General features: G+C 71.3%; 51 protein-coding genes, 1 tRNA gene and 1 other RNA gene (1 of these 53 running past the window's edge). 24 read left to right on the top strand and 29 right to left on the bottom strand.

What is annotated here, in order from left to right:
• Positions 1 to 287 precede the first annotated feature (287 nt).
• A complete protein-coding gene (locus tag CLV70_RS19995) occupies positions 288 to 500 on the bottom strand; it encodes a helix-turn-helix domain-containing protein (protein WP_211303828.1) in 213 nt (70 codons plus the stop codon).
• Positions 501 to 1,176: 676 nt separating this feature from the next.
• Here CLV70_RS19995 and CLV70_RS19990 point away from each other — a divergent pair.
• Positions 1,177 to 1,638: a DUF6912 family protein gene (locus CLV70_RS19990; protein WP_245908361.1), complete on the top strand. Its 462-nt coding sequence runs from the start codon at positions 1,177 to 1,179 to the stop codon at positions 1,636 to 1,638.
• Here CLV70_RS19990 and CLV70_RS40440 read toward each other — a convergent pair.
• Positions 1,613 to 2,875: a hypothetical protein gene (locus CLV70_RS40440; protein WP_211303819.1), complete on the bottom strand. Its 1,263-nt coding sequence runs from the start codon at positions 2,873 to 2,875 to the stop codon at positions 1,613 to 1,615. The two genes, CLV70_RS19990 and CLV70_RS40440, sit on opposite strands and share 26 nt — an antisense overlap.
• A gap of 280 nt (positions 2,876 to 3,155) precedes the next feature.
• On the opposite strand from CLV70_RS40440, the gene pruA reads away from it, so the two are divergent.
• The 10 genes from pruA to CLV70_RS19935 all read left to right on the top strand — a co-directional run bounded on the left by pruA (position 3,156) and on the right by CLV70_RS19935 (position 13,851).
• Positions 3,156 to 4,784 carry an L-glutamate gamma-semialdehyde dehydrogenase gene (pruA, locus tag CLV70_RS19980; RefSeq protein WP_106128054.1) on the top strand — a complete coding sequence of 543 codons (1,629 nt, stop codon included), beginning with the start codon at positions 3,156 to 3,158 and terminating at the stop codon, positions 4,782 to 4,784.
• A gap of 266 nt (positions 4,785 to 5,050) precedes the next feature.
• Positions 5,051 to 5,566, top strand: a complete 516-nt coding sequence (locus CLV70_RS19975) for a PadR family transcriptional regulator (protein ID WP_106128053.1) — start codon at positions 5,051 to 5,053, stop codon at positions 5,564 to 5,566.
• 66 nt (positions 5,567 to 5,632) lie between these two features.
• Positions 5,633 to 6,745 carry a peptide chain release factor 2 gene (gene prfB, locus CLV70_RS19970; RefSeq protein WP_106128052.1) on the top strand — a complete coding sequence of 371 codons (1,113 nt, stop codon included), beginning with the start codon at positions 5,633 to 5,635 and terminating at the stop codon, positions 6,743 to 6,745.
• Between the two features lie 152 nt (positions 6,746 to 6,897).
• Positions 6,898 to 7,578, top strand: coding sequence for a cell division ATP-binding protein FtsE (gene ftsE / locus CLV70_RS19965; protein WP_106128051.1), 681 nt, complete (start codon positions 6,898 to 6,900; stop codon positions 7,576 to 7,578).
• 63 nt (positions 7,579 to 7,641) lie between these two features.
• A complete protein-coding gene (gene ftsX, locus CLV70_RS19960; protein WP_106128050.1) occupies positions 7,642 to 8,517 on the top strand; it encodes a permease-like cell division protein FtsX in 876 nt (291 codons plus the stop codon).
• A gap of 109 nt (positions 8,518 to 8,626) precedes the next feature.
• Positions 8,627 to 9,895 (top strand): M23 family metallopeptidase, encoded by a 1,269-nt coding sequence (locus CLV70_RS19955; RefSeq protein WP_245908338.1) that lies wholly within the window; start codon positions 8,627 to 8,629, stop codon positions 9,893 to 9,895.
• A gap of 62 nt (positions 9,896 to 9,957) precedes the next feature.
• Positions 9,958 to 10,434, top strand: a complete 477-nt coding sequence (smpB, locus tag CLV70_RS19950; protein ID WP_106128225.1) for an SsrA-binding protein SmpB — start codon at positions 9,958 to 9,960, stop codon at positions 10,432 to 10,434.
• Positions 10,435 to 10,481: 47 nt separating this feature from the next.
• Positions 10,482 to 11,147: a cellulose binding domain-containing protein gene (locus CLV70_RS19945; RefSeq protein WP_146164106.1), complete on the top strand. Its 666-nt coding sequence runs from the start codon at positions 10,482 to 10,484 to the stop codon at positions 11,145 to 11,147.
• 69 nt (positions 11,148 to 11,216) lie between these two features.
• Positions 11,217 to 11,595: a transfer-messenger RNA gene (gene ssrA / locus CLV70_RS19940) on the top strand.
• A 1,149-nt stretch (positions 11,596 to 12,744) separates the two neighbouring features.
• Positions 12,745 to 13,851, top strand: coding sequence for a lipocalin family protein (locus tag CLV70_RS19935; RefSeq protein ID WP_106128047.1), 1,107 nt, complete (start codon positions 12,745 to 12,747; stop codon positions 13,849 to 13,851).
• 256 nt (positions 13,852 to 14,107) lie between these two features.
• Here the strand turns inward: CLV70_RS19935 and CLV70_RS19930 are convergent.
• Together CLV70_RS19930 and CLV70_RS19925 are read right to left on the bottom strand one after the other, a co-directional pair.
• Positions 14,108 to 14,180 (bottom strand) — tRNA-Ala (locus CLV70_RS19930).
• Positions 14,181 to 14,251: 71 nt separating this feature from the next.
• Positions 14,252 to 14,800, bottom strand: a complete 549-nt coding sequence (locus CLV70_RS19925) for a YqgE/AlgH family protein (RefSeq protein WP_170148641.1) — start codon at positions 14,798 to 14,800, stop codon at positions 14,252 to 14,254.
• Between the two features lie 112 nt (positions 14,801 to 14,912).
• Here CLV70_RS19925 and CLV70_RS19920 point away from each other — a divergent pair, with 112 nt between their 5' ends.
• The 4 genes from CLV70_RS19920 (at position 14,913) to CLV70_RS19905 (ending at position 18,783) form a co-directional block, all read left to right on the top strand.
• Entirely contained in the window at positions 14,913 to 15,719 is an 807-nt protein-coding gene (locus CLV70_RS19920) for an S-methyl-5'-thioadenosine phosphorylase (RefSeq protein WP_106128045.1), read from the top strand.
• Positions 15,720 to 15,926: 207 nt separating this feature from the next.
• Positions 15,927 to 16,622 (top strand): aggregation-promoting factor C-terminal-like domain-containing protein, encoded by a 696-nt coding sequence (locus CLV70_RS19915; RefSeq protein ID WP_106128043.1) that lies wholly within the window; start codon positions 15,927 to 15,929, stop codon positions 16,620 to 16,622.
• A gap of 542 nt (positions 16,623 to 17,164) precedes the next feature.
• Positions 17,165 to 17,599: a DUF4913 domain-containing protein gene (locus CLV70_RS19910; protein WP_106128042.1), complete on the top strand. Its 435-nt coding sequence runs from the start codon at positions 17,165 to 17,167 to the stop codon at positions 17,597 to 17,599.
• A gap of 65 nt (positions 17,600 to 17,664) precedes the next feature.
• Positions 17,665 to 18,783: a hypothetical protein gene (locus tag CLV70_RS19905; protein ID WP_146164105.1), complete on the top strand. Its 1,119-nt coding sequence runs from the start codon at positions 17,665 to 17,667 to the stop codon at positions 18,781 to 18,783.
• A gap of 158 nt (positions 18,784 to 18,941) precedes the next feature.
• Here CLV70_RS19905 and CLV70_RS19900 read toward each other — a convergent pair whose 3' ends face one another.
• Positions 18,942 to 20,357 (bottom strand): GGDEF domain-containing protein, encoded by a 1,416-nt coding sequence (locus CLV70_RS19900; RefSeq protein WP_146164104.1) that lies wholly within the window; start codon positions 20,355 to 20,357, stop codon positions 18,942 to 18,944.
• Between the two features lie 94 nt (positions 20,358 to 20,451).
• Here CLV70_RS19900 and CLV70_RS39170 point away from each other — a divergent pair, with 94 nt between their 5' ends.
• Positions 20,452 to 20,640: a hypothetical protein gene (locus tag CLV70_RS39170; protein WP_146164103.1), complete on the top strand. Its 189-nt coding sequence runs from the start codon at positions 20,452 to 20,454 to the stop codon at positions 20,638 to 20,640.
• Positions 20,641 to 20,646: 6 nt separating this feature from the next.
• Here CLV70_RS39170 and CLV70_RS19895 read toward each other — a convergent pair whose 3' ends face one another.
• Positions 20,647 to 22,503: a polysaccharide biosynthesis protein gene (locus CLV70_RS19895; RefSeq protein ID WP_342750383.1), complete on the bottom strand. Its 1,857-nt coding sequence runs from the start codon at positions 22,501 to 22,503 to the stop codon at positions 20,647 to 20,649.
• A 144-nt stretch (positions 22,504 to 22,647) separates the two neighbouring features.
• On the opposite strand from CLV70_RS19895, the gene CLV70_RS19890 reads away from it, so the two are divergent.
• Positions 22,648 to 24,129 (top strand): tyrosine-protein kinase domain-containing protein, encoded by a 1,482-nt coding sequence (locus tag CLV70_RS19890; protein ID WP_106128039.1) that lies wholly within the window; start codon positions 22,648 to 22,650, stop codon positions 24,127 to 24,129.
• Here CLV70_RS19890 and CLV70_RS19885 read toward each other — a convergent pair.
• Positions 24,110 to 24,703 carry an arsenate reductase/protein-tyrosine-phosphatase family protein gene (locus tag CLV70_RS19885; RefSeq protein WP_211303818.1) on the bottom strand — a complete coding sequence of 198 codons (594 nt, stop codon included), beginning with the start codon at positions 24,701 to 24,703 and terminating at the stop codon, positions 24,110 to 24,112. The genes CLV70_RS19890 and CLV70_RS19885 overlap by 20 nt on opposite strands.
• Positions 24,704 to 24,774: 71 nt before the next feature.
• On the opposite strand from CLV70_RS19885, the gene CLV70_RS19880 reads away from it, so the two are divergent.
• A complete protein-coding gene (locus CLV70_RS19880; protein ID WP_106128038.1) occupies positions 24,775 to 25,386 on the top strand; it encodes a sugar transferase in 612 nt (203 codons plus the stop codon).
• Between the two features lie 9 nt (positions 25,387 to 25,395).
• On the opposite strand, the gene CLV70_RS19875 is transcribed toward CLV70_RS19880, so the two are convergent.
• Genes CLV70_RS19875 through CLV70_RS19855 form a run of 5 tightly spaced genes read right to left on the bottom strand, consistent with a single transcriptional unit; the run spans position 25,396 to position 32,643 of the window.
• Positions 25,396 to 26,547 carry a glycosyltransferase gene (locus CLV70_RS19875; RefSeq protein WP_106128036.1) on the bottom strand — a complete coding sequence of 384 codons (1,152 nt, stop codon included), beginning with the start codon at positions 26,545 to 26,547 and terminating at the stop codon, positions 25,396 to 25,398.
• Between the two features lie 6 nt (positions 26,548 to 26,553).
• Positions 26,554 to 28,656, bottom strand: coding sequence for an acyltransferase family protein (locus CLV70_RS19870; RefSeq protein ID WP_106128035.1), 2,103 nt, complete (start codon positions 28,654 to 28,656; stop codon positions 26,554 to 26,556).
• Complete coding sequence (locus tag CLV70_RS19865) at positions 28,653 to 30,155, bottom strand: hypothetical protein (RefSeq protein ID WP_106128034.1); 1,503 nt, start codon at positions 30,153 to 30,155, stop codon at positions 28,653 to 28,655. The genes CLV70_RS19870 and CLV70_RS19865 overlap by 4 nt, the downstream gene beginning before the upstream one ends.
• Positions 30,152 to 31,447: a lipopolysaccharide biosynthesis protein gene (locus CLV70_RS19860; RefSeq protein ID WP_106128033.1), complete on the bottom strand. Its 1,296-nt coding sequence runs from the start codon at positions 31,445 to 31,447 to the stop codon at positions 30,152 to 30,154. The genes CLV70_RS19865 and CLV70_RS19860 overlap by 4 nt, the downstream gene beginning before the upstream one ends.
• Positions 31,444 to 32,643, bottom strand: coding sequence for a glycosyltransferase family 4 protein (locus CLV70_RS19855; RefSeq protein ID WP_106128032.1), 1,200 nt, complete (start codon positions 32,641 to 32,643; stop codon positions 31,444 to 31,446). The genes CLV70_RS19860 and CLV70_RS19855 overlap by 4 nt, the downstream gene beginning before the upstream one ends.
• 132 nt (positions 32,644 to 32,775) lie before the next feature.
• Here CLV70_RS19855 and CLV70_RS19850 point away from each other — a divergent pair, with 132 nt between their 5' ends.
• Together CLV70_RS19850 and CLV70_RS19845 are read left to right on the top strand one after the other, a co-directional pair.
• Positions 32,776 to 34,602 carry a DUF4012 domain-containing protein gene (locus tag CLV70_RS19850; protein ID WP_106128031.1) on the top strand — a complete coding sequence of 609 codons (1,827 nt, stop codon included), beginning with the start codon at positions 32,776 to 32,778 and terminating at the stop codon, positions 34,600 to 34,602.
• Between the two features lie 55 nt (positions 34,603 to 34,657).
• Positions 34,658 to 35,179, top strand: a complete 522-nt coding sequence (locus CLV70_RS19845) for a hypothetical protein (RefSeq protein WP_146164102.1) — start codon at positions 34,658 to 34,660, stop codon at positions 35,177 to 35,179.
• A 102-nt stretch (positions 35,180 to 35,281) separates the two neighbouring features.
• Here the strand turns inward: CLV70_RS19845 and CLV70_RS19840 are convergent, their stop codons facing one another.
• Positions 35,282 to 35,935 (bottom strand): response regulator transcription factor, encoded by a 654-nt coding sequence (locus CLV70_RS19840; RefSeq protein ID WP_106128028.1) that lies wholly within the window; start codon positions 35,933 to 35,935, stop codon positions 35,282 to 35,284.
• A gap of 182 nt (positions 35,936 to 36,117) precedes the next feature.
• Positions 36,118 to 37,398, bottom strand: a complete 1,281-nt coding sequence (locus CLV70_RS41135; protein ID WP_245908337.1) for a thaumatin family protein — start codon at positions 37,396 to 37,398, stop codon at positions 36,118 to 36,120.
• A gap of 82 nt (positions 37,399 to 37,480) precedes the next feature.
• Between CLV70_RS41135 and CLV70_RS19830 the strand changes: the two genes are divergently transcribed.
• Positions 37,481 to 38,386, top strand: coding sequence for an LLM class flavin-dependent oxidoreductase (locus CLV70_RS19830; protein WP_106128027.1), 906 nt, complete (start codon positions 37,481 to 37,483; stop codon positions 38,384 to 38,386).
• A 1-nt stretch (position 38,387) separates the two neighbouring features.
• Here the strand turns inward: CLV70_RS19830 and CLV70_RS19825 are convergent, their stop codons facing one another.
• Positions 38,388 to 39,038, bottom strand: a complete 651-nt coding sequence (locus tag CLV70_RS19825) for a GntR family transcriptional regulator (RefSeq protein WP_106128026.1) — start codon at positions 39,036 to 39,038, stop codon at positions 38,388 to 38,390.
• Positions 39,039 to 39,112: 74 nt separating this feature from the next.
• Between CLV70_RS19825 and CLV70_RS19820 the strand changes: the two genes are divergently transcribed.
• Positions 39,113 to 40,384: an outer membrane protein assembly factor BamB family protein gene (locus CLV70_RS19820; RefSeq protein WP_106128024.1), complete on the top strand. Its 1,272-nt coding sequence runs from the start codon at positions 39,113 to 39,115 to the stop codon at positions 40,382 to 40,384.
• Between the two features lie 3 nt (positions 40,385 to 40,387).
• On the opposite strand, the gene CLV70_RS19815 is transcribed toward CLV70_RS19820, so the two are convergent.
• From CLV70_RS19815 to CLV70_RS19755, 13 genes are all read right to left on the bottom strand, one after another.
• Positions 40,388 to 41,947 (bottom strand): ricin-type beta-trefoil lectin domain protein, encoded by a 1,560-nt coding sequence (locus CLV70_RS19815; protein ID WP_106128023.1) that lies wholly within the window; start codon positions 41,945 to 41,947, stop codon positions 40,388 to 40,390.
• On the bottom strand, positions 41,944 to 42,609 hold the full coding sequence (locus CLV70_RS19810; RefSeq protein ID WP_106128022.1) for a prepilin-type N-terminal cleavage/methylation domain-containing protein: 666 nt from the start codon (positions 42,607 to 42,609) through the stop codon (positions 41,944 to 41,946). Before CLV70_RS19810 ends, CLV70_RS19815 begins: the two co-directional genes overlap by 4 nt.
• Complete coding sequence (locus CLV70_RS19805; protein ID WP_106128021.1) at positions 42,606 to 44,270, bottom strand: putative Ig domain-containing protein; 1,665 nt, start codon at positions 44,268 to 44,270, stop codon at positions 42,606 to 42,608. The genes CLV70_RS19810 and CLV70_RS19805 overlap by 4 nt, the downstream gene beginning before the upstream one ends.
• 39 nt (positions 44,271 to 44,309) lie before the next feature.
• Positions 44,310 to 44,546 carry a hypothetical protein gene (locus CLV70_RS19800; protein ID WP_106128020.1) on the bottom strand — a complete coding sequence of 79 codons (237 nt, stop codon included), beginning with the start codon at positions 44,544 to 44,546 and terminating at the stop codon, positions 44,310 to 44,312.
• Between the two features lie 3 nt (positions 44,547 to 44,549).
• The gene (gene pilO / locus CLV70_RS19795; protein WP_146164101.1) at positions 44,550 to 45,137 is read right to left on the bottom strand and encodes a type 4a pilus biogenesis protein PilO; all 588 of its coding nucleotides are present in this window, start codon (positions 45,135 to 45,137) and stop codon (positions 44,550 to 44,552) included.
• Entirely contained in the window at positions 45,137 to 45,868 is a 732-nt protein-coding gene (locus CLV70_RS19790; RefSeq protein WP_106128017.1) for a hypothetical protein, read from the bottom strand. The genes pilO and CLV70_RS19790 overlap by 1 nt, the downstream gene beginning before the upstream one ends.
• Complete coding sequence (gene pilM, locus CLV70_RS19785) at positions 45,868 to 46,893, bottom strand: type IV pilus assembly protein PilM (protein WP_106128015.1); 1,026 nt, start codon at positions 46,891 to 46,893, stop codon at positions 45,868 to 45,870. Before pilM ends, CLV70_RS19790 begins: the two co-directional genes overlap by 1 nt.
• 38 nt (positions 46,894 to 46,931) lie before the next feature.
• Positions 46,932 to 47,717 carry a prepilin peptidase gene (locus CLV70_RS19780; protein WP_106128014.1) on the bottom strand — a complete coding sequence of 262 codons (786 nt, stop codon included), beginning with the start codon at positions 47,715 to 47,717 and terminating at the stop codon, positions 46,932 to 46,934.
• A gap of 46 nt (positions 47,718 to 47,763) precedes the next feature.
• Positions 47,764 to 48,240 carry a prepilin-type N-terminal cleavage/methylation domain-containing protein gene (locus CLV70_RS19775; protein ID WP_106128013.1) on the bottom strand — a complete coding sequence of 159 codons (477 nt, stop codon included), beginning with the start codon at positions 48,238 to 48,240 and terminating at the stop codon, positions 47,764 to 47,766.
• 102 nt (positions 48,241 to 48,342) lie between these two features.
• Entirely contained in the window at positions 48,343 to 49,572 is a 1,230-nt protein-coding gene (locus CLV70_RS19770; RefSeq protein ID WP_106128012.1) for a type II secretion system F family protein, read from the bottom strand.
• Between the two features lies 1 nt (position 49,573).
• A complete protein-coding gene (locus tag CLV70_RS19765; RefSeq protein WP_106128011.1) occupies positions 49,574 to 50,701 on the bottom strand; it encodes a type IV pilus twitching motility protein PilT in 1,128 nt (375 codons plus the stop codon).
• 128 nt (positions 50,702 to 50,829) lie between these two features.
• The gene (locus CLV70_RS19760) at positions 50,830 to 52,497 is read right to left on the bottom strand and encodes a GspE/PulE family protein (protein WP_106128010.1); all 1,668 of its coding nucleotides are present in this window, start codon (positions 52,495 to 52,497) and stop codon (positions 50,830 to 50,832) included.
• A 75-nt stretch (positions 52,498 to 52,572) separates the two neighbouring features.
• Positions 52,573 to 53,538 (bottom strand): GlxA family transcriptional regulator, encoded by a 966-nt coding sequence (locus CLV70_RS19755; RefSeq protein ID WP_245908336.1) that lies wholly within the window; start codon positions 53,536 to 53,538, stop codon positions 52,573 to 52,575.
• Between the two features lie 70 nt (positions 53,539 to 53,608).
• Between CLV70_RS19755 and CLV70_RS19750 the strand changes: the two genes are divergently transcribed.
• Positions 53,609 to 54,934, top strand: a complete 1,326-nt coding sequence (locus CLV70_RS19750) for an MFS transporter (protein WP_106128009.1) — start codon at positions 53,609 to 53,611, stop codon at positions 54,932 to 54,934.
• 13 nt (positions 54,935 to 54,947) lie between these two features.
• On the opposite strand, the gene CLV70_RS19745 is transcribed toward CLV70_RS19750, so the two are convergent.
• On the bottom strand, positions 54,948 to 55,265 hold the full coding sequence (locus CLV70_RS19745) for an STAS domain-containing protein (protein ID WP_245908335.1): 318 nt from the start codon (positions 55,263 to 55,265) through the stop codon (positions 54,948 to 54,950).
• Between the two features lie 110 nt (positions 55,266 to 55,375).
• Here CLV70_RS19745 and fxsT point away from each other — a divergent pair, with 110 nt between their 5' ends.
• Positions 55,376 to 57,001 carry the 5' portion of an FxSxx-COOH system tetratricopeptide repeat protein gene (fxsT, locus tag CLV70_RS19740; protein ID WP_106128007.1) on the top strand. 798 nt of this gene lie beyond the right edge of the window, so only the first 1,626 of its 2,424 coding nucleotides appear in the window; it begins with the start codon at positions 55,376 to 55,378; its stop codon lies off the right edge, out of view.

The raw sequence follows: 57,001 nt of genomic DNA, 5'->3' as shown, positions 1-57,001 counted from the left end.
CGGAGCTGCCTGCTGCGTTTCCACCGCGACCGTCGACACACCGCACCCCGATCCTTGCGTTTGCCTTCGTTTGCTTACGACGACGAGTTTTCCGGGTCACGTAGGTGAGCGTCAATGCCAGGTTCGAAGCCTGTGGAAAACTCGCCGAGGCCGGCCTGCCGCAGCCGAATCCAGCGGCGCGACGACGTGAACTGAAAAGAGCCACGTCCAGCCGTGGCGCGAGAGTCATGACCGAGTGGCAGCGCAGCCGAGAAGTGGCTGTGGGAGATCCGGCCAGCAGTGGCGCTCTACTCGGCGTCCCGCTCGGTCAGCGGGTTGTCCTGCACCCAGGCCGCAGTCTCGGCGTACTTCTGCTCGATGTATTCCTCGAGCTTCGCCCGCTCCACCCGCCACTGCCCCCGCCCACCGATCTTGATCGCGGGCAGTTCGCCACTGCGCACCATGTGGTAGACCTGCGAGTCGGAGACGTTGAGCTCGGTCGCCACCTCGGACAGCAGCATGAACCTGGCCTCCACGGTTCCTCCGGACCTCGCACGGCAGCGATCAAGCTCAGTTTGCCACCGTTTACCTGCGACGGCTCAACCGCCCACCGACCGGTGGATACCGGCCCACCCGCCCGGCAAGCCCCACAGATCCCGCTGTGGACCGAACCCCGTCCGGCCGCCGTACCGAGGCCCGTACCGAGCCCCGTACCGAGCCCCGTACCGAGCCCCGTCCGGCCGCCGGACCGAACCCGCCGCCGGACCGGCAGCGGCCGATCACCGGAGCCGCCAACCTGAAGAGCGCGCCCGGTCAAGCCGAGAGCGACCCGCCCTCAAGAGCCCGCCCCGGCGGCGGACTCGAGTAGACCACGGCGCCGAAGAGGCGCGTTGAGAACGTTGCGCGGAGAGCGCTGCGGCGCTGAGAAGGTTGCGCCCCGGGAAGTCTGCGGCGCCGGGAAGGTGGCGCGCGGAGAAGGTGGCGCGCGGAGAAAGTGGCGCGCGGAGAGCGTCGCGGTGGTGAGGGCCGCGATGGTGAGGGCCGCGATGGCGGTGGCCTGACACGGCTGCGGGTGGTGATGGGTGGGCGTCGGCTTCCGGTAGCGTGCGCGGCGGTGTGTTACACGGTCGAGCCGTTCAGGAGATGCAAGTGCCGATCACCGATCTGGTTCGGGTCTATGTTCCCGCCACCGTGCCGATGCTGGCCAGCCTGCGGGCGGCCGGGCGGCTCGGTGACGGGCCGGTGGTCGCGCATGCCGTGACCCCGGCGCTGCGGGAATGGTACGCCGAGGGCGACGAGGAAGAGCTCGAGTACGTGGCCTTCACCCGTGCCGCCCAGGCCGCCCTGCAACTGCTGCGCCACGACCCGGGGGCGCCGCGCCGCCGGGTGGTCATCTCGGCCGATGTGGCGGCCGGGGCGCTGGTGCGGGAGGACGTCGAGCTGGGGTCGAGCACGGTGAGGCTGCCGCAGCCCATCTCCCTGAAGGAGGTCGCGTCCATCCACGTGGACGGAGTCGACGCCGCGGAAGCGGTGGCCGCCGCCGCGGACGTGGTCGAGGAGGCGCTGGCGGGCGACCCCGACGCCCGGTTCACCGTCGACGGTGCCGAGGACCACGAACTCGAGTGGTACGCGGTCAGCGAGCTCGACGAACTGACCTGACCGGCTCGGCGTCCCCGCCCCGCGCGGTCTCCTCAGAATCCGCGGAATCGCCGGCCTGCACGGCAGCAGCCTGCTCACCAGCGCCGGGGGTGGCAGCCACGGCGGCAGCTGGCTGACCAGCGCCGGGGGCGGCAGCCACGGCGGCAGCTGGCTGACCAGCGCCGGGGGTGGCAGCCACGGCGGCAGCTGGCTGACCAGCGCCGGGGGCAGCAGCCACGGGAGCAGCTGGCTGACCAGCGCCGGGGGCAGCAGCCACGGCAGCAGCCGGCGCGGCGGCGGCCGGGGCAGTGGGTTCGGGAGGGGCGGGCTCGGAGCCGGCTGGGTCGTCGTCCGGGCCGGTGGGGTCGGTGGCGGGGGAGCCGAGGGTGCGGCCCACCGCCACCATCGCCGTGAAGGCTCCCACGAACAGGACGATCAGGCCGTTGTTGAGGCGGGAACCGCTCAGCATCTGCTGGACCGTCAGTTCCAGCTCGCTGACCCTGCCGGCCAGTTCGAGGACGCGGGAGCCCGCCGTACGCGTAAGGATCTCGCCGACCACCAGCAGCAGGCCCGGGCCGGCGCCCGTCAGGGCGTAGAGCGGCCACTTCAGGTCGGAGCCGGTGCGGTGGCGGGCGCGGCGCAGCAGCCGGTAGCCGATCAGTCCCGCCGCGAGGCCGCCGAGCACGCCCTGGGCGAAGCCGAAGTAGCCCGCCGCGGTGGCCTGGGACGACGAGGTGTCCGCGGCGCCGAAGACCGGGAGGAGGTCGTCCTGGAGGAAGGTGAGCACGACGCCGGCGAGGAACACGGCGATGGCTCCCCAGCAGACGGCCGCGGTCACCCGGGGGTAGCGGAAGCCGGCCAGCGCGCCGCCGATGGTCGCCGCGGCCGCGATCGTGCCGCCGACGACGGCGTAGATCCAGCCCTCGGTGTTGATCGTGATGATGCTCAGGGCGCCGAGCAGGCCCACGGCGAGGCCGCCGCCGATCGCCAGGAGGAAGCGGCCGGTGCGGCCGGTGCGGGGGAAGAAGCCGACGAGCGCGAGCGCGACCGCGGCGCCGGCGACGAGGGCGGCGGAGACGGCTCCGGGCATCGCGTACGCCGTGGAGGTGACCTCCATCTCGGCGTCCACGCGGCCGGTGATCGTGGCACGGGCCGACCACAGCATTGCGGCCGCCCAGACGAGCCCGGTCGCCGCCAGCACGATGCCGCGTGACGCTGCCCTTCCGGCCCCGATGGCCTCGCTGTCCGCCTCACTCATGCGCCACAGCGTACGCGGACCCACCGACGCTTTCCGCCCGCCCGCCCCGCCGCCGGAGCAAGCCCGACCGGCGGTCCGGAGCAAGCCCGACCGCCCGTCGGCACGAGGCCGAACTGGCCCGCCCCGCCGCCGGAAACGCCCGGAACCACCCGTGCGGGACGCGTCCGTACCCGGATGATCTGCCCTTTCCGACCGCCCGGCCGTGATCCGCCTGCGTGCGAGGATGGAACCGGCACACGATGTCGCAGCAGCGCAAACCCACAAGGTCGAGGAGTACGTGATGGACGCCCAGTTTTCCGTGCCGGTGCCACGGAACGAGCCCGTACGCGGCTATGCGCCCGGCAGCCCGGAGCGCGCCACCCTGCAGGAGCGGGTCGAGGCGCTCGCCGCCGAGCGCCTGGAGCTGACGAACACGATCGACGGCGTGCAGCGGCCCGGTGGCGGCGACCCGATCGAGGTGGTGCAGCCGCACAAGCGTCACCACGTCCTCGGTGTCACGCACAACTCCACGCACGAGGACGCCGCGGCCGCCGTGGCCGCCGCCAAGCGGGCCGCTCCCGGGTGGCGTGCCCTGCCGTACAGCGAACGGGCCGCGGTGTTCCTGCGCGCCGCGGAGATGCTCGCCGGGGGGTGGCGGGACACGCTGAACGCCGCCACGATCCTCGGCCAGTCGAAGTCGGCCTATCAGGCGGAGATCGACGCCGCGTGCGAGCTGATCGACTTCCTGCGGTTCAACGTGGCGTTCGGCGAGCGGATCCTGGCCGAGCAGCCGCAGTCGTCGCCGGGCTTCTGGAACAGGTTCGATCACCGCCCGCTGGAGGGGTTCGTCTATGCGATCACCCCGTTCAACTTCACCGCCATCGCCGGCAACCTGCCCTCGGCGCCCGCGCTGATGGGTAACACGGTGGTCTGGAAGCCGTCGCCGACGCAGCAGTTCTCCGCGCACTTCACCATGCGGCTGTTCGAGGCGGCCGGCCTGCCGCCCGGTGTGATCAACATGGTGGCCGGCGACGGGCTGGCCGTGTCCGACGTGGTGCTCGCCGACCCGGACCTGGCCGGCATCCACTTCACCGGTTCCACGGGCACGTTCCGGCACCTGTGGCGGGAGGTCGGCGGCAACATCGACCGCTACCGGTCGTACCCGCGGCTGGTGGGGGAGACGGGCGGCAAGGACTTCGTGTTCGCCCACGCCAGCGCCGACGTGGACGCGCTGCACACCGCGCTGGTCCGGGGCGCGTACGAGTATCAGGGTCAGAAGTGCTCGGCGGCGTCGCGGGCGTACGTGCCCCGCAGCATCTGGGAGGGCGGCCTGCGGGACCGGCTCGCGGCGACGGTGGCCTCGATCCGGTACGGCGACGTCACCGATCTGTCGACGTTCGGCGGCGCGGTGATCGACGGCCGGGCGTTCGCCAAGCATGCGGCTGCTCTGGACCGGATCAAGAACAGTGCCGCCTGTACGGTCCTGGCCGGCGGTGCGGCCGACGACAGCGAGGGCTGGTTCGTGTCGCCGACGCTGGTGGAGTCGAGCGACCCGGCGCACGAGATCTTCACGACCGAGTATTTCGGCCCGATCCTGGGCGTGCACGTCTACGAGGACGGCGACTTCGAGGGCGCGGTGGCCCAGGCCGAGGCGGTCTCCCCGTACGCGCTCACCGGCTCGATCTTCGCCACGGACCGTTCGGTGGTCGACTGGGCCGGGACGGCGCTGCGGAACGCGGCGGGCAATTTCTACATCAACGACAAGCCGACCGGGGCGGTCGTCGGCCAGCAGCCGTTCGGCGGGGCCCGCGGCAGCGGCACGAACGACAAGGCCGGTTCGATGCTGAACCTGCTCCGCTGGGTCTCGCCGCGGACCATCAAGGAAACTTTCGAGCCGCCGACGGCGTGGCAGTACCCCCACATGGGGTGATTGTCTGGTTTGCGGGTCGTCGTCTTTTCTTCAGAAATGAGGGGGCGACGATCCGCGCTCTTTTGGGGCCGTTACCGACCGGGAGCGCCGTCTGACCGTTTTCGCGCTCCATTTTACCGTGCGATGCCCCTCCGCAACGGCGAAACGCCCGGTCACGACCCTCGTGGTCGGACTGTCTGTGCGGGACAGTCGTTTGTGGAGACGCAAATTGGACGGATCGGGCGAAATCCTGGACGCCGAAGCGACAAAGTGGCAGCTTAGAAGGCATGCCCGACTCTCAAATCAATCCCACAGCTGCCGCTCTGCTCGGCCTGCTCCACGATGGGCCGATGACCGGCGGACAGCTGATGGCGGCTGCCGAACGCCGCCTCGGGCCCTACTGGTCGATGACGCGGAGCCAGGTCTACCGCGAACTCCCCGTCCTCGCCGAAATGGGCTACGTCCGCCTCGGCAAGCCGGGACCACGGTCCAGCCAGCCCTATGCCATCACCGCCGCCGGCAAGCGTGCCTTCAGCCGGTGGCTCGCCGAGGCACCCGGCCGCGACGCGATCCGCAACCCGGTCGCCCTGCGCGTCGCCTTCGGCCAGCAGCACGCCGGTGGCCAGCTCAAGACGCTCTACACCGGCGCGAACGAATATCACTCCGAGGCCCTGGCCATGGCGCGTGAGCAGGCCAAGGAGGCCAAGAAGGCGGGCGACGCGTACGGCGCCGCCGCGCTCGAGTTCGCGGTCGCGTACCACAAAGCGGCCCTGAGCTGGCTCAAGGCCGCCCCGGCGGAGTGACGCGGGAAGCACCGAGTAAGGGCCGCCCGGCCGCAACAGGGGCCGGGCGGCGTACTCTTGACCGTCGTGAGTGCAGCCGACTTTCCTGACCAGCTCAAGGCCCTCGACGCCACCCTGCGCAACATCGAGAACGTCCTCGACCTCGACAAGCTGCGCCGCACCCGCGCGGAGCTCGAGGAGCAGGCCTCCGCCCCCGACCTGTGGGACGACCAGGCCCGGGCCCAGGACGTCAACTCCCGGCTGTCGTACGTCTCCGGCGAGATCTCGAAGATGGAGCGGCTCCGGTCGCGCCTCGACGACGCCGCCCTGCTGCTGGAGATGGCGGAGGCCGAGGGGGACGCCGGATCGGTCGCCGAGGTCGGTGACGAGCTGGTGAAGCTGCACAAGGCCATCGAGGAGATGGAGGTCCGCACCCTCCTCTCCGGCGAGTACGACTCCCGTGAGGCCGTCGTGGCCATCCGGGCCGGCGCCGGCGGCGTGGACGCGGCCGACTTCGCCGAGATGCTCCTGCGCATGTATCTGCGCTGGGCGGAGCGCCACGGATACCCCACCGAGGTGTACGAGACCTCGTACGCGGAGGAGGCGGGCCTCAAGTCGGCCACCTTCGCCGTCAAGGTGCCCTACGCGTACGGCACGCTCAGCGTGGAGTCGGGCACCCACCGGCTGGTCCGGATCAGCCCGTTCGACAACCAGGGCCGCCGCCAGACCAGCTTCGCCGGCGTCGAGGTGATGCCGGTCGTGGAGCAGACGGACCACATCGACATCCCCGAGAACGAGATCCGGGTCGACGTCTACCGTTCGTCGGGTCCTGGTGGACAGAGCGTTAACACCACCGACTCCGCGGTGCGGCTCACCCACATTCCGACCGGCATCGTGGTGACGTGTCAGAACGAGAAGTCGCAGCTGCAGAACAAGGCGTCCGCGATGCGGGTCCTCCAGGCGCGCCTGCTCGAGCGCAAGCGCCAGGAGGAGGAGGCGAAGATGGCCGGCCTCAAGCAGGACACCACCGGATCGTGGGGCGACCAGATGCGTTCGTACGTGCTGCACCCGTACCAGATGGTCAAGGATCTGCGCACTGAGCAGGAGACGGGCAACCCTTCGTCGGTCTTCGACGGCGAACTCGACGAGTTCATCGAGGCTGGCATCCGGTGGCGCAAGCAGACCCAGATGGCCGGCTGACCGGTCCGCGACACGCCGCCTGAACGAAGAGTCAGGCGGCGTTCACCTTCGGTGCAGATTTCGCACCAGGACCGAAGATCAGCCTCGGTGGGCGCGAAAAGTGGCCACCGCCGGGGTTGGCGTTTTCGTTACACCGCGTAGACTCTCGACCCGTGATTCAGCTTGAGAACGTGACGAAGACGTATCCGAAGGCGTCTCGGCCGTCGCTGGACGATGTCAGCGTCGGTATCGAGAAGGGTGAGTTCGTCTTCTTCATCGGCCCCTCCGGTTCCGGCAAGTCGACGATCATCAAGCTCCTGCTGCATGAGGTGGCACCCTCGCGCGGCAAGGTGGTGGTGAACTCCAAGGACGTCACCACGATGCGGTCCTGGAAGATCCCGCACTTCCGGCGCTCCATCGGGTGCGTGTTCCAGGACTTCCGGCTGCTGCCCAACCGCACGGCGTACGAGAACGTGGCCTTCGCCCTCGAGGTCATCGGCAAGACCAAGGCGGTGGCCCGCCGGGTCGTGCCCGAGGTCCTGGAGCTCGTCGGCCTCGGCGGCAAGGAGCACCGCTACCCCCACGAGCTCTCCGGTGGTGAGCAGCAGCGTGTCGCCGTGGCGCGCGCGTTCGTCAACCGGCCGCTGATCCTGCTGGCGGACGAGCCCACCGGAAACCTGGACCCGGACACGTCGATCGAGATCATGCGACTGCTCGACCGGATCAACCGGACCGGCACGACGGTCGTGATGGTCACGCACGACTCCAACATCGTCAACCAGATGCGCCGCCGGGTCATCGAGATCGAGAGCGGGCGGATCGTCCGCGACCAGGCCCGCGGCGTCTACGGCTGACATCGGGCCCCGCCCCCCAGTTTTCCTGATCTACGAACGCGGAGTCCCGGAAGGAACCCCCCGATGCGTCTCAAGTACGTCCTCAACGAGGTGCTGGTCGGCCTGTGGCGCAACGTCACGATGACCATCGCCATGATCATCACCATGTCGGTGTCGCTCACCATGCTCGGCGCCAGCGTGCTGATGTACATGCAGGTCGACCAGATGAAGGACTATTACTACGGCGAGATCGAGGTTTCGATCTTCCTGCGTGACGACGTCACCGAGGCTCAGCGCGCCGCGATCAACCAGGCGATCGACCAGAACTCGCTCGTGCAGTCGAAGGAATACGAGACGCAGGAGCAGGCGTACGAGAAGTTCAAGGTGCTCTGGCGGGACTCCGAGGACTTCGTCAAGTCGGTGAAGCCGGACAGCCTGCCCGCGTCCTACCGGGTCAAGCTCAAGGACCCGGAGCAGTACCAGGCCTTCGCCGACCAGATCAGGACCCAGCAGGGCATCCAGGACATCGTCGACCAGCGCGAGCTGCTCGACAAGGTGTTCAAGATCTTCAACGCGATCCAGGTGATGGCGCTGGTGGTCGCCGGCTTCATGGCCCTGGCGGCGCTGTTGCTGGTCGGTAACACCATCCAGGTCGCCGCGTACAGCAAGCGCCGCGAGGTCGCGGTGATGAAGCTGGTCGGCGCGTCCAACTGGTTCATCCAGGCGCCGTTCGTGCTCGAGGCGGTGGTGGCCGGCCTCATCGGCGCGATCCTCGGGTTCGCCTTCATCTTCGTCGGCAAGGTGGCGCTGCTCGACGGGCGGCTCCAGGCGCTGATGAACGTCCTGACGCCGATTCCGGACGGTAACGTCTGGCTGATGCTGCCCCTGCTCGCGGGCGTCGGCGCAGGCGTCTCGGCGATCACCGCCTGGATCACCCTGCGCTTCTACCTCAAGGTCTGACGAGCACGAACACCACGATCGCCGCGCATTCCGTACGGGATGCGCGGCGATTGCTGTTCTGGTCGATTTCGGCGAAAAGAGCCGGAAAGTCGGAGTACGGTGACTCTTCGTGGAGCTTACTGGACGCCGACCCCACCGGTTCCGTACCGCGATGGCCGCCTGCCTGAGCGTGCTCTGCTGCGCCGGGCTCGCCGCGACCGCCGCGCCGGCCTCCGCGGGACCCGCCGGGGGCGACGACGCCCGCCGGGCCGCCCGCGCCGTCGACCGGGCCGAGGCGATCCTCGAGCACGCCACCGTGACCGCCCGCAACGCCGCCCGGCGCCTCGAGGCCGCCACGGCCGCCCTGCCCGCCGCGCAGAAGAAGGTCGCCACCGCCCGCGGGGTCGTGGCCGCCGCCTCCGTCCAGGCCGCCACCGCCCGCCGCAAGGCCGACACGGCCCGGGAGCTGTACGGCACGACCGCCGCCGCGTTCGACGCCGCCCAGGTCCGCGTCGAGAAGGCCTACGACCGGGTCGACGAGATCGCCGCCGCGTCGTACATGGGCGGGAACTTCGCGACGATCAACGTGCTGATCGGCGCCCGCGGCCCGCAGGACGCCATGGACCGGCTCGGCCTCGTCGACCAGGTCATGCGCGGCCAGCAGGAGGACGTCGACGAGCTCACCCGCGCCCGCCGGCTCGCCCGCGTGGAACAGGACCGGGCCGGACTCGCCAAGCGCGCCGCCGAGGAGGCCGAGCGGGAGGCGGCCGGCAAGCTGCGGGCCGCCCGCAACGCCCAGGTGGCCGCCCAGCGCGCCCGCGCCGCCGTCATCCGCCTCGCCGAGAGCCGCAAGTCCGCCCTGCACCTCGCCCGCTCCCAGCGCGCCGCCGTGCTCGCCAAGTACGAACAGGCGAAAGCCGAGGAGGCGCGCATCCAGAACGCGCTGCGCGGCTGGGACGACAAGAACGGCGGCGGGAGCCCGTACGTCGGCGGCAAGCTTCTGATGCCCGTCCACGGGTGGAAAACCAGCGATTACGGCAGCCGGTACGACCCGTACTACCACGTGTGGCAGCTGCATGCCGGCACCGACATAGCCGCCGGCGGAGGCACGCCGATCCACGCGGCGGCGAGCGGCCAGGTGATCCGGGCCGGCTGGAACGGCGGGTACGGCAAATACACCTGCATCGCCCACGGGAAGAAGGCGGGCCGCAGCTTCTCCACCTGCTACGGCCACCAGTCCCGCATCAACGTCCGCCCCGGCGAGTACGTCCGCCGCGGCGAGGTCATCGGACGGGTCGGCACCACCGGCGCCTCGACCGGATACCACCTGCACTTCGAGACGCGCTTCGACGGCGTACCGAAGAATCCGCTGAATTATCTGCCGAGCTGTCTGTGCTGACCCGGCGGTAGGATCGAAAGGTCCGGCCTTTCGGGGTGTTTTTCGGTGTGCAGGGAGCTCAGATGCCGCGCGAACAGGGGCGCAAGGTCGTCGCGTCCAACCGTAAGGCGCGGCACGACTACGCCATCCTCGACACCTACGAGGCCGGCATGGCGCTCACCGGCACCGAGGTCAAGTCGCTGCGTGCGGGGCGGGCGTCGCTGGTCGACGCGTTCGGCCACGAGAACGGCGGCGAGATCTTCCTGCACGGCATGCACATCCCGGAATACACCCAGGGCACCTGGACCAACCACGAGCCGCGCCGCACCCGCAAGCTCCTCCTCAAACGCGAGGAGATCAGCAAGCTGATGGGCAAGCTCCGCGACGATGGCGTCACCCTCGTCCCGCTCCAGGTCTACTTCCACAACGGGTACGCGAAGGTCGAGCTCGGGCTGGCCAAGGGCAAGAAGGCGTACGACAAACGCCAGGACCTCGCCGCCCGCGACGCCAGCAGGGAGATTCAGCGTTCCCTGGGCCGCCGCAGCAAGGGCATGGACTGACGGGTAACGTCGCCGCGTCCCAGTCCACCCGTGCGAAGGGATCGCCGTTGTCCGGCAAGCACACGATGGGCCAGCTCGGCCTGCCCCGCTACTCGTTCATCGCCGCGGCCGCGACCCTGCTCGTGATCCTGGTCGCCTGGGTGGCCGTCCGGGCGGCCGGCCCCACCGAGAACCAGTCCCCGGTCCTGGTCGTGCCGCCCTCCACGCCGGTGGTCCAGGCGGGTGCCGCGCTGCCGTCGACGATCCCGATCGCCTCGCCTCCGGCCTCGGCAACCCCTTCACCGACCCCATCCCGTACGCCCTCAGCACGCCCGACGCCGAGCCGCTCGTCCGCCGTACCGAAGAAGCCCAAGCCGAAACCCACCACCAAGCCGACACCGTCCCGCACGACGCCCACGGCGACCTTCTCCGCCCGCTACGCCTCGGGCGCCAGCTGGGACCAGGGCTTCATCGGCGGCGTCCAGGTCACCAACACGGGCCCGGCGGCGGGCGCCTGGAGGGTGAGCATCAGCTACAGCTCCCGAGCCGGCGTCCGCGTCACCAACGTCTGGAACGCCCAGGTCAGCCACTCCGGCAACACCTGGACCTTCACCGCCGACAACCTCGCCCCGGGCGCCCAGGCCAACTTCGGCTACCAGGCCACCAAGCAGTCCCGAGGCCCCGCAGCCCCCACCAGCTGCACCGTCAACGGCACCCCCTGCCGCACAGGCTGATACCGGAATGAAGTCCGGCCCGGGACGCGTTAGTCTTGTACCGTCACCGCAGCAGCGGAGACCCAACAGGGGGGTGACTGGTTTCGACTTCGTACGTGGAGACAGGGGAAGCGAGCCGAGGAAGCCGACGTCGTCTCGAGAATCGGTCGTCGGAAACCAATAAGCGCCAAGGATAACTCCCGCGCTGACTTCGCTCTTGCCGCCTGAGGTAAGTAGCAAGTCTGTCGGACTGAGCACACCTCCGGCTCAGATCTCCGGCATCAGCTAGGAGGTTGGCCAACCGGTCCCGGTCGCGGGGACCGCACGGCGAGATCAATCAGCGACTGGGCCCGTCACACCAACTTGCTCACGTGAGCGGTGGGGCCGAGTAGAGACATAGTGAGCTGCGCTCGGAGAAGCCCTGACAAAACAACGAAGGACCCGGGTTCGATTCCCGGCACCTCCACGGTTGGCGGCCCCCTGTTCGCGTACTGCGCGAACAGGGGGCCGTTCCGTATGTCTGCTCCGAGGGCCGAGCCCTCGGAGTCCGCGTGCGGTGAGTGTCGTCGTTGCGCTAACGCCGTCGCTGCTCGCGGTGCGCGGGGGACGTCTTGATTGCTCGCGAATTGGGCGATCTGGCTGTACAGACGAGGCGAGGTGCGGGAGGTCGCATTCCCAGCCTCGATCGGCCGGCACCCCGCAGTGGGCCTCAGCATCAACCAAGTGGATAGCCAACTCGGCTCGATCGCCCCAGCTGCGAGCAGCAGCACCACCTCACCCGGCGGGGAGCCGCGGCCGCTCCTCGCACCGCGGCCATCCACGGCATCGTGAGCAGCCCGGTCGGCGCCGCGGCGAGCAGGTCCACCGGCGGCGTCCCGAGCAGACATCGCATCGACCGCCACGTCAGCACGCCGCGACCTTACGGTCCGTAGGGCCGTCGCCGCCATCCCGGCTCCGGCTCTGCCCCATCCCGCACCTCGGCAGCACCCTCGCTTTCAGCCAAGCAATCGCAGCGCCGTCCGCAGAACGCGGCCGCTGGACGAAGCAGACGAAATTTGACCCTGCCAGCATTGACCGGACCGAGCCAGCCGGGCTGCATAGGAGCTGTGGGCGTGGGCCCTGAGCCCGCCGCAAGGCACGCCGAGAGGGCGACGGTGCTTCTCGCCTTTGCCACGCGCATGGACGCGCGCACCCGACCCGCCCCCATCACGGGCGCGTCGTGGGTCAGCGGCAAGACCGCACACCGCGGCGGATCGGCCCGAACCGAGAGTGTTGTCGTGTACATCTGCCGAATGAAGTCGGCGGCCTCACCGTCGTCGACGAAGAACGACGACCGCCGAACAAGCTCAGGCGCCGACACACAGATCCCGCCACGCTGAGGCGAAGTCGCACTTGGGCCCGCACCCGCAGTAAGCAGGCGGGCGATGCCACGGAATCCGTGGAGCGCGACCCTCACGATCAGGCGACAGACGGCGGTGCGGGCGCACCCGACCGCCTTGACAAGGTTTGTATTACCAACAATCATGAACTTGTTGGTAATACAAACTGATGCTCCCGACCCGGCGGACGCTTGCCGCCACGGCCCGGTGGGCGTCGCGACAGGGGAGGAACAAGCTTCATGCCCTCGATCCGGACCATGGGCCGGCCGGCGCTCCTGGCGGTGGCCGCGGTGGCGGCCACCGCGACAGCCGCCTTCGCCGGCATCTCGCCCCAGGCGAATGCCCAATCCACACCGCCGGCCGCCCAGCCCGCCGCGCCCGCCGGCCGTTCCGCCGGCACGGGGATTCCCGCCGTGATCGATGCCGCGGCCGACCTGGGCCGGCATGCGGCCGGACCCGAGCCGACCTGGTTCGATTCGATCTACTTCACCAGCGCGGTGGAGGCGAACGGCCAGAAGTTCGGCCTCCAGGTCCACACGCGCGTCCTCCCGAACAGGACGGAGGGCGCCTACCGCTGGACCCTGGCGGTGATCAACAAGACGACCGGCTGGTACCGGGACTACGACGCGGCGATCCAGCCGGGCGACTACCGATGGAGCGAGGGCAAGCTCGACATCGAGGCGCCCGGCCTCAGCTGGACCGGCGACTCCCGGCACCAGTCGGTCCGGGTCGAAACGCCGTGGGGCTCCCTCGACGCGCAACTCAGGCCCACGGGCCCGGCGATGAATTACGGGTCGACGGGCGTCTTCAATCTCGTCGACGGCGTACCCAATTACGAATTCGCCCTTCCGGAGATGCGGACGTCCGGCACCCTCACCGTCAACGGGCGCAAGCACCAGATCAAGGGAACCTCGTGGCTGGACCGGCAATGGGGTGAGATGCCCCGCTCACTGACCCGGTGGACGTGGATGAACCTCAGCATGCCCAACGGCGACAAGGTCGCCGTCTGGGACACGATCGGCGCCGAATCGAAGAACAGCTGGGCGACGGTCCTGCACCCCGACGGATCGTACGACGTGGTCAGCGTCGACCCACTCGCGAAGCGGGCCACCCACCACTGGACCAGCCCGTCCACCGGCCAGACGTACCCCACCCGCTGGCGGATCCGCATCCCCGCCCTCCGGTCCGACCTGGAGGTCCGCATCACCGGAAACCCGGACCAGGAGCTAGCCACCCCCGACGGCGGCGGCTACCTGGAAGCCGCAGCCACCTTCACCGGCACCCACCAGGGCAAAAAAGCAACCGGCGAAAACTACGTAGAAATGACCGGCGACTGGACCCCCTGAACCCGCCCATCGCCCCTGGTGTCGCCCCCAGCGACACCAGGGAGGGGAGACCAGCACCCAAAGCAGCCCGCCACGCGCGAGCAGACCACCCACCGCCCGCGAACCACTGACCGCGCCCCCGACCGCCCAGCGCAAGCAAACCACCGACCGCCACCACCGCAACGTGGGGTTTCAGGGGGCTCGGCCCCCTGAGCAGACATGACGAGGGCGACCCACCTCCGCGCTTTCCGCGGACACAGATCGCCCATCGCACTCGTGGAGCTGAGGGGACTCGAACCCCTGACCCCCACACTGCCAGTGTGGTGCGCTACCAGCTGCGCCACAGCCCCTTGCCATGTCCGGTCGCCCGGGCACTCACGAAATAGTACACACCCCTGAGGGGCCCACCGCAGGGAGGTCCTCAGTTCAGGGACACGTCCGGCGGGAAGTGCGCGACCGCCGCGAGGATGTCGCCCTGGCGGCGCAGGACCATGGCCCAGAGGTCGTCCGGGCGGTTCACGAAGGGGTCGCCCGGGAGGGCGTCGAAGACGAACCAGGAGCCGGACGCGATCTCGTCCTCGAGCTGGCCCGGGGACCAGCCCGAGTAGCCGGCGAAGACGCGGATGCCGGCCACGCTCTCGCGGAGGCGGTCGGGGTCGGCGGAGAGGTCGACGGTGCCCAGGGCGCCGGCGACCTGATGGAAGCCGGTGACGCGCTTCTTCACCTCGGGGCGGGTGCGGGCCAGGCAGATCGCCGATTCGGGCTGGACGGGCCCGCCCTCGAAGAGCACCGCCGGGTCGCCGGCGAGGGTGCCCCAGTCACCCAGGACGTCGGCGACGGGGACCTCGGTCGCGCGGTTGAGGACCACGCCGAGGGCGCCGCCGGTCTCGTGGGCCACGAGCAGCACGACCGTACGGTCGAAGTTCGGGTCTTTCAGAGTCGGCGTCGCGACCAGCAGTTGACCGGTCATCGACTCCACTGACCGACCTCCGATGCGCTGCTCTTCACTGAACACGACCACCCTGCCTTCCCGCCATGCTTGGACATTAGCTTGCGGTTCCGGCCACCGATAAGGTCTGCGCATGAACGAGCGAACCTCAACGGCGGAGATCGGCGTCATCGGCGGATCGGGGCTCTACGCGCTTCTCGACGGAGCCACCGAGGTCGAGGTGTCCACCCCGTACGGTGCCCCCTCGGACCGGATCACGGTTGCCGAGGTCGGCGGCCGGCGGGTCGCGTTCCTGCCGCGGCACGGCCGCGACCACCGCTTCCCGCCCCACAAGATTCCCTACCGGGCCAACCTGTGGGCGTTGCGCTCCTTGGGCGTACGCCAGATCGTCGCGCCCTGCGCCGTCGGTGGTCTGCGCCCTGAGCTGGGCCCCGGCACGTTCGTGGTGCCGGATCAGCTCATCGACCGCACCAGCGGGCGCGAGCAGACGTATTACGACGAAGGCGCCGTGCACGTGTCGTTCGCGGACCCGTACTGCGCCGACGGGCGGCGCGCGGTGCTGACCGCCGCGGAGGGGGTGCAGGCGGTCGACGGCGGCACCATGGTGGTGGTCGAGGGACCCCGGTTCTCGACCCGGGCGGAGTCGCGGTGGTTCACCTCGATCGGGGGCACCATCGTGAATATGACAGGTCACCCGGAAGCGGTACTCGCCCGGGAGCTGGCACTCTGTTACACGGCCATCGCACTGGTGACGGACCTCGACGCGGGGGTGGAGGGCGACCACGGCGTGACCATGGAGGAGGTCTTCAAGGTCTTCGCCGACAACACCGCGCGGCTCCGCGACGTCCTGCTGGACGCGGTGACCCGGCTGCCGCGGGAGCGTACGTGCGCCTGCGCCCAGTCGCTGGACGGCATCAAGCTGCCGATCGTCCTCCCCTGATGCACCAGCGGCCCACAAAAGCAAGATCCTGAGACCAATAACACATCTACGGCGCGTCGTTTCCCATCGCGGACGCGGTAAGCCAAGGTGTTCCGAGCGCCGTTCCCTGGCCGTCCGGGAGCCCCATTCCCATAGACGTCCATAAAAGTAACGGCCCGCCGAAGTCGCGATGCACACCGCGTCACGACGCCGACGAAGGGATGCCTCGTGGATCGGCTCTGGAGCCGCGTCGGAGTACGAGCCGCGTCGGTCGGCCTGCTGCTGGCGGGCCTGACCGGCGGCGTGTACCTCGGCCAGAACCGGCAGTCCGAGCAGCAGCGCACGGCCGCCTCGACCACCGGCGTCCTGCGCGCGGAACTCGACGACATGCAGCTCCTCAAGCAGCGCCAGAGCGCCCACGCCGCGGCCCGCGCGTGGCAGCGCCAGGCCGAGGGAGCCGCCGCCGAGAAGGCCGCCTCCGAGGCCAGGTCGGCCGCCGCCAAGGCCCGCAAGCTCGAGAAGAAGGTCATCGACGAGAAGAAGGCCAAAGAGGCCCGCGAGAAGGCGGCGAACGGCGGCCCGGTCCCGTACAACGGCCCCATCCCGGCCTCCTGCAACGAATACAGCGGCAGCCGCGCGATCGGCTGCTCCCTCATGCTGAACGCCGGCTTCAAAATCGCCGAGTTCCCGTGCCTCGAGAAGCTCTGGACCCACGAGAGCGGCTGGAACTACAAGGCCGAGAACCGCAGCTCCGGCGCGTACGGAATCCCCCAGGCCCTGCCCGGAAGGAAAATGGCCTCGGCAGGCGCCGACTGGAAGACCAACCCGGCGACGCAGATCAAGTGGGGGCTCGGCTACGTGAAGGGCCGCTACAACAGCCCCTGCGGAGCCTGGAACCACTTCCAGAGCGCCGGCAGCTACTGAGCCTCGCCCGACCTCCGCTCACTGCACGTAGTGCCGCGATGATCGGCATGTGGCACAACTCGGCTCGGTGAGCCGTTCGGTCGTCGTTCTCGACGCGCGTCGCCGCGGGCTCTGAATCGGGTTTCAATCCTCGCGCGCAGCCCGGGCGGGCCTTCGTTCGCGGGTCCACCGCCTCGTCCAGCGTCCCCATGGCCTGCACTTCGCGGAGGGATGCCGCCCGCAATCGACGGCCGCCCGCATGTCGGCGGTGGTGCAGCGGGCTTTCCGCCGGAACTCGGCCACCGGGCCCCGAAGGGCTGTTTCGCTGGCACTTCGCGCATCCGTGCGCCGGCTCGGGCGCGGGTCGGCCGAGAAGGGCGGGCCGACCGACCGTCCGGCCGGGGCTGCGCGGCCACGGGCCGGCCCAGGCGAGGCTGCCGGCGTTTGCGTCGATCCGGACGGCCGTAGGACCGGCCTTCGGCGTTTCTTCCCGGACTCGTGAACCCGGGCCTGGCGGCGGCCGTTGTTCGAGCAACCGGTGCCCGAGGGAAGAGGCATGACTCATGACACAGGCGTTGCAGGAGGCCGAGCAGCCTGAGAAGAAGCGCCCTCCAAAGGCGTTCTTCATCTTCTATCTGGAAGGCGAGGAGTACGTCGAGGAACTCCGGCGCCTGGCGATCTGGGTGGAGCGCCTGCTGCTGCCGGTCTACGGCGGCGAGGTCACCTCGTCGTCGCCCTGGTGTCCGCGCTGGCGCGAGCATCCGGAAGCGATCGGGCAGCTGCATGCGTTGTGGCTCGCGTGGCAGGTGAAGACCGGCCCGGAGGCGGAGGCGCTCGGCCCGCTCGAATGGCATCGGGACTGCCTGGGTCACGTGATGGAAACGCTCCGAAACCCGTCCGGACCGTTCGCCGGATGCAAGCCCGGGGCGCACCGGGCCAAAGAACGCCCCACCATCGAGAACGACGGCTTTTTGGGCAATATGCCCCGGCGGCCGTGAACCTCGACCTATTCGTGTCCGTTGCAACGGCGATGGACAGAGTCCACTGATCTTCAGGAGGAATCGTGGGAAGCGGAAGTCGGTCAAGTAGGAAAAATCAGTCAAGTAACAGCAATCAACTGCGGCGCAGAACCACCTACCAGCCCGTCAATTTTGGCCGACGGGCATCCCAGGAACTCGCCGATCTGGCGGTGGCCGCCGGAGTAGATCCCGATCAGACTTTGCAAGCGGTTGACATGGCAATCGCCGAGCCGGAGCATGCTTCGTCGCAAGGTTGGTTTGAGTGGGTCAAGCAGCGCGCGAACCCCAACGGTCCGATGTTCAAGACGCTGCAGGAGTACGGCGCCGTGGCATCCGGGACGGGTACGGCTATCGGCCAGATGATGGGCAATTCGACCGGCAAGGCGGTCGGTGCCGCGATCGAGGCGCTTCCGGCCGTTGCCGGGATGTATAAGGAAGCCTACAACGGTTTCACCGGCGCGGGGCCGTTCAATCCCGTGATGCTCGCGGGTTACACCGCCAGCGCCGTGGCCGGTGGAGGTATGAAAGCAGCCGGCGAGTACCTCGGTGGTAATGAAGAGACCGAGACCCTGGGCAATTTCCTGCAGGGCGGTGGCACGTTTGCGACCATGGCGGGCGCCGGCCTGGGCCAGTGGGCAACGAACAGGGCGGAAAAAGGTAAAGCTCCGGCGGACGACCTGGAGGCGACGGCCGACGTCGAACTGACCGCATCGGCGCCCCACCCCAACCAATACCCGTCGCGGCCGGCCTCACCGGAACCGGAACTGTCGACCTACAATCAGCCGACCTTCGGCTCTTCGAGCGGTTTTCAGGCTCCCTACGGTTCTTCGAGCGGAGTGGCGCCGCAGGGCGGATGGCAGAGTGTCGACTTCGGCGGCCATGACCACACGCAGACGCAGGGCAGTGGCTCGCCGGTGTCTCCCGGCGGCTCGCCGACGCACTTTGCGCAATCACCCACGCAGATGCCAGCCGACGATTCGCTGCTTCAAGACATGTCGAACTTGAATATCAGCAACCCGGTTGACTCGTCGACGGCGTTCTCCTATGGCCATGCCGGGCCGAATCGGACCAGTACCACCGACGCGTACATGGTCACGGAGCAGCCGAAGCCGCATCGGAAGAGCACTGGCCAGCAGAAGAAGCAGGTTCACTACGCTAGGTGAGCGGCATTCCTGGACGAGCGGGGGCGGGGTTCCGCCCCCGCTCGTCGGGCCGGCGTTGTACGCCGCGCTGCGGTGCTGGTAACGGGCCAGGGCTACCCGGTCCGCCGATGGGTAGCGCGGTCACGTCCGAGCGCACGTGACCGCGCTTCCCTGACGGCTCAGGCGGGGGCCATGTCTGGGGTGAAGCGTTCGATGCGGCCGCGGCCGTTGTTCTTGGCCTGGTAGAGGGCCGTGTCGGCGTTGTGGATCAGGGATTCGGCCTGGTCGGCGTACTCGCCTACGGTGGCTATGCCGATGGAGACGCCGATGCGGACCGTCTGGCCGAGGACCTCGAAGGGCTCGTTGAGGTAGTTCTGGATGCGGTCCGCCACGGCGAAGGCGTCGTCCTCGGTCTGGAGGCCGCGGCAGAGCACCAGGAATTCGTCGCCGCCGAAGCGGCTCACGAAGTCCTCCGGGCGGGTTGCCGCGACGAGTCGTTCCGCGACCGCCTTCAGGAGCGCGTCGCCGGCGGCGTGGCCGTACGTGTCGTTGACCGGTTTGAAGCCGTCCAGGTCCAGGAAGAGGGCCGCGACCGGGCCGCTGGCGGGGCCCGAGGTCGCGTACTCGCGGCGCCACTGGCCGATGGCGGCCTCGGTGCTCTGGAGGAACAGGGCGCGGGTCGGGAGGCCGGTGAGCTGGTCGTGGAGGCGGGCGTGGGCGACGCGTGCCGAGCTGGTCAGCATGCCCGCGCCGATGACCATCATCAGGACCACGGCGGCGGCGAAGGCGGCGAAGATGAGCCAGGCGCTGCGGGCCGTGCGGTCGTACGGGGCCAGCAGGGCGGCGCGGGGAGTCACGACGATCGCAAGCCAGTCGCTGCCGGAGACGTCGCCGGCGACGAACTGGTTGTGATTCACCACTCCGCGGCCGGGCTTGCTCGCCGCCGCGGCGAGGGCGGTGTCGGGGAGTTTCGCGCCGATTGCGGTGGCGTCCGCCGCGACGATCACGTGGCCGGTGCTGTCGACGACGTACGTCTTCGCGCCCGCCACGCTGACGACGCTGTGCAGCAGGATGTTGATGTCCGTCGCACGCTGCGGCATGACCAGGATGCGGGTGCCGCCGCCGACGCTGTACGGCTGGAAGGCGTAGACCCACGAGACGCCGTCCTCGGTGACGAGGTCGCTGAACGCGATCATGCCCGTGCGGAGTGCCCGGTCGAGGGCGCCGTCGCCGCCCAGCTTCGCGACCCGGCTCAGGGCGCTGTCCGACGACGCGCCGAGCGGGGTCCCGTCCGGCTTGATGACGGCCATCCAGGGGAGGGAGGCGTCGAGGGTGCTCACGAGGGCCTCGGTGAGCGCGTCGCCGTCCGAGGCGAAGGCGGCCGTCGCCAACTCGCGGGTCTTCGGGTCGCTGGCCAGCAGCGTGTCGCCGGTCAGTCCGGCGGCCAGCCGGGCGCGCTCGTCGAAGGCCTGCAGCACGCTGGCCCGGGAGCCGGCCTGGGTGTGCGCGAGGTAGAAGCCGGCACCGGCGACCAATCCGAAGCCGAGCAGCACGGCGCAGGCGAGGGCGACCTTACGCAGGATCGACGAAGACATACCCTGCTCTTCGGCAGCCGGGGCGACCGTCTGAGCGAGGTTCGTAAAGGCCGGGCCCCCGCGGCCGAATGGGTGCGGTATCGACGACCGAGGAGTGGATCTGGTGCTGAGCTGGGCGGACGTGCTGCAGGCCGTGGTGGCCGGGGGAGCCGGCATGCTGGGCGTCTATTCCGCCGAGGGCGCCCTGCGGTCGCTGCGGCGGCGCGGCGTGTGCCCCGGGCAGTGGACCCGGTCGCGGTCGTTCCTGGTGCAGCGCGACAAGTCCCGGCTGACCGCCGACTAGGAAGGGCTAGGAGGAGCGGTCGACGGAGGCGAGGACGCCGCCGGGCGCCGCGGCGGTGGCCGTGTCGTCCACGCAGAGGCGGGCCAGTTCGGCCGCGAGGACCGGGGGCTCGGCGTACGGGTTGAGCAGGCGTACGCGCTCCGGGTCCAGAGGTGGCACCGGCACGTGGGAGATGGCCGGGTGCAGGGGCCGTACGTCGAACTCGCCCGTACCGAAAAGGTCCTCGTGCAGTTTCTCGCCGGGCCGCAGCCTGCCGTATTCGATCGCCACCGGTTTCGAGGCCAGGGCCGCCATCTGGCGGGCCAGTTCGGCGATCTTCACGGGCTTGCCCATCTCCAGCACCAGCGCCTCGCCGTCGCGGCCGATCGCGGCCGCCTGGATGACGAGCTGGACCGCCTCCTGAATGGTCATCAGGTAGCGGGTGACCTCCGGGTCGGTCACCGTCAGGGGGCCGCCGGCCGCGATCTGGGCGCTGAAGGCGGTCAGGACGGAACCGCGGCTGCCGAGGACGTTGCCGAAGCGGACGCTGAGGAAAGTGCCCGGGCTGACCCGCGCCGTGTGGGCCGTGAGGCGTTCGGTGATGCGCTTCGAATACCCCAGCACGCTCACCGGGTCGGCGGCCTTGTCGGTGGAGATGTTGACGAACCGTTCGACGTCGCGGGCCGCCTCGAGGACGTCGAGGGTGCCCCACACGTTGGTGTACAGCGCCTCGGCCGGGTAGCGCTCGAGCAGCGGCAGATGCTTCAGCGCCGCCGCGTGGAACACCACCTGGGGGCGCCGGGTCGCGAACACGTGCCGGATGGTGTCGGCGTCCCGCAGGTCGGCCAGGATGATGGCCGGGTCGTCGAGCAGGGCCCGTCCGCGCAGGGACAGCTGGACGGCGTGCAGCGCGGACTCGTCGCGGTCGAGCATCAGCAGTTCGGCGGGCTGGTAGCGGTCGATCTGGCGGCACAGCTCCGACCCGATCGACCCGCCCGCCCCGAGGACCAGCACGCGTTTGCCGGTGAGGAATCCGGCGACCGCTTCCACGTCGGTGTCGACCTGGTGGCGCCCGAGCAGGTCGGTGATCTGGACGTCGCGGACGTCCGCCACCTCGACCCGGGTGTCGATGAGCTCGCTCATCGAGGGCACCACCTTGAACTCGGCCCCCGCGCCGAGGGTGATCCCGCGGATCGAGCGGATCAGCGCGGCGTCCGCGTTGGCGACGCAGAAGACCACCGTGGTGGCCCGGGTCGCGGTGAGGGCGGCGGCCAGGTCGCGGCGGGAGCCGAGCACGGGTACGCCGCAGGCCCGCAGGTGCCGTTTGGCGGGGTCGTCGTCGAGGAGCCCGACCGGCCGGTACACGCTGCGCGGGTCGGTCAGCATCGAGCGCAGCACGCTGATCCCGGTGGCGCCGGCGCCGAAGAGCACCACCGGCGTCGTCGTCTCGGGATCGGGACGGTGCAGGCGTTCCCGCTGGACGCGCCGTACGTAACGCGCGGCGAGCATGAGCACGAGGGCGACCGCGCCGCCGAGCAGCGGGGCGCTGGCCGGCACCGGCCGGGCCGGGACGAGCAGGTCCGCGATCAGCAGGATCTGCGAGGTGATGACGGCCGAGCCGGCGACCGCCCGCGCCTCGTCGAAGGTGCCGTAGCGGTAGCGCCCGCGGTAGAGGTAGCCGAGGTGGCCGACCGCGCTGTGGACCAGGGCTGCCGCCAGGGCCGCGCCGGCCGCGCGGGCGAGGAGCGGGGCGTCCATCGCCAGGCCGTACCGGGCGATGACGGCCAGCATGATGCCTGCCGCCCAGGCCGTCTGATCCAGCAGAAGCGGTCCGATTCGCCGCAGGCCGCCGCCTACCGGGGCGATCGTCGAGTGCACTGCCACGGTGTCCCCTCGCTGCACGTAGGTGATGGAGGCGACGTTATATAAGGGTTCGGCCCCATGGCCGCAAAAGTGACGATTCCTCCCGCTGGTACGGGGAACGGTTATACCCTTTTGGCATCTTTTAGCCGATCCGCGGGAGGTCACATGGACGTGCGGGATTATCTGCGGGTCCTGCGCAAGCGGTGGTGGATGCTGCTCGCGGGGATCGGAGTGGCCTGCGGGCTCGCCGGCATCCTCACGTCGCAGATGACGCCGCAGTACGCCACGTCGGTGACCTTCTTCGTCACCACTCCCAACAACGGGGTGACCGACGCGTACCAGGGCGGGCTCTTCTCGCAGCAGCGGGTGAAGTCGTACGCGACCCTGCTGACCGGCGACCGGCTGGCGAAGGTGGTCGCGGCGAAGACCCCCGGGCTGGAACTCACCCCGGCCGAGGTCCGCGAGCGCATCACCGCCGAGGCGCTGCCCGAGACGGTGCTGCTGCAGGCGACCGTCACGGACGGCTCCGCGGAACGGTCGCGCCTGATCGCCGGGGTCCTCGCCCGCGAGTTCACGACGATGGTCGAGGCGCTGGAGACTCCGCGCGACCGCACCGCCTCCCCGATCAAGGTCGAGGTGGTCGCCGGCCCGACGGGCGGTGACACCCCGGTGTCGCCGAAGCCGCTGCGGAATCTCGCCCTGGCGGCCCTGCTCGGCCTGCTGGCCGGGGGCGTCGCCGCCGTGCTGCGCGAGACGCTCGACACCACGGTCAAGACGGCGGACGCCCTCCACGAGCTCGCCGGGGCGCCGGTGCTGGCCGGGGTCCCGTTCGACGCGGACGCCCGTTCCGGTCCGCTGCGGCTCACCGGCAGCGGGCACTCGCCGCGGTCCGAGGCGCTGCGGCAACTGCGGACGAACCTCCAGTTCGTCGACGTGGACCGGCCGGTCAAGACGCTGGTCATCACCAGCGCGATGCCGGGCGAGGGCAAGTCGTCGACCGCCTGCACGCTCGCCGGTCTCTTCGCCGAGGCCGGGCAGCGGGTGCTCCTCATCGACGCGGACCTGCGCCGGCCCCGGATCGCCGACTACCTCGGCCTGGAGGGCGCGGTGGGGCTGACCACCGTCCTCGCCGGCCGCGCGTCGATCGCCGACGTCGTGCAGCCGTGGAGCGAGGGGATGTGGGCGCTGCCGAGCGGCTCGCTGCCGCCGAACCCCAGCGAGCTGCTGGGCTCGCAGCACATGGCCGACCTGCTGGAGCAGTTCCGCGAGCAGTACGACATGGTCATCGTGGACTGCCCGCCGCTGCTGCCGGTGACCGACGGCGCCGTGGTCGCCGCCCGCGCCGACGGGGCGCTGCTGCTCGCCCGGTCCCACAAGACCACGAGCTCGCAGATCCAGACCGCGGCCCGGGCGCTGCAGTCCGTCGACGCCCGGCTGCTGGGCTGCGTCTTCAACATGGTCTCGGCGAAGGGCCCCGAGGGCTACTACTACGAGCAGTACGGCATGACCAGCCAGCACCGGCGCGGCGCCTGGCGGGACCGGATGCGCGCGCCGGCCACCACCGAGCTGCGCGACCTCATGGCGTGCGGCGAGCCGGAGTCCGCGCCGGAGCGCCGGCTCGACGAACCTATCGGCTCGGGGCGATGAGCTGCGCCGTCACGCCGGCGATCCGGTCGAGCTCGTGGGCGCAGCGGCGGAAGACCTCGATCGGCATCCGTACGGGGTCGGCGATCTCGTCCTGCTCCGCCGGGGGTACGGGCAGGTGACCCCGCACCATCGGGATGCGCTCGATGATGCGCCCGAGCCGCTGCGCCGGGGTGCCCGGTTCCAGCGGCGCCGCGACGGCGACCTCGGCGGCCAGCCGCCCGAACTGGGGGAGGGTGAACGCGTGCTTCACCGCCGCGGGCTCCATGGCGACGGCGACGGACCGCTGCCGCCGGGTGGCGGTGAGCACGAGATCGGCCCGCTTCACCAGCGCGGGGGTGAGCCGGCGGGAACGGAACGCCGTGCCGTCGAGGCCGTGCTCGCCGAGCGCCTCGACCGACAGCGGGTGCATCGGGAGGTCCGCCCACGCGTCGGTGCCGGCGCTGAGGATCTCGAGCCCGCCGGCCGCGGGGCCGAGCCGGCTCTCGAGGGCGTGGCGCAGCAGGTATTCCGCCATCGGCGAGCGGCACAGGTTCGCGTGGCAGACGATCAGGACGGCGAAGCGGTCCGCGGTCACGGTGGTCCTTCCGGAGCGTCGGGCGAAGAACGGCTGATGTCCACTATGACCGAAAGTTCCGAGGGGCGAGGGTGACTCGGCGCTACGACGTCGTGAAGCGGCTGGCCGACATCGCGGGGGCGGCCGGCGGCCTGCTCGTGCTCTCGCCGGTGCTGCTCGCCGTCGGCTGCTTCGTCGCGGTCACCCTCGGCCGGCCGGTCCTGTTCCGGCAGGTTCGCGCCGGCCGCCTCGGCAGGCCGTTCCCGCTGGTGAAGTTCCGGACGATGACGCCGGACGGCGGGGCGGCCGGGATCGCGCAGGACGCCCAGCGGATGACCCGGGCCGGACAGCTGCTGCGGGCCACCAGCCTCGACGAGCTGCCGACCCTGTGGAACGTGCTCCGGGGCGACATGAGCTTCGTCGGGCCCCGGCCGCTGCTGACCGCCTACCTCGACCGGTACACGCCCGAGCAGGCCCGGCGCCACGAGGTGCGCCCGGGCATCACCGGCCTGGCCCAGGTGAACGGGCGGAACGCGCTCGGCTGGGAGGACAAGTTCGCGCTCGACGTCCGGTACGTCGACGAGCGCGGCCCCGCCCTCGACCTGCGCATCCTGGCCCGTACCGTGCGCACGGTGGTGGCCCGCGACGGGATCTCCGGTCACGGCGTACCGACGACGGTGGAGTTCCTCGGCAGCGACAGGTGACGCGGGGACTCATCGGGCCACGCGCTCGATGAGGTCGGCGAGCCGGGCGGCGGCGGCACACCGGTCGAACCGCTCGACCATCCGCTCCCGGGCCCGCGCCCCGCGCGCCGGCAGGCCGCCGGAGAGGAACGCGAGATGCGCCTCCTCGAGGGCCGTCAGCAGGACCCCGGCGTCGCCTCGGGGCACGACCCAGCCGCATTGCGCGTCGACCGTCTCCGGCAACGCCCCCGCGTCGCTGACGATGCACGGGACGCCCATGGCGCCGGCCTCCACCGCGGCGCCGTGGTTCTCCGACAGGGACGGGCTGACGCTCACGTCCGCGGCGTCGTACATCAGCCGCACGTCGGGCACCGACGACCGCCAGACGACGGTGGGGTCGTCGGCGAGGCGGAAGCGGGCGATGAGCTCCCGCCGGTGGTTTTCCCCGGCGGCGTCGAACCCGCCGCCGACGAGCAGGAGCCGGGCGTACGGGTGCCGCGCGGCGAACGCCTGCCACGCCTCCAGCAGCACGTCGTGCCCCTTGATCCCGCGCCCGCGGTGCACGCTGCGCTTGGGGGCGTACGTGTAGGCCACCATGATCGCTACGAAGGCGCCGGGGTCGAGGCCGAGCGCCGCCCGTGCCCGCGCGCGCCGCGCGGCGTCCGGCGGGGTGAAGCGGGACACGTCCACGCCGTACGGGATGACCGGGGTCCGGGTGGCGGGTAGGCCGAGCGTCCGGTAGCGCTCCGCGGTGTGCTCGCTGCCGGCGACCGTGACGTGGTCGAGGCGGGCCAGCGCGCGCTCCGCCGTACGGATGACCGGCGACTCCAGATAGAGCGGACCGGCGACCATGTGCACCCGGGGCAGCCGCAGGCCGATGCTGCACAACCGGGCCGCGAGCGCGGACGCGTAGAGGTGGTAGTGGAGCACGTCGGGCGCCACGGCGCCGATCTGCCGGCGTAGCCGCCACAACCCGAGCAGGGTCCGCGGCGCCGGCCGGAAACTGAACGAGAAGGCGCTCTCCACCGTGGGCACACCCAGCTCGTCCAGCGCCTCGCGGAGCCGGCCCGGCCCGGGCGGGAGCAGCACCGTGACCCGATGGCCCCGGCCGCGCAGCTCCTCGATGTGCGGCACCGTCCACAGTCCACCGTTGGCGGTTTTGAGCAGCAGCAACACGTGCACGGGGGCCTACCGCTTCCGGGCGACGAGGGCGTCGCCCAGCCGGTCGGCCAGCGTGCGGGCGTACGTGGCACTCAGGTGGTTGGAGTCGCGATAGACCACTACCCGGCCGATGACGGCCGCGCACGGGTCGGTGGGGCAGATGGCGTCGCTGAGGTCGACCAGCCGTACGCCCGCCATTCCCTGGACCGCGGCCAGCTGGTCGGCGCCGCCCTCGGACGACGCGCGATCGTAGGCGCAGGCGGTCAGCCGGTTGCGGTGCGCGGAGACGCACTCGGCGAGGTCCCGGTGCGGGTGCGGGGTGTCGCGCAGGACCACCACCGGGACGGAGGCCGCGGTGAGCGCGCGCAGGTGGGAGCGGAGGCCCTCGGCCGACGCCGACACGCTCTCGCCGGCGCCGAGGATCTCGCCGTCGCGGACCACCTCGTAGGAGCTGCCGCTCACCACCACCAGGTCGGGCGGGTCGGCCAGCAGCTTCGCGAGGACGTTGCCGTTCCAGCGCAGGCAGGTGTCGTACGGCTTGTGCACCGGGTGCGCCACCTCCATAGCGGCGAACGGGCAGGCCGACTTCGTGTACGTGATCAGCCGCCAGTGCCGTCGGGTGGCGGCACCCTCCAGCGCCGGAACCCATTGCGTGGCGTGGGAATCGCCGACCAGCGCCACCGTGAACCTGCCGGTGCGGTGGCCGTACTCGCAGCGCAGGGGCGCGTCACCGCGGTCGTCCTGGTGACATTTCCGGGCGTAGGACTCCGGCACGTCGAGGCGGATCGCCGTGGTGTCGGGGAGCAGCCGGGCGACCCGGTCGACCGGTGCGCCGCGCCGGTCGCCGCCCGGCGGGTCGCGGAGCACCTCCGCCCCGATCCGTTCGCCGGCCGCGGCGGCGGTGCCCGCGGCGAGAGTGTCGACGGTCGTCGCGCGCCAGGCGGTCGGCCACACGAAGAGCTGAAGGAAGATGAGCACCGCCGCGACGGTCGCCCCGGTCGCCAGCACCCCGGAGCGCAGCGCGGCGGCGGGCGTGCGGTGCCAGCGCCGGTCCCGCCGTACGGGGTTCTCCACCAGCCGGTAGGTCAGCCAGGCGGGCAGCACCGAGGCGAGGGCCACGCAGACCGACGCCGCGACGGGCATCGGCCCGTAGCGTGCCTCCGCCAGCGTCAGCAGCGGCCAGTGCCACAGGTAGATGGAGTAGGACAGGGCACCGACGAACCGCAGGGGAGCGGTGTCGAGCAGGAGCGCGGGGCCCTTCCGTCCGGCGGTGGCACCGCAGGCGATGATGCCGGCGGCGCCGAGGGTGGGCAGCAGCGCGGCGTGGCCCGGAAAGGCCGTGGTGCTGCTGTACGCGGCGACGGCGTACCCGATCGCGGCGACGCCCAGCCAGCCCAGGCCGGCGGCGGCCACGGCGGGCAGCCGCCGGAGCCAGGGGGCGGCGACGGCCAGGATGCCGCCCAGCGCGAGCTCCCACACCCGCGTGGTCGTCGCGAAGTAGGCGGTCCCGGGGTCGGTGGCCGTGGCGCGGACCGACTCGGCGAGGGAGGCGGCGAAGACCGCGGCGAACGCGACCGTCAGCCACACCTGGAGGCTGTTGCGGCCCACCCGGGCGTGGTCGTGGCGGGCGCGGGCGTACCGGGCCCAGGCCAGCACGACGACCAGCACCAGCAGCGGCCAGACCAGGTAGAACTGCGTCTCCACGGACAGCGACCAGTAGTGCTGGACGATGCTGGGCGCCGCGTCCTGGGAGAGGTAGTCCGTCGCGCGGGCCGCGAGGCGCCAGTTGACCGCGCCGAGACTGCTCGCCAGCACGTCCCAGGCGGTGTCCGACCATCGTAGCGACGGCAGGAAGAGGCGGGTCAGCACGAGGGTCGACAGCAGTACCACGCACGCGGCCGGCAGCAGGCGCCGGGCGCGGCGGGCGTAGAAGTCGGTGAGGGACAACCGGCCGGTCTCCCGGAACTGGCCGGTCAGCATCCGGGTGACGAGGTAGCCGGAGATGACGAAGAAGACGTCGACCCCGACGAAGCCGCCCGGGAGCCAGGTCAGCTCGGCGTGCCACAGCAGCACGGCGACCACGGCGACGGCGCGCAGCCCTTGGATGTCGCCACGGAATCCGGCCTTCATCCCGCACCCCCGGCCCGGTGCGGCGACTGCCCGGCGGTGGGCCAGGTCAGCGTCACGAGGATGACGAGGACGACCGGCAGGACGTGCTTGAGCGAGAACCACACCAGGTTGTCGGCGTCCCAGGACAGGACGCTGATGGTGACCACGGTGAGCGATGCCGACAGCAGCTTCGCGGTGGTCCGGTCGCCGCGCAGCGCCTCCCGGCAGTAGCGCCGGGCCGCGCGGACCAGCAGGCCGAGCACCGCGAACGAGAGCAGGCCCCCGCCGATGCCGAAGTTGAGCAGCGCCTCGCCGGTGATGCCGTACACCCGGGAGGACCGCAGGCCGGCGTCGTACGCGCCGGTGCCGTAGAGCGCGTCCGTGCCGACGGCGACCTTGCCCGGTGGCCGGTCCGGCAGCACGCCCAGGGGTACGGCGATCAGCGGCGCCGCGAGATAGGTGGCACCCATGACCGGCTCGACCCGCCCGGACCGCAGCCCGTCGAGGATCGCGGCCTGGATGTCGGCGCGGCCCAGGTCGCCGAGGAGCACCGTCGGCACGTCCCGTCCGGTGCGGTCGGAGACCTCGGCGACCGTGCGCCGGCCGTTGATGATCTCGAGGACGTCCGTGCCCGCTCCCTTGTAGAGGCCGTACGCGTACATGAAGACCGCGAAGCCGGCGACGAAACCGGCCAGCGTCTTCCGGGAGATCCGGCGGACCAGGTAGTGGATGAGGATGACGCCGACGAGCACCGGCCAGACGGTGTTGTTGCGGCTGCCGCGCACTCCGGAGACGACGAACTGCACGGCGGCGAAGCCGAGCCAGAGCGAGACCAGCACGGCCGGACGCTCGGCGAGGGGCCGGCGCCAGCGCACCACCGCCACGGCGAACGCCAGCAACGGGAACGATTCCGCGACGATGAGCATCCAGCCCAGGCCGGCGAGCTCGGTCCGGTTGCTGGTCATCGTGGTGAGGAAGCCCTGCACGCCGCCGAACATCATCACCTCGGCGGCGAACGCGGTGACGCCCAGCATCACCGCCGCGACCCCGGCCCGCTGGAAGACCGCTTCGTTCAGCTCCCGGTGCGGTCCGCGCCGGGAGGGCCGGCTCCTCATAGACAGGATCACCCGGTAGACGGCGAGTCCGGCCATGTTGAGGATCGCCATGGCGCCGAGGCTGTCGCGCCACCCGTCGCTGGGGTACGTCTCCCACATCCAGTAGTCGAGGACGACGTGCAGGATCGGCGCCACGTAGAAGAAGTGCAGCCCCATCAGGGCGAGCAGGGCCTGGGGATCGAGGACGTCGCACCGGCGGCGCAGCCACTCGATGATGTCCGCGCCCAGCAGGACCGCGCAGATGGTGACCGGCACCAGGAACCAGTGGCGCAGCTGCGGGTCCACCGTCGCCAGGATGATGCTCACCATCGACAGCAGCACGCCCGCCAGCGCGGTGGTGCCGCGGTCGTCCGCCGGTGCGGTGCGGGCCGGCGCGCCGGGCCGCCGGATCGCGGTTGTGGTCATACCTCTGGGCTCCTCACCGGACGGGTGACGCGGGACGATGGGTTCCTCACCCGGCGCAGCAGCACGGCCTTCAGCGCGCCTTCGCCGGCCATGGTCACGACCACGGCCCACGCGGCGCCGGCCAGCTCCAGCCACGGCACGAGCACGGCCGCCGCGGCGACGGCGAAGACCAGGGCCGCGGCGTTGACCGCGAGCTGGTTGCCGAAGCGGCGGGTGGCGGACAGGGCGGCGTTGAGGAAGAAGACGACGCCACCCAGGAGGGCGGCCACGGTCAGCAGCGTCAGGATCGGGGCGTTGCGGGCGTACGCGGGCCCGTAGAGCACGCCGAGTGCGGCCGGACCGAGGACGGCGACGGCCGGTACCACCACGACCCCGGACGCGAGGGTTCCGGCGCAGAGCCCGCGGGTCAGCCGCAGCACGCCGCCGAGGTCCCCGGCCGCGTGCATGCGGGCCATCCGGGGCAGCACCACCTGGGTGATCGCGCCGAACACGACGGTCGCGCCGACCACCACGTAGCCCAGTGCCGCGAAGACGCCGAGCGGCGCCGGGCCGAGCTCGTGGGCGACGACGTACCGGGGGACGTTGGCGGTCAGCGACGAGCAGCCGTACGCGACGCCCAGCGGGAGGGTTACCACGAACAACCGCCTCAGCCGCGCGAGGGTGGGAGCGGCGTCGGCGGAACCGGTGTCCGTGCCCCGCAGCGGCCGGGCCGCCCACACGCAGAAGCCGACGCTCGTGACGGCCGACGCGACCACGGATCCGGCGGTCGCCCACACCAGGCTGCCGAGCACCGGCAGGAGGCAGAGCGCCACGGCGGTCAGCACGCCGTTGGCGCCGAGCGACAGGGCGATCAGCCGCATCCGGTCGTGCCGCTGGAAAAGCCCCAGGTAGATGTCGCCGATGCCGTCCAGCGCCTTGGCGAAGCCGACGAGGACGACGACCGCCGCGCCGCCGGGTGCCAGCAGCGGCGCCACCACCACGATGACGGCCAGCGCCACCGCCATGCCCGCGATGCGCAGCCGGAGGTAGTCGCCGAAGCGGAACTCCGGATCCGGGTCGGTGATCTGGGCGGTGCGCATGCCGAGGCCGGCCAGCAGCACGACGGGGGCGCCCAGCGCGAGACCGAGGGCGTACTGGCCGACCATCCCGGGGGTGCCGACGCGGGCGAGGGCCACGATCGCGACCCACTGGCCGGCGGCGGCCAGCACGGTCCCGCCGAGACTCCAGGCGAGCATTCCGGTCACCGGTGCCCCCGGGCCGGCCACCGTACGGCGCAGGGCCGGCCGCGTCACCGTCGTGCGCGCCCGGGGGCGGCCGCGCAGGTCCGGCGTACGGCCGTGTAGAAGTCCGTACGCCGGGGAGCGAGCGTGGCGGCGGCGAAGTCCCGGGCCCGGGCGAGGTTGCGGGCGGAGGCCGCCGCCAGCCGGGGCGGGTCGGTGAGGAACGCCTGGATGGCCTCGGCCAGGGCCGCGGGATCGTCGGGCGGCGTGAGGTCGGCGGGGTCGAGCGCCTCGGGGATGCCGCCCACCGCCGAGCCCACCGCGGGCAGCCCGCGCGCCATCGCCTCGATCAGCGCGCGGCCCTGCCCCTCGGTGCGGGACGGCATGACGAAGAGGTCGGCGGCGTCGAGCAGGTCCCGTACGGCGGCGCCGGTCGGCAGCAGGCCGGTGAAACGCACCCGGTCGGCGACCCCGCGCGCGGCCGCGAGCCGCTCGAGCGCAGCACGGAACCGGCCGTCGCCGGCGTGGACGAGGCGCACCGCCGTCCCGCGTCCGCGCAACACGGCGACCGCCTCGATCAGCGTGTCGATCCCCTTGTAGAGCTGGTCGAGGGAGCCGATGGAGACCAGGACGGGGGCGAGCGGGGCCGGTATCCCGCCGCGCGGCGCCGCGGCGAAGGCGGACTCGGGCAGGTCGACGCTGGAGTAGCCGGCCGTGACCACCGTGGGGCTCGCGGGGTAGCGGAGCTGGAGGACGTGCTCGGTCACGTAGGCGACGGCGGCTGCCTCGCGGCACTGGGCGCGCAGGTTGCGGGTGTACCAGGCGCGCAGCAGCGGGCGCAGGGGGTGCGCGACCACGCCGGGTCCGAAGACCTCGTGCGGGTCGCCCACCACCTCGAGCGCGTACGGCAGCCCGGCCTCGCGCCGCGCGGCGATCAGCGGCCCGGCGACGGCCGAGGGCACCCGGGCGATGACCGCGTCCGAGGGGCCGGCGGCGCCGCGGACCGCCCGGCGTACCGCGGCGGCGCGGGTCAGGTACTCGCCCGGGCCCCGGTACCAGGGCACCGGCCAGACCTCGACGTCGTCCCCGTCGACCCGGAGCGCGCCCGCCGGCGGGGCGGGGACGTCGCGGACCCGGGCCACCACCCGTACGTGGTCGAAGACGGCGAGGTAGCGGTCCCAGAAGGACCGGGTGGGCGGGGTGAGGCCCCACACGCGGCCGTCGGGCGTGCGGTCGAATCGCGCCTCGACCGGGACGACGACTCTCACGTCGTCGGCCCGGGATCGCCTGAATACGCCGGAACGAGCACGAAACCCATTCAAGCCAAACCGGCCCCCCGAAGTAGGAGATTCCGGAACTATCACCGTAAGACGGTCGAGTCCGACGAAGGAGCTGCTGACGTGGATCCCAGGCGGGAAGTTCCCGGCCCCGAACCGGACGAGCAGGCGAAGGCCGGGACGCCGCGGCGCAGGTGGGTCCGGCGCTCGCTGATCGCGGCCGGCGTCGTCGGCTGCCTGGTCGCGGCGGGCGGCACGTGGGTGGGCGCCCGCGGATTGAGCGCGCGGGACCATCTTCAGGCCGCCGCCGCCCTCGTGCCGCAACTGCGGGCCCAGCTGACCGCCGGCGATCCGGGCGCCGCACGGACGCTCGCCGCGCTCCAGGCGCAGACGCGGGCGGCCCGCGCGGACACCAGCGGCCGGAGCTGGCGGGTGGCCGCCCGGTTGCCCGCCGTCGGGGATGAGATCGCTGCCGTCCGTACGATGGCCGCCGCCCTCGACGACCTGGCCCGGGACGGCCTGCCCGCCCTGGTGGAGACCGCCGCCACCGTCGGCCCGGCGGCGCTGACGCCGAAGGACGGACGCATCGACCTCGCGCCCCTCCAGCGCGCCGCCCCGCGCCTCGCCGCGGCCGACGCGGCGGTCCGCCGGGCGCGCGAGCGCGTCGACGGGATCGCCCTCGACGGCCTGCGGGAACCCGTCCGGTCGGCGGTCGGCGACCTGCGGGCGCAGCTGGCGGACGCCGCGGCGGTGACCGCGACCGCCGACCGCAGCGCCACCCTCCTGCCGTCCCTGCTGGGGGCGGAGGGCCGGCGCACCTACCTGGTGCTGTTCCAGAACCCCGCCGAGCTGCGGGCCACCGGCGGGATGCCCGGCGCCTTCGTGGTCCTGCGGGCGGACCGCGGCCGGATCGGCATCATCGACCAGGGCGCCGCCTCGGACTGGCTGGTCTTCGACCGCCCGGTCCTGCCGCTGCGGCCCGCCGACCGCTCGCTCTGGACGGACAAGCTCGGCGTCTTCCCGGCGGACGTCAACGTGACACCGCATTTTCCCACCGCCGCCTCGCTGGCCCGGGAGATGTACCGCAGGCGCTCCGGCCGTACGGTCGACGGGGTCTTCGCCACCGACCCGGTGGCGCTGTCGTACCTGCTGCGGGTGATCGGGCCGGTTCCGGTGCCGGGCGGCCCGGCGCTCACCGGCGCCAACACCGTGCCCACCCTGCTGTCGCGGATGTACGCCCGGGACGTCTCCGTCGAGCGGCAGGACGCCTTTTTCGCCGCCGCCGCCCGGGCCACCTTCGACGCGATGACCAGCCGCAGTTTCGACGCGCCGCGGCTGCTGGCGGCGCTCGCCCGGGCGGCCGGGGAGCGCCGGCTGCTGGTGTGGAGCGCGCGGCACGCCGAGAACCGGCAGCTGGCGGGCACGGTGCTGACCGGGGTGCTGCCCGCCGCGGACGGCGCGCGCCCGACCGTGGGGCTGTTCCTCAACGACGGCAGCGGCGCAAAGCTGGGCTACTACCTGCGGCAGTCGGTGGCCGTGAGCACCGGCGGGTGCCGCTCCGACGGCCGGCGGCGGCTGACGGTCCGGCTGACGTTGCGGTCGGTGGCGCCCCGGGCCGGGCTTCCGCCGTACGTGCTGGGGCTGGGCCTGGCGGGCGATCCGTACACCGCGCGGACGGTGGTGGCCGTCTACAGCCCCGCTGGCGGTCACATCGAGCGGATGAGCCTCGACGGGGCCCGGACGATGTTCGGCTCGGGGCTGGACCGGGGCCGCGGCGTGGGGCAGGTGGTGGTCGATGTGCCGGCCGGGGGTTCGCGCACGCTGGAGGTCACCGTGCTGACCGGGGAGTTGCCCCGCGTACCCGTGCGCCCCCGGCTCTGGGTGACGCCGGCCGTGGCCGCCTGGCAGGAGTCGATCGAATCAGCGGACGTCTGCCCGTCCGACCGCTAAGTTAAGTTCGTAGGTATATGAATCTTTTATCCGAATAACCGTAGAAAGGATGCCTGTGCGAGCACTACGCGGTTTCCTGGTCATCTGTGCGGCTCTGTGTGCCATCTTCCTGGGCTCCACCGCGGCACAGGCCGACCCCTACCCGGTGGGCCCGCCCGCCGCCGGGGTGTCCGACGGCAGCGTTTCGACCGGCAGCTCCGTCCGCTTCTCCGGCCGCGGCTTCGGCGCCGGAGAACTCGTGCGGATCACCGTCAACGGCAAGGTGGTCGGGACGGTGCGGGCGTCCGCCGACGGCACCTTCTCCACCGTGGTCAAGCTGGCCGGCCTCGACGGCGACGTCGTGCTGTCCGCCGCCGGTGTCGAGTCGGGCGTGGTCGTCAACGCGAACGTCCGGGTGAACGCGGGCGAGAGCGGCGGCGGCGGCGAGGACGCGGACGACGTCAACGCCGGCGACGCCCTGCCGACCACCGGGCCGTCGATCGGCGACCTGGCGAAGTACGTCTACGGCGGCACCGCGGCGATCATGCTGGGCACCGGCCTGCTGTGGTTCACCCGTCGCCGCCGGGCGTCCGTCTGATCACTGCGGGTACCGGAGCTTCCTGGAACGTATCGGCGGCGCCCCGACCGGGGCGCCGCCGATACGGGCGTTCGGGCTCTCGGTGGTCGGGGTGGCAGGTTCTTACGCGGCCGGTGTGGAATGCCGACCGTGCGAGAAATGGCCCAGCTCGATCGCCATGCGGGTCAGGTCTGCCTTGTTGTTCACGTTCAGCTTGGCGCGGATCCGCTTGGCGTAGGTGTTCACGGTTGCTTGTGACAGTCCCATCCGCGCGGCGATCTGGGCGTGCGTGAAGCCGGACGCGATCCACCGCAGCGTCTCGATCTCGCGGGGCGCGAGGCCACTCTGCTCGGCCTGCGCCTGGTTGGCGAGCTCGAACTGGAACTGTCCGACCATCCGCGGGCAGATGTAGAACCCGCCCTGCACCATGATTCGCATCGCCGCACGAACATCCTGCTGCTCGGCGAAACGGCTGATGCAACCCCGAGCGCCGGCCCGGATCGTCGCGAGCAGCGTCGGGGAGCCACCCCACGTCGAGCTGACCAGTGCGCGGCCGAGAGCGGCCACCTCCGCCACTTCCTGCACGTTCACCAGGTCGATGTGCGGAAGGTCCAGTACTACCACGTCGTACGAGCCGGCGGTCCGACGTAGCTCCGCCACCGAGCCCACCGCGGACACGACCCGCAGGCCGGTGTCGTCGGACGCCAGCTTCTCCATTCCGGCGCGGGAGACGGGATGCTCCGCGACGATGGCGACTGTGAACACGCGCTCCTCCATGGCTGCTCTGCCCGTTCGGCAGGGTCGACCACAAGACGGACGGAGGATGTCCCCGGTTCACGGGCGGAGAGGACGCGCGCAGATTCCGGCAGCACGTCCCTTTGAGGGACGTCGCCTGTCCCCTGCGCACCGCGGGCAGCGAACGTCAGGTCCGCTGCCCGCGTTCTGCTCAGCAGACGGGCTCAGGCTGTGTGCCACTTCTGGTTGACGGACCCGGCACACTCCCAGATCTGTAGCGGCGCGCCGTCAGCCGCGTTCCAGTCCTTGATGTCGAGGCACTTGTTCGCCTGCGGATTCACCAGATCGCCGGCGGATGACAGGACCCATTGTTGAGCCGGGTTACCGCTGCAATTGGCGATCTGGACGACAGCACCGTTGTCCCTCGACCCCCAGGCGACGTCCATGCAGAGTTTGCCCTCGGTCCGCAGGGACCCGCCTGCGAAGGTCCACCTCTGCCCCCTGCTGCCGTTGCAGGCGGACACCTGTAGCGGAATTCCGTCGGACAGGTTGCCGTTCCGGACGTCGAGGCATTTGCCCTGCCAGTCGTTCACGATCGCGCTGGAGACGGCGGTTCGCTCTCCGCTGTACTGCGCGACTGGCGGCTTCTTCACCGGCGGCACGACAGCGGGCGGTACCACGGCCTGCGCGGGGGCCGTGCCGTTGCCGTGGAAGGTGATCGTGAAACCCGAGCATTCCTTGCACTGGAACATGGTCTGGTTGCCGATGACGGCATCCTGCTTGGACCAGCTGTACGCCTTCGGGCATTCGCCGTTGAGCGCCCGGCTGTAGTCCGTTTCCGCATCCCGGTTGGGGTTGATGCAGTTCAACGGCTGACCCTGGTCATCGCGGATCAGATTGCCCTCCGGGCAGACCTTGAGGAACGGTTTGGCGCAGCCCGCCTCCCCGCAATGCTGGGAGTTCGGCACGGGCGCCGGGCCGCCGGTGGGCGTGATCGTGATCGGCAACGACACGGCGTTGACGTAGCTGATGTTGTACCAGGGTGAACCGTACGGGTCCGAGGGGTCGAAGTTGAACTCGGCAAGGCTCGCCGGCCTCTCGGAGTTGATCGCGCAGTGGTCCATCGCGTTGCCGCAGTCACCGACCGCGCAGTGGAACGTGCTACCAGGCTCGCCGGTGCACCGTTGCCGGGCGAAGAACTTACCCCGCCAGTGTCCCGGCCCGGACGTTTCCGGAATCACGATCGAGGCCCGCTGACCCGGTTCCAGGATCGGCAGGCTCCCGAAGTTCTCGGAGCCGTCCGCGTTCACCGTGCTGCCGATCCAGATCTTTTCTCCGCTGTCATTGGCGAAAGTAACCGTATGATTGGCCGCTGCCTGCGCCTTCGCCCCGCCGGCCAGCGCGTCGCCGAGGTTGGCGACAAGTAGGCCGGCAAATACGACGAGTGCTGCCGCGATGGCCAGCGTCCGCCGCGGAAGGCGTCGTGCGGCAACAGATTTATCCATGACGTCATGATGGGGGGCGTTCCGGGTACTTATCCACGTCTCCGAACAGATGTCAGAGCGTCTCCAGAACGGACGGACAGGAATGGCCGATTTCGCGCTCCAGGTGCAGCCCGCAGACGCCGCCGATTGGCTGGAGACCGCCCGGCGGGCCGAGGCGGCCGGCTTCGGCACGCTGCTCGCCGCCGATCACCCCGGCGTCTGCGCGTCCCCGTTCGTGGCGCTGGCCGCGGCCGCCGCGGTGACCTCCACGATCCGGCTCGGCTCCTACGTCTCCAACGCCGGCGTACGGGAGCCGATCCTGCTCGCCGCCGACGTGGCCACGCTGGACGTGGTCTCCGGCGGCCGGGCGCTGCTGGGGATCGGCGCCGGGCACACCCCGGCGGAATGGGACGCGGTCGGCCGGGTGCGGCCCGGTGTGCCCGGCCGGGTGGACCGGTGCCTGGCGGTGGCCGAGGCGACCGTACGGCTGCTCGCCGGCGAGACGGTCACCGTGGCGGGCCCGGAGCTGACGATGCTCAACGCCGTCCTCGAGAAGCCGCGACCGGTGCAGGAACGGATCCCGCTGCTGGTGGGCACGGCGAACTCGCGCCTGCTGGGCTGGGCGGGCGAGCACGCCGACATCGTGGGGCTCACCGGCTTCGGCCGCACCAAGGCCGACGGGCACCAGCACGAGGCCCGGTGGCGGCTCACCGAGATCGACGCGCAGGTGGAGCTGGCCCGCTCGGGCGGCGGCGCGGCGCTGGAGGCGCTGGTGCAGCTCGTCGAGATCACCGACGACGCCGGCGCGTTCCTGGCCGAGCACGCCGAGCGGCTGGGCATGAGCGTGAGCGAGCTGCACGAGGTGCCGTTCGTCCTGGTGGGCACCGCGGACGAGATCGTCGCGGCGGTGCGCCGGCATCGCGAGCGGTGGGGGATCACGCGCTACGCCGTACGCCGGAACGCCCTTGATCTGCTCGGCCCGCTGCTGCCGCGGCTGGCCGGGGGGTGAGTCACTCCCGGAACAGGTGGTTGGCCACCAGCGTGCGGAAGTCGGCGTAGATCTGCCGGTAACGCGTGATCGCGCCCTGGTTGTCGCCGCGCTCGAGCAGCTCCAGCACCTCGTCGTGGCCGGTCGTCCAGACCTGCCAGAGGTCGCTCTCCGCGCCCATCGCCAGGATCCGCAGGGTGCGCGCGACCACCAGATCGACCATCGACTGCAGCTCGCGGTTGCCGCTGGCCAGGATGGCGATCGTGCTGAAGTCGGCGCCTGCCGCGCCGGCGGCGAGCACATTGCCGGTGCGCAGCCCCTCGACGAACTCCTTCTGCCGCTGCCGCATCAGATCGAGGTGGGTGGCGGTCAGGTTCTCCACGCCCCACTCGAAGCCGGCGCAGGCCAGGACGCTCATCACATCGATGAGCTCCAGCGCGTTCTTCTGGGTGACCTTGGTGACGTGGCGGGTGCGGTTGGGGGCGATGTCGATCAGGCCCTCCACCGAGAGCTGGGCGATCGCCTCGCGCACGGGCGTGATGCTGACGCCGAGCCGGGCGGCGAGCTCGGCATCCTTGATCAGCGTGCCGGGCGGGAGCTCACCCGTCACGATCTCGTTCCGGAGCTGGCGCACCACGGCGGCCGTGCGGGTCGGCGGGACCGTATAGGACATACAGTCAGCCTACTCATCGTCACCGGAGGCTGTGGGCGTACCCGTAGCGGCCCTTCGCGGCGCATGCTGAACGGGTGACGAACGCCGTACCGGTGATCGATCTTGATCTGGCCCCGCCGCGCCCCCGGGCGGCGTCGGAGGGCCCGCGCCCGATGGTGGTCCCGGCGCTGCTGGCGGCCGTCCTGCTGGGGGTCAGCGCGGCGGCACCGCAGGGGACGGCGATGGCGCCGGTGCTGTCGGCCGGGGGCGCCGCCGCGGCGGCCTTCACCCTCGGGCCGTCGGCCTTCTACACGGCCGCCCTCGGCCGCGGCACCGACGGCGAGCCCGGGGTGACCCGGTACGACCTCCCGGGCGGAGACCGGGCGTGGGCGACGGCGCTGCCGCAGAACGTCCGGTCGCTGACCCTCGACCCGGACTCCGGCGTGCTGCTGGCGCGGCCCGGCAACGGCCCCCGGATGACCTTCCTGGACGCGGCCGACGGCACGATCCTGTGGCACCTGGAGTCCGCGGCCACCTCGGCGGTCGCGCTGACCGGCGCCCGGGTGCTGCTGCGCAGCGAGTTGAGCGACACGAACACCCGGCTGACGCTCTCCGACGCGCGCACCGGGATGCGGGTATGGACCCGGATCGTCGACACCCGCGCGGAGATCGCCAACGACCTGTCGGAGCACCCGGACCGGATCGTCCTCGTGGGCCTCGACGGGCGGGTCCTGACGCTGCGCTTCGCCGACGGGTCGGTGCTCGGGGACGGCAGGCTCGGGGTGCCCCTGTCGAGCGACCCGGCGCAGCCCCGCTACGCGACGGCGGCGGTGGCCGGGGAGCGGCTCTACCTGTCGCGGCGGGAACGGGAGGGCACGTCGCTGACCGCGTACGGGCTGCCCGGGCTGACCGTGCGGTGGACGGCGAAGGACGTGCCGGTCGGCGACGTGCACGACTGCGGGCCGGTGCTGTGCGTCGCGCACGGCCACGGGCTCAGCGGGCTCGACCCCGGGAACGGGTCGGTGCTCTGGACCCAGCCGGCCTGGACCTCCGCGGGGGTCACGCCGGACGGGGTGCTGGTGGCGTACGAGGGGGCGAACAACCCGGAGTCGGTGGTGATCGACCCGCGCACGGGGGCGGCCGTCGAGCGGCTGGGGCACGTGCTGACGGTGGAGGGTGTGCGGCTGCGTACGGACACCGGCCGGGGCCGGACCTGGGTCAGCGTCACCGACCCGGCGGACGGCAGGGCGCACACCGTCGGATCGCTCGACGCCGCGGTGCCGTACGGCTGCGAGGTCCGCGCGCCCTACCTCGCCTGCCCCACGGTTCCCGGCCCGACCGGCGTCTGGCGCCTGCCCCAGCCGTGACGGTCACTTCTCCTGCGTGTTGGTCAGCACCAGCGGCTTGTTGAAGTTGGCCGGGGCGTTCCACTTCTGCAGCTCAGAGCCGCTGCACGTGGCGACCTTGACCTTGCTGGTGCCGTCGGAGTGGGTGTCCGGGGTGGTCACCGTCAGGTCGGTCGGGGTGAGGCAGTAGCCGTTGCTGTCGACGATCCGGTAGCTCGTCGTGTAGTCGCCGGTGTCGCCGTAGATGGTCCAGATCAGCCGCGGATCGGTGAGTGGGCCGCTCAACGTGCAGGACGCCAGGGTGACGTAGCCGGCCGTGGTCGTCGGGGTGCGCAGGCAGTAGCCCGGGTTGCCGCTGCCCGCCGTCCGGATCCGCTCCGGCACCGCGGTGGCCAGGCTGGTCGACTGCGGCGGCAGCGTCCACTTCTGGTTCCACGACACGTTGCCGTCCGGTGCCTGTTTGCAGAACCAGACGATCATGTACGTCATGTTCACGTCGAAGTTGGTCACGTCGAGGCAGCGGCTGAACTGCTTGTAGTTCACCAGCTGGCCGGTGGCGGCGGAGGCCGTGCCGGCGCCCACCTTGGCCTGGGAGCGGAAGACGTTCCTGTTGGAGGTGGCACTGCAGCCGCCGAGCAGGAGCGCTCCGGTCGCCCCGGCGACCGAGGCGTTGAGGCAGTAGTTGTCCAGGTTCACACCGTCCGTGGTGCCCCGGAAGGTGGAACTGTCGGTCAGGCTCCACTGCTGCCGCGCGGTCCGTCCCAGGCACGGCTGGAGTGTCACGGCGCCGTTGTTCGCGTGCGGTACGGGCGCGTCCAGGCACAGGCCGGCCGGCGTGCCCGAGGTGTCGGAGCCGACCAGCTTGATGTTGAGCTCGGTGGTGTAGGCCCACCGCTGCTCGCTCGCCGCGTCGATGTCCGACTTGCACGGCCGGACGAACACCGCGGTGCCGGTGGCGGGCGGCGGGCTGCTGCCGGCGTCCATGCACAGCCGGTTGGTCGTGGGCGAGGCGAGCTGGATGGCGCCCCCGTCGATGTTCTGGTTGTTGGTCTTGAACGTGTACGTGGCCTCGATCGTGCGCGAGTTCGGGCTGCCGGGCGTGAGCGCCCCGGTGCCCGACCCGGTGCCCGTGGCGGTCAGCGTCGCGGTCGACGGCACGTCCGTCGGGGGACAGGGCAATTCCTCCGGGGTGTCGTCGACGGCGCTCGCCGGCAGGCCGAAATACTTGATGGTGATCCGGTAGCGCAGCCCGACCTCCTTGGTGCCGGCCTTCTTGCCGACGTCCTGGCTGCCGGTCATCACGCACGGCGGCAGGTTCTCGAGCTGACCCGCCTTGGGGTTGCCGGCGGCGGTCGCCGCGCGCAACTGGGCCACCGCGGCGTCGATGCCGGCCTGGGCGGCGTCCAGCGCCGTCGTGCGGCCGGCGACCGCACGGGTGGCCGAGACCTGCGTCATGACCACCGGCGCCATGGCGGCGCTCAGCGACATGGCGACCAGCGTCACCAGCAGCGCCATCGGCATCGAGCCGCGATCGTCGCCGGTCGTGCCCGCACGGTGGCGCCGGCGTCGGGGCAGGAGCGTCATGTGGTGGGCCTCCCTTCGCTGCAGTCGTTCGCGGCCGGAGTCAGGCGTGAGGTGTTCAGGGCGGTGAAGGTGACGTCGATCGACGCCTTGCCGGCGGCGGACCGGGTGGTGAGCCGGACCCGCAGCCGCTGGAAGTCGTTGACGTAGTCCGCGCCGACCGGGGCCGCACTGGGGCTGGGGCTGGCGTACGGGGCCTCGTTGGCGAGCTGCCGGGTGAAGAACGGCGGCACTCCCGTGGTGACGATCTGCGAGGCGATCGTCTGGCCGCGGGCGGTGGAGGCGGGCGGTGAGCCCTTCGTCCAGGACAGCAGCTGGAGCAGGCCGGAGCCCTGGTTGCCGCTGGTGAAGGCGGCCGTCTCGAGCCGCAGCTGCCGGCACTGGGTCGGGTCGGCGCCGGCGAACTCCACGTAGTACCGGGTGCCCACCTGGCCGACGGTGCTGATCCAGGAGGCGTACCGCAGCTCGCGGTCGAACCGCTGGAACGCCGTGGCGAGCTGGCCCTGCGCCTCGGTGAGCGTCTCGGTGGCCTGGTTGGTGCGGTAGACCTGGAGGATCGCGCCGGTGAAGATCATCATCACCACGCCCATCAGGCCCATCGTCACCAGCACCTCGGCCAGCGAGAACCCGGCGTCGTCCCGCTCCGGCCGCGCGGCGCGGGTCATGTCACGGTCCAGTCGAACATCATCGTCGCCACGCTCTGGTCGCTCGTCAGGGTCAGCGTCACGCGGTGGACGCCCTTGGCGGTCGGCTTGCCGCTGAAGACGCCGTCCGGGGCGAGGGCCACGCCGGGCGGCAGCCCGGTGGCGGTCCACTGGTAGCTGGGCTTGTTCGCGCCCAGGCCGGTGGCGGTCAGCGACACGGTGGCACCGAGGGCCGTCGTCTGGTTCGGGCTCGCCGGGTTGGGCGCCGTGATCCGCAGGTCGGAGCCGGTCCGGTTGGCCACCGAGATGACGACGCTCACGGTCTGCTTGATGCCCATGCTGTCGGTGACCGTGATGGTCGTGATGTAGCGGGTGCCCTGGGTGAGGATGCCGGAGACGCGGCCGGTGGTCGGGTTGATCGTCAGGCCGGCCGGGAGGTTGGCCGCCGTCCACGCGTAGGGCGGTGCGCCGCCCGAGGCCGCCAGCGGATAGTCGCCGTTGTCGCCGATCGTCGCCGACTGGTTGCCCGGGTTGGGGAGGACCAGCGGCGGGGCGATGCGCCACACGAAGGCGACGGTCAGCGTACGGGTGCCACCGTCCTTCACCGTGACCGTGACGTTCAGGGTCTGGATGGCCGCCGGCGTGGTGCCGGAGATGACCCCGGTCGTCGGGTTGATCGTCATGCTCGCCGGCAGCCCGGTGGCGCTCCAGGCGCGCGGGGTGACGCCGCCGGTCGCCGCCACGGTCAGCGAGACCGCGGTGCTCGGGCGGGTCAGCTGGTCGCCGGGGTTGGTCAGGACCAGCTCGTTGACCACGGTCCAGGTGAACGTGGAGTCGTCGGTACGTCCGTCCTTGTCCGTCACCTTCACCACCACGGTGGAGGTGCCGAGCGCTGTCGGCGTGCCGGTGACGAGGGCGGTCGGCGACAGGGTGAGGCCCGCCGGCAGGCCGGTAGCGGTCCAGGTGAGCGGCAGCCGGCCGCCGGTGGAACCGATCTGCAGGTTGACCGGGGACCCGAGGTACGCGTACTGGTTGCCCGGGTCGGTGACGGTCGGCGCCGGGCGCTTGATGTCGAACACGGGGTCGGCGGCGTTGCTGACCAGGGTCGACGCGACGTAGATGCAGTTGCCGCTTGTGCAGGCCCGGTGCTTCCACGTCACGGACACCACGACGCGGAAGAACGGCACGCCGGTGGCGGTCCCGCCGCACGCGCCGATGTCGGTGTGGGTGGCGTCGGCCTTCGGCTGCCAGCAGCGTCCGACGTACCACTGCTGCTTGAAGGTCATGTCGTTGACCGGGAACGGATTCTCCTCGGTCGGCAGCGGCGCCCGGAGTCCGGCCGTGGAGGTGACCGGAAGCATCGGGTCGGCGGCCAGACCGGCCGGCAGCAGATCCTTGACCTCGGCCGGGGCCTTCGACCACTGGGCGTCCGTGGCGGCCTTGCTCCGGCCGGTCAGCAGGGAGGTCGGGTCGAGCCCGCGGACGCGTTCGAGGGCGTCGTTGGCCACCTGCACGGCGATCTGGTCGCCGCGCTGCTGGTCGCTGACGTTCAGCGACCGTACGAGAAAGGGCGCCACGGAGGCCATCACGGTCCCGATGACGACGATCGACATCAGCACCTCGAGCAGCGAAAGCCCCTCATCGCCGGGCGGCGCGGCGGTGCCGGTGCGAACGGTGGCCAATGCCACTCCTGTCCTCGTACGAATGAAGGGTCAAGGTCCTCATCGCCCGCGTACGGCCGAAGTTGAGGATTGCGGCGGCCGATACGGCGGATCGACCTCGACGAGCGTCCGGCGGTCGACCCCGCCCTCGTCGAGGACGCGTTCGACGGCGGCGATGGACAGCCAGTCGAGGACGTCGTCGCCGTGCACGATCCGGTACCACCGGGTGGTCCCGCGCCGCACCACCTCGACCCGCCAGGCACCGTCCGGCGTCTGCATCGCGCCCTCGACGGTCACGGCTCAGTTCACCGTGACGGTGGGAGCGCCCGCGCCGGCCGCCGGGGCGACGAAGGCCCTGATCGTCAGGCTGAGCCTGGTCTCCTCCGGTTTCTCGCCGGCCTCGAGGTTCGCCGCCTCGACCAGGACCGCGCGCTTCTGCCCGCCGCCCTGGAGCTGGCGCAGGAATCCGTCGAGGCCGGCCGGCTCACCCTCGGCGGTGAGCTGGATCTGGATCGACCAGACGTTCTCCTGCTTCTCCTCCTTGACAGGGGCGCCGACGGTGACGCCGTTGACGTCCACCCCCAGGTCGGTGCCGGCGGCCTGCAGCTGGCGGAGGAACGCCGGCACCCCGGAACCGGACGGCAGCGCGTCCCGGTACGCGTCGCGGGTCGCCTGAAGAGCCTTCTCCTTCTTCTTCTCCTCCGCGAGCCTCGCCACCTCCTTGCGTACCGTGATGGCCTGCGTCTGGACGTCCGCGGCCTGCTGGGTGAGGGCGTCCGTGGAGGCATGGGTGGGGCTGACGCCGGCGAAGTAGGTCAGCGCGACCAGCACGGCGATCAGCACGACGCCCGCCAGCATCCACAGCCGATCGGTACGACCTGCCGCCATCACTTGCCCCCGGTGGTCTTGCAGGACTCCCCGAACCGGCCGCAGAGCGCGTCCCGGGTGATGGAGACGGACAGGCTGAAGGTCACGACGTCCTTGTCGTCCTTGTCGCTCTTCGCGTCCGAGGCGACGTTGGTGACGTACGGGTTCGCGATGGCCGCCTTCTTGCCGAGGGCGTCGACGTACGCGGCGACCGCCTCCTTGTCGGGTGCGGTGCCGTTGACGATCGCGGCGCCGACATTGGCCGAATCACTGGTGCTCGGCAGGGTCGACTCCGCCGCCGACTTGCCGCTGCCGGCGGTGTTGAGCGTGCCGTTGATGCCCTCGATCTCGACCTTCATCGGCTCACCGGTGCTGCGCAGCATGCTCAGCATCGCCGCCCAGTCGAGATCGTCGGCCATGGCCGTCTTGAGCTGGCTCTTCAGCGTGTCGGTCTCCCGCTGCAGCTGCACCACGGAGGTGTACTGGCGCTGGGCGCGCTGCAGGTCCACGATCTGCGCGTCGGCCGCCGCCAGGTCCTTCTCGGCCTCGCTCATCCGGTGCCGGGCCTGGACCACCCAGGCGGCGCAGAGGAGGGCGACGATGATGACCACGACGACGGCCCAGGTGCGGAACCTGCGGGCTCTCCGCCCGGCGATGATCTCCTCCGGGAGCAGGTTCGCCGAGATGGTGAGGATCCGGCTGACCCGCTGCGCGGACAGGGCCGGATCCACCGGCAGGAGTGTGGTGGCCATCAGGACGTCGCTCCCAGGGTGAGCCCGATCGACACCGCGGCCGAGGGCAGGAAACTGTCGAAGCCGCGCTGCCGTGCCTTGCGGAGGTCCCGCAGCCGGCTCGCGCTGTCGGCGTACACCACCGAGACGCCGAGTTGGGTCTGCACGTGCTCCGCGAGGCCGGGCATCAGGGCGCCGCCGCCGCAGAGCGCGATCCGGGTGACCTGCTTCTGCCGTTCGCCGGAGGCCAGGTAGGTGAAGGAGCTGCGCAGCTCGCTGATGAGCGGGCGGATCGCCTCGGCCACCGCCGTCGCCGCGTCCGGCCGGTCGTCGCCGTGCAACCCGAAGCGGCACTTGAGCGCCTCGGCCTCCGGGGCGGGGATGCCCAGCCGGGTGGCGATGCTCTCGGTGATCTCCGATCCGCCGCGGGGGACCGTACGCACGAACAGCGGTTCGCCGTCGGCGTGCACGATCACGCTGGTGACCGCCGCGCCGATGTCGACGAGCGCCTCGACCTGGGCGTCCAGCCGGGAGGCGGAGCGCAGCAGGGCGAAGGAGGCGAGGTCGACGTTGACGACGTGGAGGCCGGCCTTGTCGACGGCGTGGATGAGGTCCATCACCGCGTCCTTGGGCATGGCGATCAGCAGGCCGCGGACGTTGGAGTCGTCGCCCGGTTCCTCCAGCGGCCGGAAGTCCAGCAGGGAACGCTCCACGGCCAGCGGGATCAGGTCGCGCACCTGGAACGGCAGCGAGCGGCGCAGCTCCTTGGCGGGCAGGTTCGACACCGAGGTCTCCCGGACCACGAGCTGCGGGTTGGTCACGCCCAGGACGACCTTCTTGGTGCCGAACTTGCAGGCCGTCCAGAGCTGCTTCAGGGCGGACGTGACTGCCATCTGGTCGGCGATGATGCCGGCCTGCATCGTGCCCGGGGGCAGCGGGATCTGGCCGAAGTTGATGAGGTTGTACTCGTCCTTCGTGCGCCGCACCTCCACAGCGCGAACGGAGGACGAGCCGATGTCGAGCCCGATCGGAATGACGCCAGCCATCGGTTCTCCTCTCTCGCTCAGGGGGGACGGGATCTCGCTCAGACGGTGGGGACGAACAGGGTGACGTACCAGTCCGCGACGGGTACGGCGGCGAACACGGCGAGCAGCGCGCCGGCGAGCATGGCGGGCCCGAACGGGATCCGGCTCCCGCGGCCGGCGCGGCGCAGCAGCATCAGACCGAACGCCACCGCGCCACCGATCAGGAAGGCGGCGAAGGCGCCGACGGTCACCGAGCTCCAGTTCAGCCAGCCGAGGTAGAAGCCGAGCAGCGGAGCGAGCTTGACGTCGCCGCCGCCCATCCCGCCGGGCACCAGGGCGAGCAGGTAGTAGAAGGCGTAGAGCGCCCCGGCGGCGAGAAATCCGCGCAGGGCCGCGTCCCACTTCTGCCCGGCGACGGTGGCGGGCGTCAGCAGGGCGAGGGCGACCGCGTACGACGGCAGCACGATGCGGTCGGGCAGCCGCAGCACGTCGAGGTCGATGGCGGCCAGGGCGATCGCGATCGCGGCCAGGTACAGGTACGCCGGCAGCTCCCAGGACCAGCCGAACTTGGCCGCGACGGCGACGAAGAGCGCGCCGGTGCCCGCCTCGACGAGCGGGTACCGGGCGCTGATCGGCGCCTTGCAGTCGGCGCACCGGCCGCGCAGCAGCAGCCACCCCAGCACCGGGACGTTGTGCCGGTGGCGCACCTCGGTGCCGCACCGCGGGCAGTGCGAGCCGGGCCGGACGAGGGACTCGCCGCGCGGCACGCGGTGGATGACGACGTTCAGGAACGAGCCCACCGCGAGACCGAGCAGGCCGGCGATGCCGAGCAGCAGCTGCGACACGGGTCCTCCTCGGGTCTCGCGGTGGGTTCGGGGTGCTTGCCTCGGATCAGCCGCAGGTGGCGAAGTTCGCGGTGGTGATGGTCTTCGACTCGGCGACCGAGCCGCCCTTGGTGCTGTCGTAGAGGTAGAACTTCTTGCTGCCGCCGTCGTTGGTCGCGCACAGCTTGTAGGCGCCGCCGGTGCCGGGGACGTACTGGAGCTTGGTCTTGTCCGACACGGTGAACTTCTGGGTCGAGCCCGTCGCCAGCTCCTTGCTCGGGGTGCCGCCGTTGGTGTTGTCCACCTCGACGGCCGCCGTCGGGTAGGCGTTGCCGTTCTCGGTGTAGAACTGCTCGACCGCGCTGACCGCGCTGCGGACATCGGACTGGGCCGACTTGTCGGCGGCACCCTGCCGGTAGTTCAGGTAGACCGGGACAGCGATGGCGACCAGTACACCGATGATGACCACGACGACCAGGAGCTCGATGAGGGTGAAGCCCTCGTCGTCCTTCTTGGCGCGAAGCCGGTTGATGATGTCCTGCATTGGGGGTGCCTCCAGAGTGGCGTCAGGGTGAAGCTGGGTTGAGGGTTTCCGGGCTCGGGCGCCCGACGTCGACCGGAGACCGGTCGTCACTGCTCCAGGGCCTCAGCCTTGGATGTTCTGGTAGATGGTGAACATCGGCAGGTACAGGCAGATGACCATCCCGCCGACCACGGAGCCCATGACGAGCACCATGATCGGTTCGATCGAAGCGGTCAGGGACTCGGCGGCGCTGTCGACTTCCCTGTCGTAGAAATCGGCAACCTTGTCGAGCATCTGACTGATCTGACCGCTTTCTTCACCGACCTCGATCATCTGGGTGACCATCTCGGGGAAGACCTTGTGCCGGCGCATGGCCGAGGACATCGGCTGGCCGTCCCGGACGGCCGACTGGACGTCGTGCATGGCCAGGTTGATGACCTCGTTGCCGGTGGTCTCGCCGACCACGGCGAGGGCCTGCATGACCGGTACGCCGACGTTGAGCAGCAGCCCCAGGTTGCGCGAGAAGCGACTCATGGCGAGCTTGCCGAACAGCGAGCCGAAGACCGGCATCCGCAGCTTGATCCGGTCCACGGCCAGCCGGAACTTCGGGTTGTCGCGGCTCTGCCGCTTGTACACGACGCCCAGGGTGATCCCGATCGTCAGCACGAGCGGGCCGATCCACCACATGTTGTGGCTGGTGTCGACGAGGAACTGGGTGATGCCGGGCAGCTCGCCGCCCAGGTTCTGGAACATCGCCTCGAAGACCGGGACGATGAAGATCAGCACCGCCGCGATCAGCACGAACGTGAAGGAGAGCACGATGGCGGGGTAGGTCAGCGCGCCCTTGATCTTGCCGCGGAGCGCGGTGTCCTTCTCCATGCTCGCGGCGATCTGCTCCAGCGCCTGATCGATCATGCCGCCCGCCTCGCCGGCGCGCACCATGGCGACCATCAGGCGGGGGAAGACCTTGGCGTGCTTGGCCATCGCCGACGACAGCGACACACCGCCGGACACGTCCGCCCGGACCTCGGCGACCGCCCGCTTCAGTGGCGCCGCGGACGTCTGCTCCTCCAGGATCGCCAGCGAGCGCAGCAGCGACATGCCCGAGGCGGTCATGGTCGCGAACTGCCGGGCGAACACGGCCAGATCCTTGAGCTTGACCCGGTTGCCCAGGCCGGGGATCTTGATGTCCATGTTCAGGCCCTGGCCGGCCGCGGTCAGCTCCAGCGGCACCTCGCCGCGCTGGCGGAGCATGTGGGTGGCCGCGGCCTCGTTGGCCGCCTCGACGGTGCCCTTGGTCTTGCGGCCAGTCGAGTCGATGCTGTTGTAGTGGAAGGTCTTGGTCGCCGCCATCTCACACCCGTCCGATCAGGCGTTTGAGTTCGTCCGCGGAGTGACAGATCTCGAGGGCCGCCTGCATCGACACGATGCCCTCGCGGACCCGCTCGGCGAGGTGCTGGTCGAAGGCGAGCATGCCCTCGTTGCCGCCGGCCTGCATGAACGAGGGGATCTGGTGGGACTTGCCCTCGCGGATCAGGCTGCGGATCGCCGGGGTGGCGGTGAGGATCTCGCAGACCACGGCGCGGCCCTTGTTGTCGGCGCGGGGGGCGAGGGCCTGGGTGACCACGCCCTGGAGGCTGGCCGCGAGCTGCGCGCGGATCTGCAGCTGCTGGTGCGGCGGGAAGATGTCGATGACGCGGTCGATGGTCTGGGTGGCGCTCTGCGTGTGCAGGGTGGCCAGCACCAGGTGGCCGGTCTCCGCGGCGGTCAGCGCCGTCGCGGTCGTCTCGAGGTCGCGCAGCTCGCCGACGAGGATGATGTCGGGGTCCTGGCGCAGCGCGTGCTTGAGCGCCTGGGCGAACGTGTGCGTGTCCGAGCCCACCTCGCGCTGGTTGACCACGCTGCGCTTGTGCGGGTGCAGGAACTCGATCGGGTCCTCGATGGTGATGATGTGCGCCGCGCGGCTGCGGTTGGCCATGTCGAGCACCGAGGCGAGGGTGGTGGTCTTGCCGGAACCGGTCGGCCCGGTCACCAGCACCAGGCCGCGCGGCAGGTGGGCGAAGCGGGCCACCGAGTCGGGCATGCCGAGCTCGTCCAGCGGCTTGATCTTGTGCGGGATGGCCCGGAAGACCGCGCCGCACGAGTTGCGCTGGATATAGAGGTTGCCGCGGAACCGGGAGACGCCCACGATGCTGTGCGCGAAGTCCATCTCCTGCTCGTGCTGGAATTTCTCCCACTGCGTGGCGGAGACCGCGGCGCGGGCCAGCAGGGCCGTGTCGGCGGAGTTGAGCTTGCCGTACCCGGGCAGCGGGCGCAGCGCGCCGTCCACCCGGATCATCGGCGGGGAGCCGACCGTCAGGTGCAGGTCGGAGCCGCGCGCCTCGACGAGCGAGACGAGCATCTGGTCGAGTACGGCCAGGTCACCCGCGGCCGGGGCGCCGGGGGCGGTCTGCTGCGGTACCTGGTGGTCGAGCGTGTACATCCGCTGCACCGGCAATCTCCTGGTGATCTCTGACGCCCCCTCATTCGGCATCGTGCGGGGCCGGTTTAGGACCTCTTCCGCCAGAAATGCGCGCCGCGGGCCCGGTTGGCGGTACGCTTTCCGCCCGCTCAGATCGCGACGCGGGAGACCTCGCGTACGGAGGTCAGCCCGCCGGCCGCCTTCGCCAGGCCGTCCGAGCGCAGGTCGTACATGCCCTGCTCGAGGGCCACCTCGCGGATCTCGTTGGAGGACGCCCGCCGGATGGTGAGCGACTCGATCTCCGGCGAGATGGGCATGACCTCGTGCAGCGCGATGCGGCCGCGGTAACCGGTGTTGGCGCAGTCCCGGCAGCCCACCGGGCGGTAGAGCGTCTCCGGGATCTTGAGGTCGTGCACCGGCCAGCGGGTGGCCTCCAGCTCCTCGTCGGTCGGCACGTACGCCTCCTTGCACCAGTCGCAGAGCCGCCGCGCGAGCCGCTGGGCCAGCACGCAGTCCAGCGACGAGCCGACCAGGAAGGGCTCGATGCCCATCTCGGTGAGGCGGGTGACCGCGCCCGGGGCGTCGTTGGTGTGCAGCGTGGAGAGCACGAGGTGACCGGTGAGGGACGCCTCGACGGCGATCTGCGCGGTGTGGCTGTCCCGGATCTCACCGATCAGCACGACGTCGGGGTCGGACCGCAGGATCGCCGGCAGCACCGCCGCGAACGTGAGCCCGGCCTTCGAGTTGACCTGCACCTGGTTGACGCCGCGCAGCCGGTACTCGACCGGGTCCTCGACCGTGATCACGTTGATCTCCGGCTTGCTGATCCGCCCGAGGGTCGCGTACAGGGTGGTGGACTTGCCGGAACCGGTGGGACCGGTGACCAGGACCATGCCGTGCGGCTTGGTGAACGACTCGGCGAAGCGGTTGAGGTTGTGCTGGGTGAAGCCCAGCTTGTTCATGTCCAGGTCGATGCCGCCGGTGTCGAGCACCCGCAGGACGATCTTCTCGCCCCACACGGTCGGCAGCGTCGCCGTACGCAGGTCGACCGTGCGGTCCCGGATCGCCACCGTGATGCGCCCGTTCTGCGGCACCCGCTTCTCGGTGATGTCGACCCCGGACATGATCTTCAGGCGCGAGATGAGCGCCGACATGACGCCCCGCGGCACGGTGTCCAGCTCGTGCAGCACGCCGTCGATCCGGTACCGCACCCGCATCTCGTCCTCGGTCGGCTCGAGGTGCAGGTCGGAGGCGCGGTTCTGGACGGCCTGCTCGATCAGCTGGTTGACGTAGCGCACGATGGGTGCGTCGTCGGCGCTGGTGGCCTGCGCGGCCATGCCGGCCTGGTCGTCGAGGGAGGTGTCGGCGAGGTCCGCGAGGTCGCTGGACTCGCGCTGGAGGCGCTCGATGATGCGGCGTACCTCGCTGCGGGCCACCACGACCGGGCGGACGGTCATGCCGGTGGCCGCGCGCACGTCGTCCAGCGCCACCACGTCGCCCGGGTCGGTGACGCCGACGACCAGGTCGCCGTCGGAGATGGCCAGGCCGAGCACGCGGTGCCGGAGCACCACCGACAGCGGGATGCGCCGCAGGGCGGTGGGGTCGAGGGGGTAGCCGACCAGGTCGACGGTGTTCATGCCGAAGGCGTACGCGGCCGCCTCGGTCAGCTGCTCCTCGGTGACGATCCGCTCGCTGATCAGGACGGCGCGGACCGACCGGCCGCTGTTCTGGGCCTCGTCGGCAGCCGCGTCCACCACGTCCTCGTCGATGCCCATCTGCTTGAGGGCGTCGAGCAACGGGCGGAAGGTCTGGTCCATGACATCCTCACGAGCGGCACGTACGGGGGTACGTCTGTCCCATCGGACACTTCCGCCGCGAACTGAGCACAGGGGTCACGGGTGGCGGAAGGCACGCCGGTAGGCACTCGGCGCCACTCCCACCGTCTGCTGGAAATGCTGCCGGAGGGCGGTGGCGCTGCCCAGCCCGGAGCGGCGCGCGACCACGTCGACGCTCAGGTCGGTCGATTCCAGCAGCAGCCGGGCGTGCCCGACGCGCTGCCGCAGCAGCCACTGCCGCGGGCTCATCCCGGTCTCGTCGCGGAACCGCCGGGTGAACGTGCGCACGCTCATCCGGGCGTGCTCCGCCAGCTCCTCGAGGCTGACCTGGTCCGCCAGCCGGCCCAGCGCCCACTCCCGGGTCTGCTCGGTGCCCGTGCCGTGCGCCGCCGGCACCGGGCGCTCGATGTACTGCGCCTGGCCGCCGTCGCGCCACGCCGGCATCACGCACCGCCGGGCGGCCCGGTTGGCGACCGCGCTGCCGTGGTCCCGGCGGACGACGTGCAGGCACAGGTCCGCCCCCGCGGCCACCCCGGCCGAGGTCAGCACGTCGCCGTCGTCCATGAACAGCACCTCGAAGTCCCACTCGACCCGGGGGTAGAGGCGCCGCAGCCGTTTCGCCCAGGCCCAGTGGCTGGCGGCCTTGCGGCCGTCGAGCAGCCCGGCGGCGGCGAGCACGGAGGCGCCGGTGCAGATCGAGATGATCCGCGTGCCGCGCTCGTGGGCGGCGCGCAGCGCGTCGGTGACCTCGGTGGCCACCCTGCCGTCGACCATCGTCGAGCCGCCGCTGACCCCGGGGACCAGCACGGTGTCCGCGCTCGCCAGCGGCGTCAGGTCGTGGTCGGGGGTGACCAGGAACCCGCCGCGCTCGGGCCGGACCGGGAGGCCGCCCACGCCGCAGGTGGTGACCGAGTAGTAGGGGGTCTCGTCGTCGGCCCGCGCCGCGCCGAAGACCTGCGGCGGCACGCCGAGGTCGAATCCGACCACGCCGTCGAGGGCGAGCATCGCCACGGAATGCGTCATGGCCCGATTCTTGCGCATCATGGCTTCCCGGCCACTCGTCCGTACGGCCGGGGCTCCGCAGAATGATCGAGTGACTCTCCGCCGCCCGCACCCCGCCTGGCTCGTCGCCGCCGTCGCCTTCATCGCGCTGGTGGGCGCCGCCGGCTTCCGGGCCACGCCGTCCGTCCTGCTGCAGCCGCTGCACCAGGAGTTCGGCTGGTCGCTCGGCACGATCTCCGCCGCCGTCTCGGTCAACCTGCTGCTCTACGGCCTCACCGCGCCCTTCGCCGCCGCGCTCATGGAGAAGTTCGGCATGCGCCGGGTCGTGGCCGGAGCGCTGGTGCTGGTCTCCGCCGGCAGCGGGTTCACGGTGTTCATGGAGGCCAGCTGGCAGCTGGTGCTCTGCTGGGGCGTCCTGGTCGGGCTGGGCACCGGCTCGATGGCCCTGGGCTTCGTGGCGATCGTCGCCAACCGGTGGTTCGTGCACCGCCGCGGCCTGGTCACCGGCGTCCTCACCGCGGGCGGCGCGGCCGGGCAGCTCGTCTTCCTGCCGCTGCTGGCCCGGCTCACCGGCGCGCACGGCTGGCGGGTCGCCGCGCTCACCGTGGCGGCTGCCGCCCTGATCGTCGTGCCCCTGGTCTGGTGGCGGCTGCGCGACCGCCCGGCCGACCTGGGCGCCACCGCGTACGGGGCGGGGCCGGACGACGTCGCCTCGCTGCCCGCCACCCCGCCCGGCAGCGCCGCGCGCAACGCCCTGCGCACCCTGCGGCACGCCGCCGGGACCCGGCCGTTCTGGCTGCTGGCGGGCGGCTTCGCGATCTGCGGCGCCACCACGAACGGGCTGGTGGGCACCCACTTCATCCCCGCGGCGCACGACCACGGCATGACCGAGACGACCGCGGCGGGCCTGCTGGCGCTGGTCGGCCTCTTCGACATCGCGGGCACGATCGCCTCCGGCTGGCTCACCGACCGGGTCGACAGCCGGCTGCTGCTGGGCGGGTACTACGCCCTGCGCGGGTTGTCGCTGCTGGTGCTGCCCTCGCTGTTCGCCGCGACGGCGCACCCGAGCATGGTCGTCTTCATCCTGTTCTACGGCCTCGACTGGGTGGCCACGGTGCCGCCGACGGTCGCCCTCTGCCGCGAGTACTTCGGCGCGAGCGGCGCGGTGGTCTTCGGCTGGGTCTTCGCCTCGCACCAGTTCGGCGCGGCGATCGCGGCCACGTCGGCGGGGCTCGTCCGCGACCGGCTCGGCGCCTACGACTGGGCCTGGTACGGCGCCGGCGCCCTGGCCCTGCTGGCCTCGCTGCTGTCGCTGATGCTGCTCGCCGGGCGGCGCACCCGCGACGGTGGCCCGGCCGGTCCCGGCATCGGGCTGGCCTTCCCGGCCGCCGCCACCCCGGCGGCGCCCGCCTCCTGACCGCTGGGCCGGCCTACTCCACCAGCTCGACGACCTCGAGCACGCCACTGAGGACCAGGATCTGGTGTACGCCGCGGGTCGGCCGGGCGAGGGAGAAGCCGATGCCCTCGTCCCGGGCCCGCTGGAAGCCGAAGATGATCGCGCCCAGCCCGGTGGAGTCGATGAAGGACAACTTCTCCAGGTCGACCACCAGCGCCCGCGGCCGGGTGGCGAGCGCCTCCACGAGGGCGACCCGTACCTGATCCACGTTGAGCACGTCGACCTCGCCCTGCAGGGCGACGGTGACCACGTCGGCGTCGCGGTCCGAGCTCGTCACGGGTTCGTCGGTCACGGCGCGCCTTCCCAGGGTGCAGTCTGAATCTTCCGTAGTGGCGATGATTCCACGTACGGTAATCGGCAGCATGACAGTAGAGGGCGAGGTCATCAGTGGGGAGGGGCGGCGTGCCGATCCGGGGTGGCCTGCCGCCGCGCAATCCGCGATTCGTCGGGCGTGAGGGACTCCTCGCCGACGTCCGCGGGCTGCTCGGCAACGGGCCGGTGGTGCTGCTGCCGTCCGCCGATCACCAGTTGGGTGGCACGGGACGTACCCAATTGGCCGTGGAATATGCCTACCGGTACGCGGAGACGTACGACCTGGTGTGGTGGATCCCGGCGGAGCAGACGGCCGGCATGCGCGCCGCGCTGGTCGGGCTCGCCCAGGAGCTGCGGCTTCCCGAGGCGCGGGACATCAACCGCACGCTCGGCGCCGTGCGCGACGCGCTCAGCCGCGGGGAGCCGTACCGTAACTGGCTGGTCGTCTTCGAGAACGCCAACCGGCCCGAGGACATCAAGCCCTACCTGCCCAGCGGCGCCGGGCACGTGCTCGTCACCTCCCGCAACCCGCGGTGGACCACCGAGGTCGCGCAGGCCGTGCCGGTGCCGGTCTTCGACCGTACGGACAGCGTGGACTTCCTGCGGCGCCGCAGCCCCGATCTGTCCGCGGTGGACGCCGAGCGCCTCGCCGAGCGCCTCGGCGACGTGCCTATGGCGCTCGACGAGGCCGCCGCCGTGCGGTCGGCGGCCGGCTGGAGCGTCGACGACTATCTGCGCCGCTACGACGAGCGCGCCGCCGAGCTGGCGTTCCCCACCCCGATCCGGGTCGCCTGGGGCCTCGCCGCCGACGGGCTCGCCGAGACGTCGCCGGCCGCGTTCGAGCTGCTCGAGCTGAGCGCGTTCCTGGCCAGCGCGCCGGTCTCGTGGGAGCTGCTGTGGGCCGCGCGGGGGCTGGCCTCGCCGGAGCTGGCCCGTACGGTGCGCATCGAACGGCGGTTGAAGGCCGCGATGCGGCTGATCGGCCGCTACGGCCTGGCCGACCTCGACCCGCCGGGCGGCAGCCTGGTCGTGCACCCGCTGGTCCGCGGCATGCTGGGCCAGCAACTGAGCTCGGAGCGGCACGCCGTCCTGCTGCGGACCGTGCGCGCGATGCTCGCCGCCGCGGACCCCGGCGACCCGGACAACCCGACCCACTGGCCCCGGTACGCCGAGATCGTCCCGCACCTGGTCCACTCCGACGTGCTGGGCGGCGACGCCGAGGAGATCCGCCACCTGGTCATCAACTGCGTCCGCTACCTGTACGCGGGCGGCGACTACGACTCCAGCCGCGACCTGGCCACGCAGGCGGTCGCCCGGTGGCGTGACAGCCTCGGCGAGACCGATGAGCAGACCCTGCTCGCGTCCTTCCACCTGGCCAACGCGCTGCGGGCGGTGGGGCGTACGGCCGACGCCCGCGCCCTGAACGCCCAGACCCTGCGCTCGCAGCGGGAGGTGCTCGGCGGGGACGACGAGCAGACCCTGGCGACGGCCAACAGCGTCGGCGCCGACCTTCGCATGCAGGGTCATTTCGGGCAGGCCCGGCAGCTCGACGCCGACAACCTGGTGCGCTATCGGCGGTTGTTCGGCGAGAGCTTCCCGACCGCCCTGCGCTGCGCCAACAACCTCGCCGCCGACCTGCGGCTGCTCGGCGACTTCCGGGGCGCGCGGGCGCTGGACGAGCAGGTGCTCCGGCACCGGCAGATGATCTTCGTGGAC

It is taken from the genome of Pseudosporangium ferrugineum, from assembly GCF_003002065.1.
GTDB lineage: Bacteria > Actinomycetota > Actinomycetes > Mycobacteriales > Micromonosporaceae > Actinoplanes > Actinoplanes ferrugineus_A.
The sequence above is the reverse complement of the archived record's forward strand: the minus strand, read 5'-3'. Positions and strand labels throughout refer to the sequence as shown.

Bases quoted from the DNA above. Each gene is read 5' to 3' on its own strand.
- CLV70_RS19995 (WP_211303828.1), bottom strand. From the start codon at position 500: ATGCTGCTGTCCGAGGTGGCGACCGAGCTCAACGTCTCCGACTCGCAG.
- CLV70_RS19990 (WP_245908361.1), top strand. From the start codon at position 1,177: ATGCTGGCCAGCCTGCGGGCGGCCGGGCGGCTCGGTGACGGGCCGGTG.
- CLV70_RS40440 (WP_211303819.1), bottom strand. From the start codon at position 2,875: ATGAGTGAGGCGGACAGCGAGGCCATCGGGGCCGGAAGGGCAGCGTCA.
- pruA (WP_106128054.1), top strand. From the start codon at position 3,156: ATGGACGCCCAGTTTTCCGTGCCGGTGCCACGGAACGAGCCCGTACGC.
- CLV70_RS19975 (WP_106128053.1), top strand. From the start codon at position 5,051: ATGCCCGACTCTCAAATCAATCCCACAGCTGCCGCTCTGCTCGGCCTG.
- ftsX (WP_106128050.1), top strand. From the start codon at position 7,642: ATGCGTCTCAAGTACGTCCTCAACGAGGTGCTGGTCGGCCTGTGGCGC.
- smpB (WP_106128225.1), top strand. From the start codon at position 9,958: ATGCCGCGCGAACAGGGGCGCAAGGTCGTCGCGTCCAACCGTAAGGCG.
- CLV70_RS19935 (WP_106128047.1), top strand. From the start codon at position 12,745: ATGCCCTCGATCCGGACCATGGGCCGGCCGGCGCTCCTGGCGGTGGCC.
- CLV70_RS19925 (WP_170148641.1), bottom strand. From the start codon at position 14,800: ATGACCGGTCAACTGCTGGTCGCGACGCCGACTCTGAAAGACCCGAAC.
- CLV70_RS19920 (WP_106128045.1), top strand. From the start codon at position 14,913: ATGAACGAGCGAACCTCAACGGCGGAGATCGGCGTCATCGGCGGATCG.
- CLV70_RS19910 (WP_106128042.1), top strand. From the start codon at position 17,165: ATGACACAGGCGTTGCAGGAGGCCGAGCAGCCTGAGAAGAAGCGCCCT.
- CLV70_RS19900 (WP_146164104.1), bottom strand. From the start codon at position 20,357: ATGTCTTCGTCGATCCTGCGTAAGGTCGCCCTCGCCTGCGCCGTGCTG.
- CLV70_RS19890 (WP_106128039.1), top strand. From the start codon at position 22,648: ATGGACGTGCGGGATTATCTGCGGGTCCTGCGCAAGCGGTGGTGGATG.
- CLV70_RS19870 (WP_106128035.1), bottom strand. From the start codon at position 28,656: ATGAAGGCCGGATTCCGTGGCGACATCCAAGGGCTGCGCGCCGTCGCC.
- CLV70_RS19865 (WP_106128034.1), bottom strand. From the start codon at position 30,155: ATGACCACAACCGCGATCCGGCGGCCCGGCGCGCCGGCCCGCACCGCA.
- CLV70_RS19840 (WP_106128028.1), bottom strand. From the start codon at position 35,935: ATGGAGGAGCGCGTGTTCACAGTCGCCATCGTCGCGGAGCATCCCGTC.
- CLV70_RS41135 (WP_245908337.1), bottom strand. From the start codon at position 37,398: ATGGATAAATCTGTTGCCGCACGACGCCTTCCGCGGCGGACGCTGGCC.
- CLV70_RS19830 (WP_106128027.1), top strand. From the start codon at position 37,481: ATGGCCGATTTCGCGCTCCAGGTGCAGCCCGCAGACGCCGCCGATTGG.
- CLV70_RS19825 (WP_106128026.1), bottom strand. From the start codon at position 39,038: ATGTCCTATACGGTCCCGCCGACCCGCACGGCCGCCGTGGTGCGCCAG.
- CLV70_RS19815 (WP_106128023.1), bottom strand. From the start codon at position 41,947: ATGACGCTCCTGCCCCGACGCCGGCGCCACCGTGCGGGCACGACCGGC.
- CLV70_RS19810 (WP_106128022.1), bottom strand. From the start codon at position 42,609: ATGACCCGCGCCGCGCGGCCGGAGCGGGACGACGCCGGGTTCTCGCTG.
- pilO (WP_146164101.1), bottom strand. From the start codon at position 45,137: ATGGCGGCAGGTCGTACCGATCGGCTGTGGATGCTGGCGGGCGTCGTG.
- CLV70_RS19790 (WP_106128017.1), bottom strand. From the start codon at position 45,868: ATGGCCACCACACTCCTGCCGGTGGATCCGGCCCTGTCCGCGCAGCGG.
- pilM (WP_106128015.1), bottom strand. From the start codon at position 46,893: ATGGCTGGCGTCATTCCGATCGGGCTCGACATCGGCTCGTCCTCCGTT.
- CLV70_RS19775 (WP_106128013.1), bottom strand. From the start codon at position 48,240: ATGCAGGACATCATCAACCGGCTTCGCGCCAAGAAGGACGACGAGGGC.
- CLV70_RS19770 (WP_106128012.1), bottom strand. From the start codon at position 49,572: ATGGCGGCGACCAAGACCTTCCACTACAACAGCATCGACTCGACTGGC.
- CLV70_RS19765 (WP_106128011.1), bottom strand. From the start codon at position 50,701: ATGTACACGCTCGACCACCAGGTACCGCAGCAGACCGCCCCCGGCGCC.
- CLV70_RS19760 (WP_106128010.1), bottom strand. From the start codon at position 52,497: ATGGACCAGACCTTCCGCCCGTTGCTCGACGCCCTCAAGCAGATGGGC.
- CLV70_RS19755 (WP_245908336.1), bottom strand. From the start codon at position 53,538: ATGACGCATTCCGTGGCGATGCTCGCCCTCGACGGCGTGGTCGGATTC.